This is a genomic window from Methylobacterium trifolii (genome assembly GCF_022179685.1).
GTDB classification, from domain to species: domain Bacteria; phylum Pseudomonadota; class Alphaproteobacteria; order Rhizobiales; family Beijerinckiaceae; genus Methylobacterium; species Methylobacterium trifolii.
The window spans coordinates 1-44,872 of record NZ_BPRB01000120.1 but is presented as its reverse complement, the minus strand read 5'-3'; the positions used below and the strand labels follow the sequence as shown (position 1 = coordinate 44,872).

45 protein-coding genes and 1 tRNA gene are annotated in these 44,872 nt (G+C 69.9%); 29 read left to right on the top strand and 17 right to left on the bottom strand.

All coding sequences use genetic code 11. From position 1 onward, the window contains the following. Positions 1-165: 165 nt before the first annotated feature. A complete protein-coding gene (locus tag COGEMETH_RS11785; RefSeq protein WP_373875350.1) occupies positions 166-1,638 on the bottom strand; it encodes a DUF2252 domain-containing protein in 1,473 nt (490 codons plus the stop codon). A 417-nt stretch (positions 1,639-2,055) separates the two neighbouring features. Here COGEMETH_RS11785 and COGEMETH_RS11780 point away from each other — a divergent pair, with 417 nt between their 5' ends. The 4 genes from COGEMETH_RS11780 (at position 2,056) to truA (ending at position 7,634) form a co-directional block, all read left to right on the top strand. Continuing rightward, a complete protein-coding gene (locus COGEMETH_RS11780) occupies positions 2,056-3,567 on the top strand; it encodes an ATPase domain-containing protein (protein WP_238182753.1) in 1,512 nt (503 codons plus the stop codon). Continuing rightward, complete coding sequence (locus COGEMETH_RS11775) at positions 3,564-5,618, top strand: PAS domain-containing hybrid sensor histidine kinase/response regulator family protein (protein ID WP_238182752.1); 2,055 nt, start codon at positions 3,564-3,566, stop codon at positions 5,616-5,618. Before COGEMETH_RS11780 ends, COGEMETH_RS11775 begins: the two co-directional genes overlap by 4 nt. 299 nt (positions 5,619-5,917) lie before the next feature. Continuing rightward, positions 5,918-6,847 carry a methionyl-tRNA formyltransferase gene (gene fmt / locus COGEMETH_RS11770; RefSeq protein ID WP_238182751.1) on the top strand — a complete coding sequence of 310 codons (930 nt, stop codon included), beginning with the start codon at positions 5,918-5,920 and terminating at the stop codon, positions 6,845-6,847. A gap of 28 nt (positions 6,848-6,875) precedes the next feature. Beyond that, the gene (gene truA / locus COGEMETH_RS11765; RefSeq protein ID WP_238182750.1) at positions 6,876-7,634 is read left to right on the top strand and encodes a tRNA pseudouridine(38-40) synthase TruA; all 759 of its coding nucleotides are present in this window, start codon (positions 6,876-6,878) and stop codon (positions 7,632-7,634) included. Here truA and dapE read toward each other — a convergent pair. The 3 genes from dapE to COGEMETH_RS11750 all read right to left on the bottom strand — a co-directional run bounded on the left by dapE (position 7,619) and on the right by COGEMETH_RS11750 (position 12,437). After that, complete coding sequence (gene dapE, locus COGEMETH_RS11760; RefSeq protein ID WP_238182749.1) at positions 7,619-8,785, bottom strand: succinyl-diaminopimelate desuccinylase; 1,167 nt, start codon at positions 8,783-8,785, stop codon at positions 7,619-7,621. The two genes, truA and dapE, sit on opposite strands and share 16 nt — an antisense overlap. 34 nt (positions 8,786-8,819) lie before the next feature. Further along, entirely contained in the window at positions 8,820-11,150 is a 2,331-nt protein-coding gene (locus tag COGEMETH_RS11755; RefSeq protein ID WP_238182748.1) for an amylo-alpha-1,6-glucosidase, read from the bottom strand. A gap of 153 nt (positions 11,151-11,303) precedes the next feature. Then, positions 11,304-12,437 carry a glycosyltransferase family 4 protein gene (locus COGEMETH_RS11750; RefSeq protein WP_238182747.1) on the bottom strand — a complete coding sequence of 378 codons (1,134 nt, stop codon included), beginning with the start codon at positions 12,435-12,437 and terminating at the stop codon, positions 11,304-11,306. Between the two features lie 376 nt (positions 12,438-12,813). Between COGEMETH_RS11750 and rpmI the strand changes: the two genes are divergently transcribed. The 7 genes from rpmI (at position 12,814) to COGEMETH_RS11715 (ending at position 18,892) form a co-directional block, all read left to right on the top strand. Continuing rightward, positions 12,814-13,017: a 50S ribosomal protein L35 gene (gene rpmI / locus COGEMETH_RS11745; RefSeq protein WP_238182746.1), complete on the top strand. Its 204-nt coding sequence runs from the start codon at positions 12,814-12,816 to the stop codon at positions 13,015-13,017. 49 nt (positions 13,018-13,066) lie between these two features. Beyond that, positions 13,067-13,438: a 50S ribosomal protein L20 gene (rplT, locus tag COGEMETH_RS11740; RefSeq protein ID WP_238182745.1), complete on the top strand. Its 372-nt coding sequence runs from the start codon at positions 13,067-13,069 to the stop codon at positions 13,436-13,438. Positions 13,439-13,590: 152 nt separating this feature from the next. Further along, complete coding sequence (pheS, locus tag COGEMETH_RS11735; protein WP_238182744.1) at positions 13,591-14,673, top strand: phenylalanine--tRNA ligase subunit alpha; 1,083 nt, start codon at positions 13,591-13,593, stop codon at positions 14,671-14,673. An 18-nt stretch (positions 14,674-14,691) separates the two neighbouring features. Further along, positions 14,692-14,994, top strand: a complete 303-nt coding sequence (locus tag COGEMETH_RS11730; protein ID WP_238182743.1) for a hypothetical protein — start codon at positions 14,692-14,694, stop codon at positions 14,992-14,994. Between the two features lie 41 nt (positions 14,995-15,035). Then, entirely contained in the window at positions 15,036-15,500 is a 465-nt protein-coding gene (locus COGEMETH_RS11725) for a hypothetical protein (protein ID WP_238182742.1), read from the top strand. 18 nt (positions 15,501-15,518) lie between these two features. Next, positions 15,519-17,939, top strand: coding sequence for a phenylalanine--tRNA ligase subunit beta (pheT, locus tag COGEMETH_RS11720; protein ID WP_238182741.1), 2,421 nt, complete (start codon positions 15,519-15,521; stop codon positions 17,937-17,939). 53 nt (positions 17,940-17,992) lie between these two features. Then, the gene (locus COGEMETH_RS11715) at positions 17,993-18,892 is read left to right on the top strand and encodes a DUF1186 domain-containing protein (RefSeq protein WP_238182740.1); all 900 of its coding nucleotides are present in this window, start codon (positions 17,993-17,995) and stop codon (positions 18,890-18,892) included. Here the strand turns inward: COGEMETH_RS11715 and COGEMETH_RS11710 are convergent. The 3 genes from COGEMETH_RS11710 to COGEMETH_RS11700 form a co-directional block, all read right to left on the bottom strand. Further along, positions 18,861-19,649 (bottom strand): HesA/MoeB/ThiF family protein, encoded by a 789-nt coding sequence (locus tag COGEMETH_RS11710; RefSeq protein WP_238182739.1) that lies wholly within the window; start codon positions 19,647-19,649, stop codon positions 18,861-18,863. The two genes, COGEMETH_RS11715 and COGEMETH_RS11710, sit on opposite strands and share 32 nt — an antisense overlap. A gap of 110 nt (positions 19,650-19,759) precedes the next feature. Beyond that, complete coding sequence (gene infC, locus COGEMETH_RS11705; RefSeq protein WP_238182738.1) at positions 19,760-20,281, bottom strand: translation initiation factor IF-3; 522 nt, start codon at positions 20,279-20,281, stop codon at positions 19,760-19,762. Positions 20,282-20,535: 254 nt separating this feature from the next. Beyond that, on the bottom strand, positions 20,536-21,762 hold the full coding sequence (locus tag COGEMETH_RS11700; protein WP_238182737.1) for a glycosyltransferase family 4 protein: 1,227 nt from the start codon (positions 21,760-21,762) through the stop codon (positions 20,536-20,538). Between the two features lie 136 nt (positions 21,763-21,898). Here COGEMETH_RS11700 and COGEMETH_RS11695 point away from each other — a divergent pair, with 136 nt between their 5' ends. Then, complete coding sequence (locus COGEMETH_RS11695) at positions 21,899-22,690, top strand: alpha/beta fold hydrolase (protein WP_238182736.1); 792 nt, start codon at positions 21,899-21,901, stop codon at positions 22,688-22,690. A gap of 39 nt (positions 22,691-22,729) precedes the next feature. Here COGEMETH_RS11695 and COGEMETH_RS11690 read toward each other — a convergent pair whose 3' ends face one another. Together COGEMETH_RS11690 and COGEMETH_RS11685 are read right to left on the bottom strand one after the other, a co-directional pair. Further along, positions 22,730-23,014: a BQ00720 family protein gene (locus COGEMETH_RS11690; protein WP_238182735.1), complete on the bottom strand. Its 285-nt coding sequence runs from the start codon at positions 23,012-23,014 to the stop codon at positions 22,730-22,732. Positions 23,015-23,105: 91 nt separating this feature from the next. After that, on the bottom strand, positions 23,106-23,534 hold the full coding sequence (locus COGEMETH_RS11685) for an Hsp20 family protein (protein ID WP_238182734.1): 429 nt from the start codon (positions 23,532-23,534) through the stop codon (positions 23,106-23,108). 429 nt (positions 23,535-23,963) lie between these two features. Between COGEMETH_RS11685 and COGEMETH_RS11680 the strand changes: the two genes are divergently transcribed. From COGEMETH_RS11680 to COGEMETH_RS11650, 7 genes are all read left to right on the top strand, one after another. Beyond that, positions 23,964-24,461 (top strand): hypothetical protein, encoded by a 498-nt coding sequence (locus COGEMETH_RS11680; RefSeq protein ID WP_238182733.1) that lies wholly within the window; start codon positions 23,964-23,966, stop codon positions 24,459-24,461. A gap of 64 nt (positions 24,462-24,525) precedes the next feature. Continuing rightward, positions 24,526-25,032, top strand: a complete 507-nt coding sequence (locus COGEMETH_RS11675) for a Tat pathway signal protein (RefSeq protein WP_238182732.1) — start codon at positions 24,526-24,528, stop codon at positions 25,030-25,032. A gap of 153 nt (positions 25,033-25,185) precedes the next feature. Then, the gene (locus tag COGEMETH_RS11670) at positions 25,186-25,875 is read left to right on the top strand and encodes a MotA/TolQ/ExbB proton channel family protein (protein WP_238182731.1); all 690 of its coding nucleotides are present in this window, start codon (positions 25,186-25,188) and stop codon (positions 25,873-25,875) included. Positions 25,876-26,025: 150 nt separating this feature from the next. Next, a complete protein-coding gene (tolR, locus tag COGEMETH_RS11665; RefSeq protein ID WP_238182730.1) occupies positions 26,026-26,520 on the top strand; it encodes a protein TolR in 495 nt (164 codons plus the stop codon). Positions 26,521-26,524: 4 nt separating this feature from the next. Beyond that, a complete protein-coding gene (locus COGEMETH_RS11660; RefSeq protein WP_238182729.1) occupies positions 26,525-27,565 on the top strand; it encodes an energy transducer TonB in 1,041 nt (346 codons plus the stop codon). Between the two features lie 289 nt (positions 27,566-27,854). Continuing rightward, the gene (locus tag COGEMETH_RS11655) at positions 27,855-28,271 is read left to right on the top strand and encodes a hypothetical protein (protein ID WP_238182728.1); all 417 of its coding nucleotides are present in this window, start codon (positions 27,855-27,857) and stop codon (positions 28,269-28,271) included. Positions 28,272-28,273: 2 nt separating this feature from the next. Next, a complete protein-coding gene (locus COGEMETH_RS11650) occupies positions 28,274-28,513 on the top strand; it encodes a BrnA antitoxin family protein (protein ID WP_238182727.1) in 240 nt (79 codons plus the stop codon). On the opposite strand, the gene COGEMETH_RS11645 is transcribed toward COGEMETH_RS11650, so the two are convergent. The 3 genes from COGEMETH_RS11645 to COGEMETH_RS11635 are packed head-to-tail and all read right to left on the bottom strand — an operon-like array spanning position 28,514 to position 30,272. Further along, a complete protein-coding gene (locus COGEMETH_RS11645) occupies positions 28,514-28,978 on the bottom strand; it encodes a YaiI/YqxD family protein (RefSeq protein WP_238182726.1) in 465 nt (154 codons plus the stop codon). It lies immediately after the preceding gene. A 12-nt stretch (positions 28,979-28,990) separates the two neighbouring features. Further along, complete coding sequence (locus COGEMETH_RS11640) at positions 28,991-29,146, bottom strand: hypothetical protein (RefSeq protein WP_238182725.1); 156 nt, start codon at positions 29,144-29,146, stop codon at positions 28,991-28,993. A gap of 43 nt (positions 29,147-29,189) precedes the next feature. Further along, positions 29,190-30,272: an adenylate/guanylate cyclase domain-containing protein gene (locus tag COGEMETH_RS11635; protein ID WP_238182724.1), complete on the bottom strand. Its 1,083-nt coding sequence runs from the start codon at positions 30,270-30,272 to the stop codon at positions 29,190-29,192. 360 nt (positions 30,273-30,632) lie between these two features. Between COGEMETH_RS11635 and COGEMETH_RS11630 the strand changes: the two genes are divergently transcribed. Both COGEMETH_RS11630 and COGEMETH_RS11625 read left to right on the top strand, forming a co-directional pair. After that, entirely contained in the window at positions 30,633-31,472 is an 840-nt protein-coding gene (locus COGEMETH_RS11630) for an aldo/keto reductase (protein ID WP_238182723.1), read from the top strand. A gap of 88 nt (positions 31,473-31,560) precedes the next feature. Beyond that, the gene (locus COGEMETH_RS11625; RefSeq protein ID WP_238182722.1) at positions 31,561-32,826 is read left to right on the top strand and encodes an OprO/OprP family phosphate-selective porin; all 1,266 of its coding nucleotides are present in this window, start codon (positions 31,561-31,563) and stop codon (positions 32,824-32,826) included. A gap of 15 nt (positions 32,827-32,841) precedes the next feature. Here the strand turns inward: COGEMETH_RS11625 and COGEMETH_RS11620 are convergent, their stop codons facing one another. Both COGEMETH_RS11620 and COGEMETH_RS11615 read right to left on the bottom strand, forming a co-directional pair. Then, entirely contained in the window at positions 32,842-34,425 is a 1,584-nt protein-coding gene (locus COGEMETH_RS11620; RefSeq protein ID WP_238182721.1) for a GGDEF domain-containing protein, read from the bottom strand. A gap of 248 nt (positions 34,426-34,673) precedes the next feature. Next, positions 34,674-36,872 (bottom strand): transglycosylase domain-containing protein, encoded by a 2,199-nt coding sequence (locus COGEMETH_RS11615; RefSeq protein WP_238182720.1) that lies wholly within the window; start codon positions 36,870-36,872, stop codon positions 34,674-34,676. Positions 36,873-37,127: 255 nt separating this feature from the next. Here COGEMETH_RS11615 and COGEMETH_RS11610 point away from each other — a divergent pair, with 255 nt between their 5' ends. The 5 genes from COGEMETH_RS11610 (at position 37,128) to COGEMETH_RS11590 (ending at position 40,135) form a co-directional block, all read left to right on the top strand. Further along, the gene (locus COGEMETH_RS11610; protein WP_238182719.1) at positions 37,128-37,376 is read left to right on the top strand and encodes a hypothetical protein; all 249 of its coding nucleotides are present in this window, start codon (positions 37,128-37,130) and stop codon (positions 37,374-37,376) included. Between the two features lie 6 nt (positions 37,377-37,382). Then, positions 37,383-37,637, top strand: coding sequence for a PilZ domain-containing protein (locus tag COGEMETH_RS11605; protein ID WP_238182718.1), 255 nt, complete (start codon positions 37,383-37,385; stop codon positions 37,635-37,637). 126 nt (positions 37,638-37,763) lie between these two features. After that, entirely contained in the window at positions 37,764-38,015 is a 252-nt protein-coding gene (locus tag COGEMETH_RS11600; protein ID WP_238182717.1) for a pilus assembly protein PilZ, read from the top strand. Between the two features lie 207 nt (positions 38,016-38,222). Then, a tRNA-Phe gene (locus COGEMETH_RS11595) sits at positions 38,223-38,298 on the top strand. Positions 38,299-38,821: 523 nt separating this feature from the next. After that, entirely contained in the window at positions 38,822-40,135 is a 1,314-nt protein-coding gene (locus COGEMETH_RS11590) for a class I SAM-dependent methyltransferase (protein WP_238182716.1), read from the top strand. A gap of 65 nt (positions 40,136-40,200) precedes the next feature. On the opposite strand, the gene COGEMETH_RS11585 is transcribed toward COGEMETH_RS11590, so the two are convergent. Further along, the gene (locus COGEMETH_RS11585; protein WP_238182715.1) at positions 40,201-40,398 is read right to left on the bottom strand and encodes a DNA gyrase inhibitor YacG; all 198 of its coding nucleotides are present in this window, start codon (positions 40,396-40,398) and stop codon (positions 40,201-40,203) included. Continuing rightward, positions 40,395-41,000, bottom strand: coding sequence for a Maf-like protein (locus COGEMETH_RS11580; protein ID WP_238182756.1), 606 nt, complete (start codon positions 40,998-41,000; stop codon positions 40,395-40,397). The genes COGEMETH_RS11585 and COGEMETH_RS11580 overlap by 4 nt, the downstream gene beginning before the upstream one ends. 270 nt (positions 41,001-41,270) lie before the next feature. Between COGEMETH_RS11580 and COGEMETH_RS11575 the strand changes: the two genes are divergently transcribed. Beyond that, positions 41,271-42,773, top strand: coding sequence for a phosphomannomutase/phosphoglucomutase (locus COGEMETH_RS11575; protein WP_238182755.1), 1,503 nt, complete (start codon positions 41,271-41,273; stop codon positions 42,771-42,773). Between the two features lie 33 nt (positions 42,774-42,806). Here COGEMETH_RS11575 and COGEMETH_RS11570 read toward each other — a convergent pair whose 3' ends face one another. After that, the gene (locus COGEMETH_RS11570; protein ID WP_238182714.1) at positions 42,807-43,313 is read right to left on the bottom strand and encodes a pilus assembly protein N-terminal domain-containing protein; all 507 of its coding nucleotides are present in this window, start codon (positions 43,311-43,313) and stop codon (positions 42,807-42,809) included. A 568-nt stretch (positions 43,314-43,881) separates the two neighbouring features. Here COGEMETH_RS11570 and COGEMETH_RS11565 point away from each other — a divergent pair. Beyond that, a complete protein-coding gene (locus tag COGEMETH_RS11565) occupies positions 43,882-44,046 on the top strand; it encodes a Flp family type IVb pilin (protein ID WP_238182713.1) in 165 nt (54 codons plus the stop codon). Positions 44,047-44,356: 310 nt separating this feature from the next. Further along, positions 44,357-44,872: an A24 family peptidase gene (locus COGEMETH_RS11560; protein ID WP_238182712.1), complete on the top strand. Its 516-nt coding sequence runs from the start codon at positions 44,357-44,359 to the stop codon at positions 44,870-44,872.

The window sequence follows — 44,872 nt, the reverse complement described above, 5'->3', positions numbered from 1 at the left end:
TAAACCCAAACGCAAAACCCACCCTAGAAGTTCATAACACGCTCTAGAGCGCCCGTTCAAAAGTGGGACCGCGCCGGGATCGTCGCCACGATCTCGCGCGCGGCCGTGCCCTTCGTATCGACCGATGAATGGTTCGGGTCGCGCCTCTTCCACGGGACCGGCCCCTCATAGACAGGGATCGTCCGCCGCCGTAAGGCGACCGCTCTCGATCGCGGCGAGGAAGGCCCGATAATCGTCCGCGTTCCGCTCACCGTAGGCCTGCGCCCAGTCCGCGAGCGCCTCGCGCAGGTCGAGGTGACGGTCCTTGCCGCAATAGCCGGCGATCGCGGCCGCATCGCCGGTGCGGGCATGCGCGCGGGCGAGCAGCGCCCCGTAGGCCCAGGCGAAGTAGAGCAGCGGCTGCCCGACCATGCAGGAGACCGGAATCTCGCCCTTCATGTTCTTCATCTGGCGCACGTAGAACGGACGGTCGGCGATCGTGGTCCAGCCCAGAAGCGGGTCGCCGACCCCCTGGAGCAGGCGCTGGCCATAGATCACCCGTTCGCCCTCGTGGCTGGCGTAGGGCTCGGGCATCCCGGGCAGGTAGGGCGCGTGCGCCGGGCGCACGGCCTCCTTCACCTGCAGGAAGAGAACGTCCTGGTCCGAGTTGCCGCAGAGCAGCGCGACGTAGGCGCGTGTTCCGACGCTGCCGACGCCGACGACGCGGTGGGCCACGTCGACGACATGGTAGCGGCTCAGCATGAACCGGCGTTCCGGCGGCAACGTTTCGGCATAGTGTTCGAGTCCGGTGATCACGCCGTCCCGGGTCTCTTCGTCGACGCGGGTGAGGATCGGCGGCTCTTCGCGGAACCGCCAGCCGCCGTCGACCCGCCGTTCGCCGACGCGGGCCAGCAGGCTCCGATTGTCCTTCTTGCGGGCCTTCTCGACCGCCTTGCGGACGACCGTCTGCGACTGCGCGTCGATCCGGATGCCCGAGAAGTCGAGCTGGTCGGCCCGCGCCGCCTGCTGCCAGACGTCGAGGGAGCCCTGGGGCGCCAGGTCGGTCATGGTGTGCTGGTAGCCGCCGACCGCGGCCATCACCGCCTGACGCCGCTCGCTTGCCGGAACCCCATCGCCGCGGGCCGCGACCTCGATGCTGGCCACGAGCCGCTTCAGGTCCCACTCCCACGGGCCGATCGTGACCTCGTCGAAATCGTTGAGGTCGAGCACGACGTCGCGCTGCGGCGTGCCGAACAGGCCGAAATTCGCGATGTGCGCGTCGCCGTTCATCACCACCATGATGTCGCTGCGGGAACTCTGCGCGAGATCCCAGGCCATGACGTGGGCCGCCCCACGCAGGAACGCGAAGGGCGACGAGGCCATGCGCGCCACCCGCAGAGGGATCAGGTCGGTCTGGCGCCCCACGTGCGCGTTCTCGATCAAGGCGACCGGGTCCGGCCGGTCGTCGGGCCGGTCGAGGGCGGCGTGTCCGGCATGGGGCACCGCATCGCGCAGGCGCTTGCCGGCGGCCCGGCGCCTGTCCCAGGGCTCGCCGCCTTCACGAAGGTCGATGTGCGGATAGTCGGCCAGCGGTTCCAGTACGACCGCCTCTGCGGCCTCGATAGACGGCTCCTCGCCCTGCTCGGTTCCCGGAAGCATCTGCCGGTTCGTGTCGCTGAAGTCGTTCACTCGGTCCATGGAAGCACGCGGTCCCTGACGGCGTAGGGACAATCTTGGCCGCCCGATATTGTTGCGGGCATCGGGATTAAGCCGCAGCGAAAAGCGTGGGTAACCGGTTCCAAGGCCGCGCGTTCGTAGCCGTTCTCACGATACGGACGGATACGCTCTGGTGCGTGCAACCTCGCCTCCCTTGTCCGAATGCCTGGAGGTCGCCTTGCAGCCGGCGCACCAGCCGCCGGCACCTGGCAACCGTGTGGCGCTTGGCCGTTTATCCTCCGGGTCCGCGGAGACTTATCGGATCGTGCGGCGTTGAAGGCTGACGAACTTTTCCCGAGGAGCCCTTGGCCGTCTTCCAGCTTGGACGGTTGCCGGATGCCCTTTCGTACCGTGGTAGCCATGTCCCCCAAGACCCAGTCGCGTGTCGTCCCCGTTGCCGGAACCACCGTATCGACCGGCATCGCCGGCCTGGACGACGTGCTGGCCGGCGGTCTCATGGCGAAACGCCTGTTCCTGCTGGAAGGCACGCCCGGGACCGGCAAGACCACGCTGTCGCTCCAGTTCCTGCTCGAAGGCGCCGGCCGGGGTGAGAAGGGCCTCTACGTCACGCTGTCGGAGAGCGCCGTCGAGCTCAAGGCGTCGGCGGCCTCTCACGGCTGGTCCCTCGACGGGATCGAGGTCTACGAACTCGTCAGCGAACTCGGCCTCGACCCCGAGAGCGAGCAGTCGATCCTGCACCCGTCGGAGGTCGAACTCGGCGAGACGGTGCGGGAGGTCATGGAGCGCGTCGACGCCCTGAAGCCAACCCGCGTCGTGTTCGACAGCCTCTCCGAACTCCGGCTCCTGGCGCAGAACCCGTTGCGGTACCGCCGCCAGATCCTGGCCCTCAAGCAGTTCTTCACCGCCCGCAAGTGCACAGTCCTGATGCTCGACGACGGCACGGCCGACGTCCAGCTCCACAGCATCGCGCACGGCGTGATCGTATTGGAGCAGAACACGCGCGCGTTCGGGGCCGAGCGGCGGCGGTTGCGCGTCCTCAAGATGCGCGGCGTCAAGGTCCGGGGCGGTTTCCACGATTTCAACCTCGATACCGGCGGCATCAGGCTCTTCCCGAGCCTGATCGCGGGCGAGCATCATGCCGCGTTCGATCCCACCACCGGGTCCACGGGCTCGACCGAACTCGACCTCCTGCTCGGCGGCGGCCTGGTCTCGGGCACCAACACGCTGCTCCTCGGTCCCTCCGGCGTGGGCAAGACCACGACCGCGGTCCGCTGCATGCTCGCGGCGTTGGATCGGGGCGAGAAGGCGACGTACTTCCTCTTCGACGAGGGGCTCGCGACCTTGCTGGCGCGGTCGGCCATGCTCGGCATGGACCTGCGGCCGCACATCGAGAGCGGCGCGCTGACCATCCTGCCGGTGAACCCGGCCGAACTCGCTCCCGGCGAGTTCGCCTGCCGGGTCCGCGAGGCCGTCGAGGACCACGGTTCGACCTTCGTCGTCCTGGACAGCCTGAACGCGTACATCCATGCAATGCCCGGAGAGCAGTATCTCATCCTGCAGATGCACGAACTGCTGACCTATCTGAACCAGAAGGGCGTCACGACCCTCCTCGTCCTCGGCCAGCACGGGGTGATCGGCGACGTGCGGACCGACATCGACCTGAGCTACCTCAGCGACTGCATCCTGCTGTTCCGGTACTTCGAGGCGAAGGGCGAGGTCCGCTCGGCAATCTCGGTGGTCAAAAGTCGCGTCAACGCGCACGAGCGCACCATTCGCGAGATGAAGCTGTCGTCGACCGGCCTCCAGGTCGGGCCGGCACTCGCCGACTTCCAGGGCGTGCTCAGCGGGCTTCCCTCGTATGCTGGCGAGATGGCGATGCTCGAAGGGGCCGCCCCGGAATCCGCGACGTGAGCGTGACGACGGAGGACGAGAACCGCGTCCTGATCCTGGCGCCGCGCGGACGCGACGCCATCGTGATCGAGCAGTTGCTCGCCAAATCCGGCACTGCGGTCACCCGATGCGCCGACGGCCGGGCCTGGGTCGACGGCCTCCGGGGACCGGCCGGCGCCTCGATCGTCACCGAGGAGGCCCTGGCCGACATCGACCCGGCTGACCTGGACGACCTATTGGCCGGACAGCCGCCGTGGTCGGACTTCCCCTTCGTGCTGCTGGCCACACGCCAGGCCGGGCCGCGCACCCCGCGCGCGGCCGCAACCATCGAGCGGCTCGGGAACGTCGTGCTGCTGGAGCGACCGATCAATGCCGAGACACTGACCAGCGCAGTCGCCTCGGCCCTGCGGGTGCGCCGCCGCCAATACCAGGCACGCGGGCACATCGTCGAACGCGAGCAGGCCCAGGAGCGTCTCAGGGTCGTCAACGAGACCCTGGAGCGCCGCGTCGAGGAGCGCACCCGCGAGGTCGAGGCCGCCCGCGAGACCCTCGCGTTCGCCCTCGATTCGGCTGGCATGGGGTCTTGGGACCTCGACCTCGTGCACGACACGGTACGTCGCTCGGGCCAGCACGATGCGATCTTCGGCTACGACGAGCCGGTCGCGGTCTGGGGGATGTCGTTGTTCCTCTCTCACGTGATCCCGGAGGATCGCCCGCAGGTCGAGGAGGCGTTCGCGGCGGCGGTGGGCACCGGCGTGCTCGACGTCGAATGCCGCATCCGGCGCCGGGACGGTGCGATCCGGTGGGTCGCCGCCAAGGGCCGGGCCGAATATTGCGGCGACGGCAGACCGGTGCGCATGGCTGGCGTCCTTCTCGACAGGACCGACCAGCGCATTACCGAAGACGCGTTGCGCCAGGCCCAGAAGATGGAGGCCATCGGGCAGTTGACCGGGGGCGTGGCGCACGACTTCAACAACCTGCTCACGGTCATCGTCGGCGGCCTCGACATGATGATCCGCAAGCCGGACAACGTCGATCGGGTCAAGCGACTGGCCGAGGCAGCGATGAATGCCGCCCGCCGCGGCGAGCAGCTGACCCAACAACTGCTCGCCTTCTCGCGGCGGCAGATGCTGCGGCCGCAGACCCTGAACCCGAACCGGCTGCTCCTCGACTTCAAGCCGCTGGGCGAGCGGGCGGCCGGTGGCGCCATCGACCTGGCCTTCGACCTCGACCCGGCCCTCGACCCGATCCGGATCGACCCCGCCCAATTCGAGGCGGCCGTGCTCAACCTCATCGTCAACGCACGCGATGCGATGGAAGGCGGCGACCGAGAGGAGCGCATCTCCGTGCGCAGCCGAAACGTCCGCCTCGATACCGCGGCGGTCGCCGACAAGGGCGTCCCGCCGGGCGACTACGTCGTGATCTCGGTCGCCGACACCGGTTCCGGCATCGCCCCGGAGGTGCTGGCGCGGGTGTTCGAGCCGTTCTTCACCACCAAGGAGGTCGGCAAGGGGACCGGCCTCGGTCTCAGCCAGGTCTACGGCTTCACCCGGAGCGCCAAGGGCTTCGTCGGCATCGAATCGGACGTCGGGACCGGAACCGCGTTCCGGTTGTACTTCCCGCGTTCCTCCGATCCCGCCGGCCAGGAATCGGGGACGGGCACGGGCGGCCCCTTGCCCCTGCGTCGCGCGGTCGACGGAGACACCGTGCTGCTGGTCGAGGACGACGAGCAGGTGTTGGCCATGGCCGTCGAGAGCCTGGAAGAGCTGCGCTACAAGGTCGTCGTGGCGCGCAACGCGTCCGACGCCCTCGAACACCTCAGGGGCGTCGAACGCATCGACATCCTGTTTTCCGACGTGGTGATGCCGGGCGGGATGAACGGGTCCCAACTTGCGACGGAGGCGCAGCGCCTGCGGCCGGGCCTCAAGGTCCTGCTCACCTCCGGCTACGTGGCCAACCTCGACGAGGGGCAGGTCATCGGCCGCGGCGAACTTCCGGTCCTGAACAAGCCCTACCGCCGTGACGAACTCGCCCGCTCCCTTCGCCTCGTCCTCACCGGTGGAGGTGATTGAGGACTGCGCGTGATCTCCCCCGGACGGAGGCGACCTGCTCCTGTGGTCCGGCGGCATCCGGACCGCGCCCTCACGGGGATACGGTGCGATCTGCGTCGCCTTGGCCTACCGTCTCAAGCGTGGACGCCTCCATGAGAACGGGCGCGGTCCACGACCGCGCGGGTCGAAAGCGCCACACGTTGCCACGAGTCGTGGACCGTGCACGTCGCCATCGGGCATAGCTCCAAGTCGTCGGTTATACGCGCTGCCTGACGCCGAACCGGCATCCGCTTCGGCCGGGAGCGCTTCGAGGGAATGCCATGCGCGTCGTCTTCATGGGCACGCCCGATTTCGCGGTGCCGACGCTCGCGCGCGTCGCGCGGGACGGGCACGCGATCGCGGCCGTCTACACCCGTGCCCCGGCCCGCGCCGGTCGCGGCATGGGGCTGCGCCCCTCCCCCGTGCACGCCCTGGCCGACAGCCTCGGGCTGCCGGTGCTGACGCCGGCCACGCTCCGCACGCCCGAGGCCGCCGAGACCTTCGCCAGCCACGGGGCGGACGTGGCGGTGGTCGTCGCCTACGGGATGCTGCTCCCGCAGGCGATCCTCGACCTGCCGCGGCACGGCTGTCTCAATCTGCACGGCTCCCTGCTGCCGCGCTGGCGTGGGGCCGCGCCGATCCAGCGGGCGGTGATGGCGGGCGACACGGCGAGCGGTGTCGGCGTGATGCGCATGGAGGCCGGGCTCGACACCGGGCCGGTGGCGCTGGAGGCGCGCGTGCCGATCTCCTCCGGAATGACGGCGGGTGAACTCCACGACGCGCTGATGCCGGCCGGCGCCGAGCTGATGGGCCGAGCCCTGGCAGAGCTGGAGCGCGGCACCCTCGCCTTCACGCCGCAGGCCGAGGCCGGCGTGGTCTATGCTCACAAGATCGGCAACGCGGAGGCGCGCATCGACTGGTCGCGCTCCGGGCCGGAGGTCGCCCGCCATGTCAACGGCCTCTCCCCCTTTCCCGGCGCCTTCTTCGAGGTCGACCTCGGCAAGGGCACGGAGCGGGTGAAGCTGCTGCGGGCCGAGGCCGCGGAAGGCTCGGGCGTGCCGGGCACGCTTCTGGATGCCGACGGCACGGTCGCCTGCGGAACGGGTGCAGTGCGCCTGCTGGACCTGCGCCGGGCGGGCAAGGGCGGCAGCCTCGGTGGCCCTGAATTCTTGCGCGGGGCGCGGCTCGTGCCCGGCGCGCGCCTGTCGTGAGCGCCGCCCGCGCGGCCGGCTCCCGCTGATGCCCCGCTACAAGCTCGTCATCGAGTACGACGGTTCTCCCTACCGCGGGTGGCAGCGCCAGCCGGACGCGCCGACCGTGCAAGGGGCGATCGAGGCGGCGGTGACACGCTTCTCCGGCGAGGCCGCCCGTCTCACCTGCGCCGGGCGCACCGATGCCGGGGTGCACGCCACCCATCAGGTCGCCCATCTCGACCTCGCGCGGGATTGGCGCACGGACACGGTGCGCGACGCCCTCAACGCCCACCTGCATCCGCAGCCCGTCTCGGTGCTGGCTGCCGAGATCGTCGCCGAGGACTTCGACGCGCGCCATTCTGCGCTCCGGCGGCACTACCGCTACCGCATCCTCGACCGGCGCAGCCCCACGGCGCTCACCCGCGGCCGGGTCTGGCAGGTGCCCTGGGCGCTCGATCCGGTCCTGATGCACGCCGCCGCCCGACGCCTGCTCGGCCACCATGACTTCACGGCCTTTCGCGCCGCCGAGTGCCAAGCCAAGAGCCCGATGCGCACCCTCGACCGACTCGACGTGGCGCGCGAGCGGTTCGGCTTCTTCGACGAGATCGTGGTGGCGGCCAGCGCCCGCTCGTTCCTGCACCATCAGGTCCGGGCGATGGTGGGCACGCTGATGCTGGCCGGTTCGGGTCGCCTCAGCGCCGACGACGTGGCCGACATCCTGGCCTCAAAGGTGAAGACCCGCTGCGGCCCTCTGGCGCCGGCCTGCGGGCTGACCTTCGTCGGGGTGGACTACCCGAAAAAATAGCGCTCCAGCACCAGCCCGTAGATCGCGGTGAGCCGCTCCAGGTCGGCCACCGCCACGCATTCGTCGGTCTGGTGCATCGTCTCCCCGACCAGCCCGAACTCGATGACCGGGCAGGCATCCTTGATGAAGCGTGCGTCCGAGGTGCCCCCCGTTGTCGAGAGCGCCGGGCGCAGGCCCGTCTCGGCCTCGACGGCCTGGGCCACCAGGTCGACGAAGGCGTCGGGCCGGGTCAGGAAGGCGGGGGAATTGGAGGGCTGGAGGTCGAGGGTGAAGCGGATGGCGTTGCCGGCCGCGACGTCCAGGCGACGGCGGATCTCATCGCCCAGCGTCTGCGCCGTCCAGCCCTCGTTGAAGCGGACGTTGAACACGGCGCGCGCATCGGCCGGGATCACGTTGGTGGCGGCGTTGCCGACGTCGAGCGTGGTGAATTCGAGGTTCGAGGCATCGAAGTGCCGGGTGCCCCCGTCGATCGGGTCGGCGATCAGGCTCGATGCGAGGCGCAGCATCCCCGGGATCGGGTTCTCGGCCCGGTGCGGGTAGGCGACGTGGCCCTGGCGTCCGTGCACGGTCAGCCGACCGGTCAGCGACCCGCGCCGGCCGATCTTGATCATCTCCCCGAGGCGGCTCGGGTTGGTGGGCTCGCCCAGCAGGCAATGGTCGAAGCGCTCGCCCCGCGCCCGCGCCCAGTCGAGGAGCTTGACCGTGCCGTTGACGGCCGGGCCCTCCTCGTCGCCGGTGATGAGGAAGGCGATCGAGCCGGGAAAGTCCGGTCCGCGCGCCTTGAGGAAGGCCAGGGCGGCGGCGAGCATGCAGGCGATGCCGCCCTTCATGTCGGCCGCCCCGCGCCCGTAGAGCATTCCGTCCGCGACCTCCCCCGCGAAGGGGCCGTGCGTCCAGGCGGCCGCGTCGCCGGGCGGCACCACGTCGGTATGGCCGGCAAACAGCAGGCAGGGCGCTCCCGACCCGATGCGGGCGTAGAGGTTCTCGATGTCGGGCTCGCCGGGCTCCGAGAAGACCGGGCGCTCCACCCAGAAACCCGCCGCCGAGAGGATGGCGTCGAGCAGCGCGAGGGCGCCGCCCTCCTCGGGTGTCACCGAAGGGCAGCGGATCAGGGCCTGCGCGAGGCTCAAGGGAGAGGTTTCCGGATGCACGCGTCGTCCCGATCGAGCGATCTGTGGGTCGGGGTTATCGCACCGTCGCCACCTGCGCGTCGCCCCTGCGCCGCAGCACGCTGACGGTGACGTCGTCGTCGTGGCGCTGGAAGCGCAGGTCGAGGTGCGAGCCGCCGAGCTTCACGTTGAAGATCGTGACCCCGTCGAGGAACGCCGGCAGAACCGGATTGCGGAACCGGACCCGGTTGCGGCCGTGGTCGAGTTCGAGGCCGAGGCAGGCGGCCAGGAAGGCGAAGGGCGCGGCCGCCGCCCAGGCCTGCGGGCTGCACGCCACCGGGTAGGAGACCGGCCCGCGCTGGCGCCGCCGCATGAAGCCGCAGAACAGCTCCGGCAGCCGCTTCTGGTCCTGGTAGAGGGCGGTCTCGAACATGCCCTGGAAGATGCGGGCGGCCTCGGCCTTGAGGTCGTAGCGGGCGAGCCCCATGGCGATCAGCGCGTTGTCGTGCGGCCAGATCGAGCCGTTGTGGTAGGACATCGGGTTGTAGCGGGCCTCGCCGCGGGCGATCGTGCGCACGCCCCAGCCGTTGAACCCGTCCTTCGACAGCAGGGTCTCGGCGACGCGGGCCGCCCGCTCCGGCAAGGCGATGCCGGTGAACAGGGCATGTCCTGCGTTGGACGAGCGCACGGCGCACTGCTTCTTCGCGCCGTCCAGCGCCAGGGCGTAGGTGCCGATCTCCTCGTTCCAGAACGCCGCGTCGAATTGTTCGCGCAAGGACCGAGCCTGGTTGGTCAGGGTCTCCGCCAGGGCGTCGTGGCCGAGCATGGCGGCGAGCTTGGCCATGCCGTTCTTGGCCGCATACACGTAGCCCTGAACCTCGCAGAGAGCGATCGGGCCCTTGGCCAGTTGCCCGTCCGCGTGGAAGATCGAATCGTGGCTGTCCTTCCAGCCCTGGTTCTCCAGGCCCTTGTCGGTGTCGCGGGCGTACTCGACGAAGCCGTCCCCGTCCCGGTCGCCGTAATCGTTCATCCAGGCGAGGGCGAGTTCGAGTGCCGGCCAGATGCGGGCGATGGTCTCCCGGTCGCCGGTGACGGAATAGTATTCCCAGGCCAGCATCACGAAGAGCGGCGTGCCGTCGATGGTGCCGTAATAGTGCCGGAACGGCACCTCGCCGAGCATCGCCATCTCGCCGCGCCGTGTCTCGTGCAGCACCTTGCCGGGCTGGGCGTCGGCGGCGGGGTCGACGGCCTTGGCCTGGGTCGAGGCGAGGTAGCGCAGGACGCCCTTGGCGAAGTTCGGGTCGATCCACAGGGCCATCATCGCGGTGATGATGCCGTCGCGCCCGAACACCGTGGAGTACCAGGGGATGCCGGCGAAGGGGTAGATGCCCTCCGGCGTGCGGGTGGCCAGCATGTAGAGGTCGGCGGTGGAGCGGCACAGGGCCTCGTTGAACTGGTCGTTCGACGAGATGATCGTGGTGATGCCGGCGGTGAGCTGGCGCAGGTCGCGCCGGGCGTCGCGGTAGGCGCGGGCGAAGACGTTGCCCTCGGGCAGATCCTTGGGCGGGCGCACGGGCGTGCTGCCGGAGGCGTGCGACAGGCCGGCCGCGGCATGCTCGCCGATGCGCTCGGCGGAGGGCGCGCTGGTGAACGCCTTGTGCGATTCGCAGACCACGCGGATGAAGAGCGAGGCCCGGCCCTCCGGCGCGAGCGACACCGAGAACTCGACCCGGCCCGGCTCGATCAGGCTCGGCTTCGGTCCGAAATGCAGGGCGGTGGTGCGCACCACCTCGTCGAGGCCGACGTAGCGGAACTGGACCTCGCGGTCGCTCGCGACCTGGACCGAGCGCTTGCCACGGTTCGTACGGTCGGTGCCGCGCACCTCGAACAGGTCGCGGTAATCGGCATCGAAGCTGACGACGATGCGCAGGTTGCGGTGGCGCGAATCGTAGGAGCGCAGGCCGATCCGGTCGTAGCAGGCGCCGCGGAACAGGAATTTGGTGCGCTCGATGGCGATGACCTCGCGGGGGATCGAGGTTTCGTCGTGGGCGTCGATGCGGATGTCGGGCGTCGTCATGTCGACGCTGAGCGCGCCGTTGTCGTCCTGCATCACGGAGGAGAGCATCAACGGGCGCTGGCCCTCCACGGTGAACTCCAGCCGCGAGAGGTACCGCGTGTCCTGGAAGTAGAGCCCCTCGGGCCCCGGCAGCACGCCGATGTCGCCGAAGGAATCCAGCACGGCGAAGGCCTCGCCGAACTTCAGGGATCGCAAAGGGCGGTCCACCAGGGAGGTCTGCGCCTCGATGTGGTAGGGCGGCAGCACCTCGTCGGCGTCCTGGAATCCGTGGGCCAGCGCCGCTCGCTCGATCTTGGCCTGCACCGTCGCCGTCGTGTCGTCAGCCGCCATGCCTGGGCATCTCCGGGTTCGAGGGGTGCGAATCGAAAGGGCCGCCGAATCGCTGTCGCGCGATGCGGCGGCCCTTGAGACCGTGTCAGTTAGGCGCTTGTGCGACGCCTGCCAGGGCAGGCACCGCCGTGCAAGGGCGGTGCCGGAAGGCCGTCAGGCCGGCATCGCCGCGACGGCGATGGAAGGACGGGCCGAGCCGTTCATCTCGCCGTAATGGGGCGTGAAGGACGCGGCCTTCGGCAGCTTTATGACCTCGGCCTGGCGGCCGATCAACTCCTCGTAGGCAGCCACGTATTTCTTGACCATGCACTCGGCGGTGAAGGCCGTCTCGAAGTGGCGGCGCACGCCGGCCCGGCTCATGGTCTTGACCTTGTGGACGGCCGCGACCGCGTCGTCCATGCTGTCGCACAGCACGCCGCCCACGCCGTCGGCGATGACCTCCGGCACGGAGCCGTTGCGGAAGGCGATCACCGGGGTGCCAGCCGACATCGCCTCGATCATCACGAGACCGAAGGGCTCCGGCCAGTCGATCGGGAAGGCGAGCGCCAGGGCGTTGCCGAGGAAGTGCTTCTTCTGCTCCTCGTTGATCTCGCCGATATATTCGATCAGCGGGTGATGGATCATCGGCTCGATGACCTCGTCCCAGTATTCCTGGTCCGCCTTGTCCACCTTGGCCGCGATCTTCAAGGGCACGCCGGAACGGATCGCCATCTCGATGGCACGGTCGGGACGCTTCTCCGGCGAGATGCGGCCGAGGAAGGCTAGGTAACCGCCCTTGGCCTCCGGGTAGAACGGGCAGTTCTGCGACGGCAGGCCGTGGTGGATCGTCGAGAGCCAGTTGACGTTCGGCGGCATCGGCTCGCGCTGGTTGTCGGAGATCGAGACCAGGGGCATGCCGGTGAAGGTCTTGTAGACGGGCATGAAGTCCGGCACGTCGAGGCGGCCGTGCATCGTGGTGATGCACTTGTGGTTCAGGTCCTCGAACATCGGATACTGTAGGAGATCGATGTGGAAGTGCAGCACGTCGAACTCGTGCGCCCGGCGGTGTACCTGGTGCAGCATCGCGAGGTGGCTCGCGGTGTGGTCGCGGTAGCCGAGCAGGCGCAGGCCCTCCGGCGTGCAGGCCGCGAGCTTGGCCGACGTTTCCGAATCACCGCTCGCGAAAAGGGTCACGTCGTGTCCCTGGCGGACCAATTCTTCCGTGATCCAACTGACGACGCGCTCTGTGCCACCGTAGAACTTCGGAGGAACGGCCTCCGACAGCGGGGCGATCTGGGCAATGCGCACGAAAGTGTCTCCTGTGAAGGCCGATTTCCCGGGGATTTAACCCGACCCGGTCTGAGTGGGACATGAACGAAACCCACAGCCAAGGTTATGGTTCCTGGCTGGGCGCCCGTCCCGGATCTTTTGGTCCTCCCGCGCGCTGTCCCCGGTTTCCTCGGTCGGATCGCATCGCAGGGTTCGCACCACACCCGGCGGCGGGCGCCGGCTGCGCACGCGGCATTGAAGCGGCGTCTCGTTTCTGTCATAAGCCGGCCCGCGTCGAACCGCCCGGCCGATAGGGCTGCCGTGGCGGTTCGTGCTGCTCCATCAGAAGCATCATCGCGCGTCCCTACCGATCCTCGCGGGTCGGCACCGGGGCCTTTGCGCAACGGAGAGCCAAATGCCCAAGCTGAAGACGAAGTCGGGCGCCAAGAAGCGCTTCAAGATCACCGGGACCGGCAAGGTCATGTACGCCCAGGCCGGCAAGCGCCACGGGATGATCAAGCGGACGACGAAGCAGATCCGCAACCTGCGCGGCACCACCGCCATGTTCGAAGGCGATGCCGCCAACGTGAAGAAGTACTTTTTGCCCAACCAGCGGTAAATCGCTTCACGACGCCGAACTGCTTTAAGTCGAATCCAGGAGAATCCCCATGGCCCGCGTCAAGCGCGGCGTGACCAGTCACGCGAAGCACAAGAAAGTCCTCAAGGCCGCCAAGGGCTATTATGGCCGGCGCAAGAATACGATCCGCATCGCCAAGCAGGCGGTCGAGAAAGGCATGCAGTATGCCTACCGCGACCGCAAGAACAAGAAGCGCACCTTCCGCGCGCTGTGGATTCAGCGTCTCAACGCGGCGGTCCGCGAGCACGGCCTGACCTATTCGCGCTTCATCGACGGCCTGGCGAAGTCCGGCATCGAGGTGGACCGCAAGGCGCTCTCCGAACTCGCCATCCACGAGCCCGCGAGCTTCGCGGTGGTGGTCGAGAAGGCGAAGTCCGCCCTGCCCGCCGCCAAGGCCGCCTGAGCCTCAGCGAACGACCGATCCGACGGGAAAGGCGCGGCGCTCGGGGAGCGCCGCGCCTTCGTCGTTTCGGAAGGCCCGTCCGGCGGCTCCCCTTGCGCGCCGGCCCGCGACAGGCAAAACCACGCCGCGCCTGCCCAGCATCAGTGAACGCGATGACCGATCTCGACACCCTCGAACGCGACCTCCTGGCCCAGGTCGCCGGCGCCTCCGACGAGGCCGCCCTCGACGCCGTGCGCGTCTCCGCGCTCGGCAAGAAGGGCAGCGTCTCCGACCTGCTCAAGACCCTCGGATCGATGACGCCGGAGGAGCGCAAGGCGCGTGGCCCCCTGATCAACGGCCTGCGCGACCGGGTTCAGGGCGCCCTCGGCGAGCGCCGCGAGGCGCTGGCCGAGGCGGCCCTGGAGGCGCGGCTCTCGGCCGAGCGGGTGGACGTGACGCTCCCGGTGCGCGAGGCGCCCGAGACGCGCGGGCGCATCCACCCGATCAGCCAGGTGATCGACGAGGTCACGGCCATCTTCGCCGACATGGGCTTCTCGGTCGCCGAGGGGCCGGACATCGAGACGGACGAGCTGAACTTCACGGCCCTGAACTTCCCGCCCGGCCACCCGGCCCGCGAGATGCACGACACCTTCTTCCTGGCCCCCGACCACCTGGGCCGTCGCAAGGTGCTGCGCACCCACACCTCGCCGGTCCAGATCCGCACGATGCGCAGCCAGGAGCCGCCGATCCGGGTGATCATTCCCGGGCGCACCTACCGCCACGATTCCGACCAGACCCACACGCCGATGTTCCATCAGGTGGAAGGACTGGTGATCGACAAGGCCGCCAACATCGCCAGCCTGAAATGGGTGCTGGAGGAGTTCTGCAAGGCGTTCTTCGAGGTGGACGCGGTCAAGATGCGCTTCCGTCCCTCGTTCTTCCCCTTCACCGAGCCCTCGGCGGAAGTCGACATCCAGTGCTCGCGCAAGGGCGGCGAGATCCGTTTCGGCGAGGGCGAGGACTGGCTGGAGATCCTCGGCTGCGGCATGGTCCATCCGAACGTGCTGCGCAATTGCGGCCTCGATCCGGATTCGGTCCAGGGCTTCGCCTTCGGCGTCGGACTCGACCGCATCGCCATGCTGAAATACGGCATGCCGGACCTGCGCCCGTTCTTCGAGGCGGACGTACGTTGGCTCGACCATTACGGCTTCCGGCCGCTCGACGTGCCGAGCCTGGTCGGAGGGCTGACGGGGTGAGTGTCAGGAGACGATGAGATGTTGACCCTCACCGAGATCACTGAGACGGCTGACGAGGTCCTGCGGGCGGCTCTTGGTCCTTACGGATTCGTCCAGTCCGAAGTCGTCGATGACAGGGATGTCGACGGTGAGGACGCGGTGCGTGTGACGGCCCGCTTCAAACCGGGCTCGGGGCCAGCCAACGGCAAGGCAGCCCTCGAAGCGCTCACCACGTTACACGACGCGCTTCGTGGCAAGGGCGAAGAGCGTTTCCCGTTTCTACGCTACGACTATGCCGACGACGAACCTCTCGACCAGCAGTCCGACGACATCGGCCCATGAGTGCGAGATGCCGCAATCCCCTAAGCGGCGGGTTGCTCGATGTGGCGCTTCATCTCGTGGCAATCCGTGACCGCCGGAAGATTGTCGAGCAAGCTGCCTTCCGACGTGCACTCAGCAGTTCGTACTACGCGGTATTCCACACCCTCTGCGCCGTCGGCGCCGAGGGCCTCGGCTTCCGGTCCGCCCCGTCCGAGGACATTGAGCCGATCTATCGCAGCCTGGAGCATCGGAAGGCCCAGGATGTTCTGGCATCGCCGAAGACACGCCAGCTCCACGAGGACTTGGCGCGGATCGGCAGCGCCTTTATCGAGTTGCGCCAACTGCGCGAGGATGCCGATTATAGCCAGCCTGGCCGCTTCGGCAGCCAGCAGCGGCTCCTGACACGAAATGAGACGAAGACGCTCATCGACCTCGCCGACGAGACGATTCGTATTCTGGACGCACTGCCCATCGATATCCGTCGCAAGCTCGCGGTCGCGCTGCTTGTACGGCCGAGCCGCCGCTAGCACCTGCAAGTTTCCCAAATGAAATTCACCCTCTCCTGGCTCAAGGACCACCTTGACACCGAGGCCGCCCTCGACGTGATCGCCGAGACGCTGACGCGGATCGGGCTCGAGGTCGAAGGCATCGAGGACAAGGCCGCCGCGCTGCGGCCCTACGTCATCGCGCGCGTGCTCACCGCCGAGCAGCACCCCAATGCCGACCGCCTGCGCGTCTGCTCGGTGGACGCCGGAGACGGGCAGCCTGTCCAAGTCGTCTGCGGCGCGCCGAACGCGCGAGCGGGGATGCTCTCCGTTTTCGCCCCCCCCGGCACCTACGTGCCGGGCAAGGCCATCACCCTGTCGGTGGGCACCATCCGCGGCGTCGAGAGCCGCGGCATGCTCTGCTCGGGCGCCGAACTCGGGATCGGCGAGGACCACGACGGCATCCTGGACCTGCCCGAGGGCTCGCCGGTCGGCACGCCCTACGCGGTGCATGCCGGCCTCGACGACCCGGTCATCGAGATCAACCTGACCCCGAACCGGCCCGACTGCACTTCGGTCCACGGCATCGCCCGCGACCTCGCCGCCACCGGGATCGGCACCCTGAAGCACGCGCCCCTGCTACCGGTGCACGGAGAAGGCCTCTGCCCCGTCACCGTCGACCTCGCCTTGGAGCCGGCGGACCGGGTCTTGTGCCCGCTCTTTGCGCTCCGCCTCGTGCGCGGCGTGACGAACGGGCCGTCGCCCGCCTGGATGCAGGCGCGGCTGCGGGCCATCGGCCTGCGTCCGATCAACGCGCTCGTCGACATCACGAACTACGTCACCTTCGACCGCGGCCGGCCGCTCCACGTCTTCGACGCGGCCAAGGTCGGCGGCGGCCTCAGCGTGCGCCGCGCTCAGGAGGGCGAGACCCTGAAGGCGTTGGACGGGCGGACCCATACGCTGAACGCCGACATCGTCGTGATCGCCGACGCGAACGGCGTCGAATCCATCGCCGGCATCATCGGCGGCGAGGCCTCGGGGTGCGATGCCGGCACCACCGACGTCCTGATCGAATCGGCCTTGTGGGACCCGGCCAACATCGCCCAGAGCGGGCGCCGCCTCGGGGTCGTCACCGATGCGCGCTACCGCTTCGAGCGCGGCGTCGACCCGGCCTTCGCTCTCTCCGGCCTCGACCTCGCCACCTGCCTCGTCCTCGACCTCTGCGGCGGCAGCCCGACCCAGGCGGTCGTCGCCGGCGCGGTGCCCGAGACCGAGCGGACCATCGACTTCCCCTGGACCGAGGTGCGGCGGCTCGCCGGCATCGAACTGTCCCGCGCCGAGATGACGGTGACCCTGGAGTCGCTGGGTTTCCACGTGGCCGGCTCCGGCGACCGGGTGCAGGTGCGGACGCCGTCCTGGCGCCCGGACGTGGAGGGCAAGGCCGACCTCGTGGAGGAGATCGTGCGCATCGCCGGCCTCGATCGGATCGAGGCCAAGCCCCTGCCGCGGGCCGGCGGCGTCGGCAAGCCGCTGCTCACCGTGATCCAGAAGCGCACGCGGGCGGCCAAGCGCGCGCTGGCGAGCCGCGGCCTGATGGAGGCCGTGACCTGGTCGTTCATCCCGCACGACGACGCGGTGCTGTTCGGCGGCGGCGGGGCCGACCTCGTCCTCGCCAACCCGATCGCCTCCGAACTCTCGGACATGCGCCCGAGCCTGGTGCCGGGCCTGTTGCGGGCCGCCCAACGCAACGCAGACCGCGGCTTCCCGGATGCCGCCCTGTTCGAGGTGGGCCAGTGCTTCGCCACCGACGCGCCGGAGGGCCAGACCATCCGCGCCACGGCCGTGCGCCGCGGCGGGGGGACCCATCTCGGCGGCGGCCGGCACTGGGACGGCGGCCCGCAGGTCGTGGACGCCTTCGCGGCCAAGGCCGACGCGCTGGCGCTGCTGACGGCCCTCGGCATCCCGACCGGGGGGCTTCAGGTCGCGGCCGGCGGCCCGGCCTGGCTGCATCCCGGCCGCTCGGGCACCCTGCGCTTCGGGCCCAGGACCGAGATCGGCTGGTTCGGCGAGGTCCACCCGCGGGTGATGAAGGCGCTGGACCTCAAGGGCACCCTGGTCGCCTTCGAGATCGTCCTCGATGCCCTGCCGCTGCCGAAGCACAAGCCGACCAAGGCCAAGCCCGCCCTCGCTCTCTCCGACTTCCAGCCCCTCTCGCGCGACTTCGCCTTCGTGGTCGAACGCGCCGTACCGGCCGGCGACTTGGTCAAGGCCGCCCTCAACGCCGAGCGCAAGCTGATCGCGGGGATCGACGTGTTCGACCTCTACGAGGGCGCGGGCATCCCGGAGGGCTCGAAGTCGGTGGCCATCGCCGTGCGGCTGCAGCCTGTCGAGCGCACCCTGACCGACGCGGAGATCGAGGCGGTGAGTGCCCGGATCGTCGCGGAGGTCGGCCGCAAGACTGGCGCCACCCTGCGCGCCTGAGCATTTTCAAGCACAAGCTCCGGCGGTGATCCGCCGGAGAGCGAGGTTTCGCCATGACCGACGATGCGACCCTGATCGCGGACCTGTCGCGGGCCGACCACCTGCCTGAGAAGGCCCTGCGCGCGGCGCTTGCCCGGCCCGAGGCTTTGGCCGGGGAGACGTTGCGTCTTCTCGAGGCCGCCGCCGAGGGGACGGAGTTGAGTCCGGAGGAGCAGAACCTGATGTTCTGGGGCCTGCACGTCCTGGCCCATGCCCGCGACGCCCGCGCCCTGCCCCCGCTGCTCCGCCTGCTCCGGCAGGACAACGACACCCTCGACCTGCTTCTGGGGGATGCCGTCACCAGTACCCTGCCCCGCGTCGTGGCAAGCCTGTTCGACGGGCAGACCGAGGCGCTGTTCGCTCTGGTCCTCGACAGCACCGCCGACGACTACGTCCGCCATTCCCTGCTGGGCGCCTGCGTGTTCCTGACCCTCGACCGGCGGATCGGGCGCGAGGCGATGCAGGCCCTGCTGATTCGATTCGACGACGCCCACGCGGCGGTCGAGGGCGACATGGCCTGGATCGGCTGGGAGGAGGCGATCGCCTACCTCGGCTTCCGCGATCTCGTGCCGCGCGCGGAAGCGGCCCGCCGCGACAAGCGCATCACCGACGAATTCTCCGACGCGGCCTGGTTCAAGGACACCCTGCGCGCGGCGGAGGCCAAGCCCGAAGACCGCAAGCGCCTCGACCACTGGCACCACGGATACCTCGACGACCCGCTGGAGCAGCTCGCCTGGACCAAGGAAGGCGCCGGGCAGCCCCAGCGCAACCCGTTCAAGGACGTCGGCCGCAACGATCGCTGCCCCTGCGGCAGCGGCCGGAAGTTCAAGAAGTGCTGCCTCGGCAAGGAGCAGACGGAGACGGTCGGCATAGCCGACGTCCTCAGCGTGCTGGAAGCGATCCCGCGCCGTTGAGCGGGTTCGCCTCGTCCCAGCCGTAGGACAGGGTCTCGAAGCGCATCGCGCGGGCATCCACCATGAGCAGGCGCCCGACCAGGGGCTCGCCGAAGCCGGCAACCGCGCGGATCACCTCCATCGCCATGAGCGAGCCCATCACGCCGGCGAGCGCGCCCAGCACCCCGGCCTCGGCGCAGGGCGGGACGCTGCCCGGCGGCGGCGGGCTCGGGAACAGGCAGCGATAGGTCGGGTTCGGATGCCCGTCCGGTCCGGTCTCGTGGGCGCGGATGGTGGTGAGCGAGCCGTCGAACTGCCCGAGCGCCGCCGTCACCAGGGGGCGCCGCGCGTGGAAGCAGGCGTCGGAGACGGCGTAGCGTGTGGAAAAATTGTCCGAGCCGTCGGCGACGAGGTCGTAGCGGCCGATCAGGTCGATCGCATTCTCCGCCGTGATCCGCAACGGGTGGGCGTCCACGCGCACATGCGGGTTGAGGCGGACCACGGCGTCGGCCGCACTCTCCACCTTCGCCCGGCCGATGTCGGGCGTGCCGTGGATCACCTGCCGCTGGAGGTTCGAGAGGGAGACGGCGTCGTCGTCCGCGATGCCGATCGTGCCGATGCCGGCGGCGGCGAGATACTGGATCAGGGGTGCGCCGAGCCCACCCGCCCCGACGACGAGGATGCGGGCCGCCTTCAGCCGGGCCTGGCCGGGGCCGCCCACCTCGCGCAGGACGAGGTGGCGGGCGTAGCGTTCGATTTCTTCGGGTTCGAGGGCCATCAGCGGCAGTTAGGGCGCCTTCGCACCGTGCGAAAGCCCGCAAAAAAGCGCCGCCCCCGACGGAGGCGGCGCTTGTAACGCGGAAATGACGACACGCGAACGCGAGAGACTCAGCGCGGCGCGAGGATCATGATCATCTGGCGGCCTTCCAACATCGGCTCGCTCTCGACCTTGGCGATCTCGGCCGTCTCCATCTTCACCCGCTCCAGCAGGCGCAGGCCGATGTCCTGGTGCGCCATCTCACGGCCGCGAAAGCGCAGGGTCACCTTGACCTTGTCGCCCTCCTCGAAGAAGCGCTGCACCGACTTCATCTTCACGTCGTAGTCGTGCTTGTCGATGCCGGGGCGGAGCTTGATCTCCTTGACCTCGACCGTCTTCTGGCGCTTGCGGGCCTCGTTCTGCTTCTTCTGCTCGTTGAAGCGGAAGCGGCCGTAATCGAGCAGCTTGCAGACGGGAGGGACGGAGTTCGGCGCGATCTCGACGAGGTCGAGGCCGGCCTCCTCGGCCAGCGTCAGAGCGTCGAAGAAGGCCACGACGCCGCGATTCTGTCCGGTATCGTCGATGAGCTGCACTTCGCGGACACCACGGATGTCCCGGTTGGCGCGCGGCCCGTCCTTCTGCGGGGCCGGCATGGCTCTCATGGGTCTACGAATGGCTGTGTTCTCCTGATGCAACGACGAAACGGCGACCCGGACCATCCTGCCCGAGGATGCCCTGACCGCCGAACGCTCCGGCCTTTCCCGGATGACTTAGACTTCGCGCAACCGTGCGGCAAGTCAACACATACGGACATCAGGGGATCGCCGATGGCGGCAATTGGTTCCCCGACGATCGAAACTGATGTGAGACTGCGTCCCGCCGAACACAAGGCCCGGTGGCCCTGCGGTCATTCCACCGGGCGGCCCAACAGCCGGGCGTAGATCGACAGAGTGTCGCCGACCATCCGCTCCAGGGAGAAGTTGGCCTCGACATGGGCCCGCTCGCGCCGGGCGAGGGCATCGCGGGCGCTGGCACCGAGCGACAGGGCCTCTTCCAGGGCGAGCGCCAGGGCCTCCGAATCGCCCGGCGGCACCCGCCAGCCCGTGCGCTGGGCTGGCGCCACGTCGGGGGGGGCGAGCACGGTCTCGGGCACGGCGCCGAGATCGGAGACCACCACCGGCGTGCCCAGCGCCTGCGCCTCCACGGCCGAGCGTCCGAACGCCTCCGGCTCGACGGAGGGCACTGCGACCACGGAGGCCGCGCGGAAGGCCGCCGGCATGTCGGTACAATGGCCGACCCGGCGCACGATGTCCGCCAGGCCGCGGGCGGCGATGAGGGCGTCGAGTTCCCGCTCGTAGGCCGCCCGCCCCTGCGGGTCCCCGGCCAGGATCACGGCGAGGTCGCGCACGCCCCGGTCGCGCATCCGGGCCGCCGCCTCGATCAGGACGCGGTGGCCTTTCCAGGCCGTGAGCCGCGCGGCCAGCAGCACCACCCGCTCGTGCGGCGCCACGCCCCAGGCCCGGCGCAGGGCCTCGACCCGCGCCGGCCCGACCGCCATCGGGCTGAAGCCGGCCAGATCCGTACCTCGGTGGATCACCTGGATTCGCGCTCCCGCCTGCTCGGCATGCAGGGAGCGGATCAGGTCGGCGGTGTATCGGGAGTTGGCGATGACCACGTCGCCCCGCGCCATCACCGAATTGTAGAGCACCTTCACCCCGGTCCGGCCGGAATAGCTGCCGTGATAGGTGGTGACGAAGGGCAGTCCGAGCCGGCGCGCGGCACCCAGGGCCACCCAGGCCGGGGCACGGGAGCGGGCATGCACGATCTGTACGCCCTCACGCCGGCACAGGCGCATCAGGCGGCCGACGTTGAGGACCATCGCGGCCGGGTTCTTGCTGGCGGCCGGGAACGGCAGCCAGACGCCGCCCTTGGCCTGCAGCTCGCCGACCAGCCGTCCACCCTCGGTCGCCACCAGGGCGCGGGCGCCTGCGGCGGCCAAGCCCGCGGCCACGTCGACGGTGGTGCGCTCGGCCCCCCCGGCATCGAGTTCGGGGATGATCTGGAGCACGCAGGCGCCGGCGAGCGGCGCGGCATCGGCCGGAAAGCCGATCGCGGGACGCAGGTCTTCGCTCATCGCCGCCCGATCCGCGCCGGATTCTGCGGACCGGACTCCGCCCTCGTGCGTACGCTCATTGCCACAGGATCGCGCCCGCGCTTTACGGTCCGGTAAACGGAGCCTGAAGCCGCAGCGTTCAGGGCGGGAAACGTCGATGGCGGAGAGTGGGATGGCCGGGGAATGCGAGGGGCTCCAGTTCGTCGAGGTAGGCGAAGGCCCGGACCGTCGGCGGATCGCGGTACGGATTCGCGAGGGCACGGGACCCACGGTCGTGTGGCTCGGCGGCTTCCGCTCGGACATGGGCGCGACCAAGGCGATGGCCGTGGATGCCTGGGCGGCCGGGACCGGTCGCCGCTTCGTGCGCTTCGACTATTCCGGGCATGGCGCTTCGGGCGGAGATTTTGCCGCCTGCACGATCTCGACCTGGCTCGCGGATGCCGAGGCGGTGCTCGCGGCCTTCGCGCCGGAACCCCCGGTGCTGATCGGCTCCTCGATGGGGGGCTGGATCGCGTGCCTGGCCGCCCGCGCCCGCCTGTGGCGCGGGCAAGGGCCCGCCGCCGGGCTGGTGCTGATCGCGCCCGCCCTCGACTTCACCAAGGACCTGATGTGGGACCTGTTCCCGAAGGACGTGCGGGACACCCTGGAACAGGACGGGGTCTGGATGCGCGCGAGCGCCTACGCCCCCGAGCCAGACCCGATCACCATGGCGCTGATCGAGGACGGACGCCGCAACCGGCTGCTCAACGGGCCCCTCGATCTCGGCTGCCCGGTCCACATCCTCCAGGGGATGCAGGACCCGGACGTGCCCCACCCCCATGCCTTCAAGATTCTCGACCGGCTACCGAACGCAGGCGCGGTGCTGACCCTGATCGCGGACGGCGACCACCGCCTGTCGCGGCCCCAGGACATCACCCGGCTGATCGCGGCGGTGGCGGAAATCGCATGAGGGCGGCGCCCATCGGGGACGGGCGCCGCCCGTCCGCGTTCAGTGCAGGCTGACGGGATAGAGGTCGTGCGCGGCGGCGTTCGCCAGGATCACGTCGCGGGAATCGGCGAGCAGGATCGGCGCGCCACTGGCCGAGAGCAGGGCGAACAGGTCTAGGCCAGGGGTCAGCTCCGGCGCCTGCGGAAACAGCCGGTGGACTTCGTCCGAGCGTATCGGCCGCACGTAGGCGATGTGGCCTTCGCCGAGCGCGGCGAGGTCGGCAGGCGCGAACTCAGCGGGATCGAGGTCTGCGGCGGTGAGCGGAGAGGGATTCAGATCGGTCATGGGGTGCCCTCCTTACGAGGCAGAGCGGACGGCCCCCGTCCCGTAGCGACGGAAAGGCTCCTGACCCGATGTGGGGATTGTCGACGCCCGATCAATCACGGGCGACGATGTCGATCCGCCGCACGATCCGGTCCGGCTCCGGGCGGACGAGGTCGATCGAGAGCAGCCCGTTCGAGAGGTCGGCCCCCATCACCTCCATGCCGTCGGCCAGCAGGAAGGCGCGCTGGAACTGGCGCGCGGCGATGCCGCGATGGAGGAAGTGCCGCTCGCGCTCGTCCACCTGGCGGCCCCGCACCACGAGCTGGTTCTCCTCCAGCATCACGTCGAGCTGGTCGCGGGTGAAGCCCGCCACCGCCAGGGTGATGCGCAGCCGCTCCGGCTCCCGCTCGGTGCGGGCCAGACGCTCGATGTTGTAGGGGGGATAGCCGTCGTTGGCGGCCTTCGAGACGCGGTCGAGGGCCTGCTCGATCTCGTCGAAGCCGAGCAGGAAGGGGTGTCCGAACGGAGAGACACGGGTCATCGTCGGCGAGCCGATCCTCGTAGGCGAAGCCCCGCGCCCGGGGGCGACCCACGGGCGATCGGGCGCTTCGGTTGCCGCGGAGCCCGCATGCGCGGCACTCCGTCCGGCGGCAGCCCGCCGACGATCGAGATATGGCCGAGGCCCCGGCGGCCATCAAGGAGCCCGGCCGTATCCCTTGTGGGCCGGTCCCCGGGCGGATGGCTCCGACCGAGATAGGCAATAAAGGAATCCTCGTTCGGGATGATTAGGCAACGGTGCGGTGCCCGTAGAAGCAGTCACGGTGAAGCCTCCGGGTAACAGTTTGGAACTGCTCTGATTTTCAGGGCAGCCCTTGATCCTTGGGGCGCACCTCGGATACTGCCGGCCGACAGTCACCGACCGGATTTCGCCCATCGAGCCCGGCTTGCGGTCCGTCCCACCGGAGGCCGAATGAGCGTTTCGTCGATTCCGCCGAACCACGACCGGATGCCGAAGGTGACGGAGGTGTGCGGCGACGACGCGGACGTGCTGGCGCTTTCCGTGGTGCGGTTCGTGGCGGCCGGCTACATGACGTGGGACGTGGCTTGCTGGGACGCCGCCTTCGAAGGGGCCGAGAAACTCCTCGGTTCGGACGAAGGCTGCCGCTTCGTCTCCTGCGTGGTCGGCATCGTCCGGGCGCTGCGGGCGGAGCGGGAGGACGAATGGTCCTTCATGCCTGCGACCTGCTGCCGCGTGACCGGGCACGAATGCGCCCTGGTCGCCCTGCTGGGACGCGGCCGCCGCCGCCTCTGGGACGAGGTCGGACGCGGCGCCGCCGAGATCACGGGCCGTGCCGAGGCGCCACGCCTCGTCGCCGCGGTCCGGGCGGCCGTGGAGGCGATGGACGCGGCGGCCGGCCGGCTCAAGCCCGGATCGCAGGGCCGGCCCGAGGGGGCCGTGCTGCATTGAGCGCCATCGGCGTGACGATTGGACGAGATCAGGCCCCGCCGGGGTCCGGAGGAGCGGGGACGTGATGCAGAGCGGACAGGTGATCGGGCAGGGCATACCCCTTTATCGCCTCAGGATCGGACGGCTCGCCCTCGACACGGCGGCCTGCCTCGTCCTGTCGCTGGTGCTGCTCGTCTCCGCCTTCGCCCAGGATTCCGCCGGCCCGTTGGCGACGGAGCCGAAGGCGTCGCTGAAGCTCCAGCTCAACCGGCTCGAGCCCGCCCCCGACGCCTGCCGGATCACCATGCTCGTCGACAACAGCCGTGGCGGCGCCCTGAAATCCTACCGGGTCGACCTCTTCGCCTTCGATACCGAGGGGGTCGCCCAGAAGCGCGTGGCCGTCGAACTCGGACCCCTGTCGCCGAAGAAGACCACCGTGAAGATCTTCGATTTTCCCGGAATCACCTGCCCGAAGATCGGCCGCGTGCTCCTGAACGACGTACTGGCCTGCGAGGGCGGCGAGGCCGGGCGCGAAGCCTGCCTCGAACGTACCGAGACCGAGAGCAAGGCGGGCATCGCCTTCGACCGTTGAGGCCGGCTCCGAACCGGACCCGCATCGGACGGCCCGTCGCGGGAGCGACGCCAACGGGTCGGCCGGAGATGAGAATCAACCGACCGACGGCCCCACGCCGCCGGCCGGCCCGCGGCCGTTGCCGCACCCGTTCGAGAGATTGAGGAGCCCGAAATGGAGCCGACCCCACCCCCGATCGAAGTCGCCCACGACTTCTCCTTCGTCGGCCTGTTCCTGCAGGCCGACCCGATCGTGAAGGGCGTGATGATCCTCCTGATCGTCGCCTCGATCGCGTGTTGGACCATCGTCTTCGAGAAGATCGTGCGGCTGGCCGCCGCCAAGCGGCAGGCCAAGGCCTTCGCGGCCCTGGTGCGCTCGGGCGGCAGCCTCGACACCGGCCTCAAGGGCATCTCGGGCCACGTGGTCAATGCCGGGCTGGAAGCCTGGCGCGACCAGGACCAGACCGAGACCCGCGCCGAACGGCGCGAGCGCATCGAGCGCGCCATGCGCGGGGCGCTGGGCACCGAGGTCAAGCGCCTGCGCGCCGGCCTGTCTCTGCTGGCGACCTCCGGCTCCACGGCGCCCTTCGTCGGCCTGTTCGGCACGGTCTGGGGCATCATGAACTCGTTCTCCTCGATCGCCCGCAGCCAGGACACGTCGCTGGCCGTCGTGGCGCCGGGCATCGCGGAGGCGCTGTTCGCCACCGCCATCGGCCTCGTCGTCGCGATCCCCGCGGTGATGGCCTACAACAAGCTGACGAGCGACGTCGGACGGGTCCAGAGCACCTTCGCCTCCGGCATCGGCCTGCTCGGCAACCGGCTGGCCCGCGACCGCACCGCCCAGCACCGCGCCGCCGCCGAGTAGCGCCCCCCTCTCCCCGAGCGTCGACACGACGGGGAGCTTCGCGATTCGACGGCGTCCGGGCCACCCGAGCCGGACGCTGCGTGTCAGACGTCATGTACACCTTGTGGCGGCGCGCGCGAGCGGCGCGGCCGCCTGTCCGGAGGACGCCGAATGGCGATGGGTTCGATCCGCGCGAGCGACGACGACGAGGACGGCCTCGACACCGCGCCGATGTCGGAGATCAACGTCACCCCGATGGTCGACGTGATGCTGGTGCTGCTGATCATCTTCATGGTCGCGGCGCCCCTGATGACCACGGGCGTGCCGGTGCAACTGCCGAAGACCGCGGCCGCCAAGGTCGCCCAGGCCAAGAAGCCCCTGGAGGTCACCGTCGACAAGGAGGGCAAGCCCTCCATCGCCAAGGAGATCTTCACGGTCGAGAGCATCATGCCGCGCCTGCGCGCCATGGCCACCGAGGACAAGGAGCAGGTCATCCTCGTTCGGGGCGACAAGGACGTGCCTTACGGCAAGATCATGGAGGTGATGGGCCTCGTCGGGCAGGCCGGCTTCACCAAGGTCTCGCTGATCGCCCAGTCTCCCGGCGCCGCGCCGGGGGCGCCGGCAGCGGCTGCACCCGCCGCCTCGGGCAGCGGGGCGGCGCGGTAGTCCCATGAGCGCCATCGCTTCCGCCGGCGGCCCCGATCAGAGGCCCTCCGGGCTCGTCCCGGCATTCCTGGTCGCCCTTGCCCTGCACATAGCCGCGCTGATCGGCATCGCCTTCCTGCGCCTGACGCCGCCGGCCCCGCCCGGCGAGCAGCAGATCTCGATCGACCTCGCGCCGCTGATGACCGACGCCGAGACCCAGGCACCGAGCGAGCAGCAGCAGAGCGAGGCCGCGCCGCCCGAGACCAAGCCGGTCGAGGAGCCGGAGGTGCCGGTGGCGACGCAAGCCCCGCCGCCCGAGGCCGCCGAGGTCAAGCCGGACGAGGCCAAGACCGAGCCGCCTCCGCAGACGCAGGCGATCACCGAGCCGCCGCCGGATGCCGTCGCGGTCGAGCCGGAGAGCCAGGTCATCACCTCGACGGCCCAGCAGGCCGAGCCCCTGGTCCCACCGCCCCCCGTGCTCGCCCAGACCCCGGAGCCGCCCAAGCCCGTCGAGCCCGAGAAGCCGAAGCCGGACCTCGTCAAGCTGAAGGCCGAGCGCGAGGCCAAGCTGAAGGCGATCCGCGAGGCCAAGCGCCGCGAGGAGCAGGAGGAGGCCCGCCGCGAGGCGGCCGAGGAGCGGCGCGAGGCGGTCCGCGAAGCCAAGGCGAAGGCCGCCCGCGAGGCGCGGGCCCGGCAGGCCGCAGCGAACGCCGGTTCGGACAGCCGCAGCTCGGCATCGTCCTCGCGCCAGAACGCGGCGGGCCGGGCGTCGGCCGGCAACGACCCGAACGCCCTGCGGCAATGGACCGGGGCCATCAGCTCGGCCATCCACGGCCGGATGAACTCCGGCGCTGCCGCGGGCACGGCTGGTGGCACGGCGATGGTGCGCTTCACGGTGCTGCGCTCCGGCCAGGTGACGAGCGCGGGCCTCGCCCGCAGCAGCGGCGTCGGCCAGATCGACAGCGCGGCCCTCGCGGCCGTGCGTGGCAGCCTGCCCGCCGCGCCCCAGGGCGTCTCCCAGTCCAGCCTCTCGGTGACGATCCCGCTCAACTATCGGGTGCGCTGACGACGAGACGAAACTGCAGCGCGTGCCCGGGGATGTCCTGCCCCGGATGTGCGAGTGCATGGGGATGACGCGGCGGCACTATTCGCCTTCGACGGTGCCGCCGTGCTATACTGGCGTCAGGTTCGCACGCCGCGACATCGTCGCGGCCGTCTCGCGGACCCGATCGACCCGGCCTCTCCCGACCCTCCGACGCGCAAGGCCGGATCTGCCGCGATCCGGAAACGGTGGCGCGCTGCAAGCGGCAGCGTGCTTCGGCATGACGGAATCGGGAGGCGACGAAAGGATTGCGATGAGCGACGAGACCGACCTGGAAGACGAGAACGAGGTGGCCCTCAGCCCCGAGGCCGAAGCCAAGGCGAAGGCCGAAGGCCGCGCCGAGCGTGCCGAACGCGCCGAGCGCATGGCTCGCGAAGGCGCCCAGGCGATGGCCGAGCATCTGGCATCGATCAAGGCGGTCGACGAGCGGACGGTGCGCCTGCGCGAGCTGCGCCTCGCCAAGGAAGCTTCCGAGGCTGAGTCGAAGGCCGCCGAGGTGAAGCCCCGCGCCACGAAGGTCAAGACGGGTGTCGTCAAGGCGGGCGCGACCAAGGTCGGCGTGATCCAGGCCAACACCAAGACCGCACCTGTCAAGGCCGTGCCCGCCAAAGCCGCGCCGAAGGCCGCCCGCGCAAAGAAGGCTGCCGCGCAGCCCGGCAAGTCGTCCTGACGATGGCACGCGACCGGCGCTTCACCGACCCGCGGCAAGCGGCCGAGGCGGCCTTCAAGGCTGCGACCTCGACCAAGCCCCCGGCGGAACCGCCCGAGCCGCGGCGGCCGGCCGCGGTGCCGGGCGCCCGCGAAATGGTGACCCTGCGTCTCGACCGTGCCGTGCTGGAACATTTCCAGAAGGATGGTCCGGGCTGGCAGGACCGCATCAACGATGCCCTCAAGGATCTGGTCGCGACCTGATCAATCCTGCCGGCGTCGCATACGGTTCACGGCCCCGTCGAGGGCGCCGAGGAATGCCGAGCGATCCCGTGCGGAGAACGGCTTCGGGCCGCCGGTGATGGTTCCCGCCTCACGCAGGGACTGCATCAGGTCGCGCGTTGCCAGGGCCATGCCGATCGAGCTGTCGGTGAAGGGCTTGCCGGCCGGCGTGATCACCGTGGCGCCGGCCCGGACGCAGCGGCTGGCCAGGGGCACGTCGGCGGTGACTACGATCGCATCCGGCCCGGCCCGCTCGGCGATCCAGTCGTCGGCCGCGTCGAGGCCGTCGCCGACCAGCACGCGCTCGATCCAGGGTTCGCGCGGGACCTGCAGCATGCTGTTGGCGACCACGTAGACGTGGAGCCCGTAGCGGGCGGCAACGCGATAGGACTCGTCCTTGACCGGGCAGGCGTCGGCATCGAGGTAGATCGCGATCGGGCCTTGCATGGTCGGGACGCCTCAACGCTTCGGAACGAGGCAGGCCGAGAAGCCCGCCGGGATCAGGATCACACCCAGGGCGAAGCGGCCCTTGTCGATGTCCCCGCCGATCGAGGCGATTGTCGCCCGACCGACCACGACAACACCCAGCGGTGGCAGCCCGAGGCGCGGGGCCATCCGCAGCGCCTCGCAGGCGCCGGGCCGGAACGGGTCGGCGTGCTCATCGGATTGCGGCCGCCGCCACTGGGACCGCGCCCGCGACGGCCGTCGGACGCGCTCCGCCGACGCCCGCACGCTCCAGGGTGGCCACGGACAGGGGCTGCCCCCGCCCGCGCAGGGCGTGTGCGCCCAGCGACCGCGCATGGATGCCGGGCGGCAGGTCCCCGAGCCGGTCGAGCAGGTCCTGGGAGATCAGCACGTCGACCCCGAGCGGCCGGCACAGGGCCTCGATGCGAGAGGTGACGTTCACCGCATCCCCGAAATAGGCGATCTTGTGCCGGTCGATCCCGACTTCGGCCGTGACCACGGAGCCGCCATGCAGGGCCGCGCGCAGGCGGGGGACGGTGCCGAAGCGCGCCGTCCAGGTCTCGGCCTCCGCCTCGATCCGGTCGAGAACGTCGAAGACGCAGGCCACGCAGCGGGCGTCCTTCAGCCCGCGCTGCATCGGCCACGTGATCATCGCCAGGTCGCCGATGTAGTCGTCGGTGGAGCCGGCGTTGCGGCGCACGGGCTCGGCCAGCGTCGCGAAGACGGCGCTGAGGTATTCCTGCGCGCGCAGGTCCCCATGGGTCTCGGCGAAGGCGGTGGAGCCCACTACGTCGAGGAACAGGAAGATCCGCTCCTCGCGCACCGGCTTGTGGTAGCGGCCGATCAGCAGGTTCACGAAGACCTCGCCGCCGATCAGGTCGCGCATGCGGATGACGAAGACGAGGACCGCCGAGACGGCGAGGGCGTAGGTCAGCACCCGCGGCGTGATCCGCACGGCCTCGGAGAGCGGGTCCCCGGTCAGGCTGAGGCCCCAGACCACGAGGCCGCCCAGCGCGTTGCCGGCCACGATCATCAGCACGTAGACGAACTCGGCAGCCGGCACGTAGAGGCTGGCCGGCAGGCGCCGGATCTTGGCCTGGAGGCCGCCGAGGATCAGGCCGCGGTCGAAGGCCAGGGCCGCCGAGCCCATGCAGAGGCCGTAGACGAAGCCGGCGGCCGGCGAGGCCCCCTGCGCGAAGATGAAGTTGTAGAGCAGGCCCGCGCTCGCGGCGGCGAGCAGGATCGCGCCCCAGAACCAGCGATGGTGCGGCAGCATCAGCCCGGCCCTGTCAGGGCGGTCACGCGGAGCCGTCTCGACGGCTTCAGGACGCGAAGATCGTCCCGCGGACCGGATCTTTCAGGAGGACACGCGCGCGCGAACGGTTTTCCCGCGCGGATGCTCCGGTGATCCGCGTTTGCCTTCGAAGCGACGGTGCACACGGAGGGGACCCTGGCCAAAACTCTGGCACCGGCGGCGCCGCCACCCCATTGCTCATCCCCCCATGATGGCGCGAATAAGGCGTCGGCGACGCGTCCGGACCGTTCCAAGAGGCCCACGAGAGGTCTACGGGTCCGGATCGAGAGATGCCGCCATGACGGCAGCGAAGTCCGGAATGCCCGGACAGGGAGCCTTGCCATGCTCGCGAGACGCTTCGGCCCGACCGGGATTCGCGTCCCCGTCATCGGCCAGGGAACCTGGCGCATCGACTCCGCCGAACGGGACGGGGCGGTCGCCGCGCTGCGGGCCGGCATCGATGCGGGGATGACCCATATCGACACCGCCGAGATGTACGGCGAGGCGGAAGCCATCGTGGGCGAGGCGATCGCCGGCCTTCGCGAGGAGCTGGTCCTGGTCTCGAAGGTCGTGCCCGGCAACGCCACCCGCCGCGGGGTGGTGCGGGCCTGCGAGCAGTCCCTCCGTCGCCTGCGCACGGACCGTCTCGACTGCTACCTCCTGCACTGGCCCGGCAACCATGCCCTCGAGGAGACGGTCGCGGGCTTCGAGGACCTGCGAAAGGCCGGCAAGATCCTGTCCTGGGGCCTCAGCAACTTCGACGTGGAGGACCTGGACCGGGCACTGGCCATCGCCGGCCCCTACCGGATCGCCTGCAACCAGGTGCTCTACCATCTCGGCGAGCGGGCGATCGAGCACGCGGTCCTGCCCTGGTGCACCCGCAACGGCGTCGCCCTGGTCGGCTATTCGCCCTTCGGCAGCGGAGACTTTCCCGATCCCGCGAGCCCTGGCGGCCGGGCCCTGGCCGGGATCGCCGTCGCGCACGGCACCACGCCCTATGCCGTGGCCCTCGCCTTCCTGACGCGGCTGGACAACACCTTCACCATCCCCAAGACGGGCCGGCCCACGCGCGCGGTCGAGAACGCTGGAGCGGCCGCCCTCCGCCTGACCGCCGCCGAACTGACGCTGATCGAGGCACAGTTCCCCCGCGGGCCCCGGCCGCGGACCCTGCCGATGCTGTGAGCGCGATTGCTACAGGGTGTGGCCGAATAGCCCGAGCCCGGCCGCGCGGGCTCGGCTATGGGCCGGTGGGGCGATCCGAGGGTCCGACATGCCGAGCCGATCGACCGCGTGGGCGCCGGCCGTACTCCTTGTGCTCGGCAACCTCCTCGCGCAGCCTGCGTCCGCAGCCGATCAGGGCCCGCTCCCCGGCCCCTACGGCGAGACGCTCACCGTCGACGACAAGGGCATCACCCTCAGCTTCCGCGACGAGGCCGCTAGGCTCAGGATCGGCGGCAAGCTCCAGCTCGACTTCGGCGCCGCCGCGATCCGGCAGCCGGGCTTTCCGGAGCCGTTCCCGGACACCGTCGCCGTGCGGCGCTCGTGGATCGAGAGCTATCTCAGCCTCGGGAAGTCCCTGGAGATCGCCTTCCAGTACGATTTCGCCGACCCCATGCGCCCGATCAACGACGCGGTCGTCGCATGGCGGGCGCTTCCGGACACGATGCTGAGCGTGGGCAACATGAAGGAGCCCTTCAGCCTCGACCAGCTGAGCGGCGACAACACCACCGTCTTCACGGAGCGCTCCCTCGCCGACGCCTTCGCGCCCGCGCGCAACTTCGGCTTCGCCGCCGGGCGGAACGGCGAGCGCTGGACGCTGGTGGCGAGCGTCTTCGGCGGCAACGCCAACACCGGCATCCGCAGCGAGGGGGTCGCCGCGACCACCCGCGCCACATGGGCGCCGATCCGCACCGGCGACGCCGTGCTGCATCTCGGGCTGGCGGGCAGCTACCGCAGCCTGCCGCGCGACGCGGAGCCCCTGCAACTGTCCTCGCGTTCGGAGGCGTTCCTGTTCGCACGGCAGTTCGTGGACACCGGCGACATCCGTGACGCCACCGGCGTCGGCCGGATCGGCCTGGAGGCGGCCTACGGCAGCGGGCCGTTCCTGGTCCAGGCCGAGTACGTCCGCACGCAGGTGGAGCGTTTCGGCGGCGCCCGGCCGCTCAGCTTCCAGGGCGGCTACGTGCAGGCGAGCTACGTCCTCAACGGCCGCGGCCGCGCCTACGCCCTCGTGCCGAAATACGGCACGACCTACGCGATCTTCGAAGGGGTCAAGGTCGGCGACGCCCAGCGCCTCGTCAACGGCGGCTTCGGCGTGTTCGAGGTCGGTGCCCGCATCAGCGCGATCGATCTCGACGACGGCTCCGTCCGCGGCGGCATCGAGCGCGACCTGACGCTCGGCGTGAACTGGTATCCGGACAGGAACCTGCGCCTGACGGCCGACTACGTCCGCTCCCGCACCGCCCCGTCCGCCCTCCAAGGCGGCCGGGCGATCGATGCCGACGCCTTCATAGGCCGCTTCCAGGTCTACTGGTAACGGTCGTCCGGCCGTTCAGGCGCGGCGGTATTCGCGTCGGGCCTTCATGGACCGGCCCACTTCGGCGCCGGGGCTTCCGGCCTGGGCATTCTGCAAAGCCTCGCCGGCGATGCGCACGCGGTTGCGCCCGCTCCGCTTCGCCTCGTAGAGGGCGGCGTCGGCCGCCGCGAACAGGGGCTCGAAGCAGTCGTCGCCCGAGGGGTGCGCATGCCCGACGCCGATGCTGACGGTCGCGACCCCGCCCATCTCGGGCGCGTGCGGGATCTGCAGCAGCACGACCGCCCTGCGGACCTGCTCGGCCACCACCCGCGCCTCCATCGCCTGGAGGCCGGGCAGGATCACGGCGAACTCCTCGCCGCCGATGCGACAGGCGATGGCGCCGGGCCGGTCGAGGTGAAGACATCCGGCGATGGCCTTGAGAACGCCATCGCCGCGATGGTGGCCGAAGTGATCGTTGAACTGCTTGAAGTGGTCGGCGTCGATCAGGAGCAGCGCGAGCGGCACCCCGGTCTTCGCGGCCTCGCGCCAGGTTCCGGCGATCACTTCGTCGTAGCGGCGCCGGTTCGGCAGCCCCGTGAGGCTGTCGGTCGAGGCCAGCAGCGACAATTCGGCGTTGGCCGCCCGCGACGAGGACTCGGCGGCCGCCCGGAGGGCGATCTCCCGCTGGAGCAGCAGGGTCAGCCAGAAGGTGATCCCGCTGAGCCCGAGGATCAGGCACGCGATGAGGGCGGCCTTGGACATCCATGCGGCATCGATGCTCTCGACGCTCACGGCCACGTCCACGATCAGCGGCAGGCCCTCGATGTTGGCGAAGGCGTAGAGCCGCCGCTGTCCGTCGAGGTGCGAGGTGCCGACGAGGAGGCCGCGCTCGCTGGCGCGGAACCGTCTGTAGGTCTCTCCGGCGGCGATGCTGCGGCCCATGTCTCCGGGGGCCGCCGGCTGCTTCGCGAGCAGCGTGCCGTCCGCATGGAACAGGTTGACCGAAATGCCGTCGGAGATGCGCAGACGCGAGAACAGCCTCTGGAAATAGTCGAGGCGGATGGCCCCGCTGACGATGCCGCCGAAGGAGCCGTCCGGATTGGTGATGCGGCGGGCCATGGGCATGACCGGCCAGCCGGTCAGACGGGACAGGCGCGCATCGGAGACGACGAGGCCCGCCCCGGGGTCGCCTTCCAGCGTTCGAAACTCCGGGTGGTCGGCCAGCGAGCTGCCGACCGGGAAGACCGGATCGGAGGCCAACCGGACGCGGCCCGCGGCATCGGTCACGGCGATCATCCCGAGCCCCGACGCGGTCGCCGCCCGATCGAACAGGACGAGATGCTGCAGCTCGGGATCGAGTGCCGCGATGTCGGCGCGCGAGGCTCCCTCGGCCGCCGCCCTCAGGGAGAGGTCGTACATCCGGACGTTCCGGCCGACGCCCTCTTCGATCAGGGCCAGCAGGTTCTCCGCGTTCCGTTCCGCCTGCCGCCAGGCTCCGTCGCGCAGGTCGCGGATCAGGTAGATCCCCAGCAGGATCAGGCAGACCGTCACGCTCAGGCCGATGGAGGCGATCAGGCGCGAGGCGCGATCACGCCGCAGGTGCCCCGTCGCGACTCGCATCCATCCTGGGAACATCGGTGCCTGGCCCGAGAGTCGTACCGGTCCGCAACCGTACCGTGCAATCCTTACCGCACGGATAAGGCGATCGCCCCGGCCGGAACATCCGACCATGTCTGTTTCGAGAGTTCAAACTAAGAGGCAAGACTGCATTCGATGATCCTTCGGCCAGCTTCGACGGATCAAAACGCATCGGGACAGTCTACGGCGCCTTCGAGACCGGACGCGGGATTCGATAGGGATCATCCCTATCACTCGCCGAGCCCGAACAGCTTCTCGATGAAGTTCCGGTCGTCGCGGCTCGGACCGCTCGGCCGCCGTTCCGGCTGGGGCCGGGGCGCGGGCGCGGCAGGCTCGCCGAGCAACTGGCCGAGCAGGCCGCCGGGGCTGGCGCTGGCGACGGAGGCCGTCGTCTCGGGGGCCTTGCGCCAGCGGTTGAGGCCAGGCAGCGGCACCGGCGTCTGGCCCTTGAGCGCGACGCCCATGTAGGTCTTCCAGATCTCCAGCGGCAGGTTGCCGCCGGACGCCTTCTTGGTCGGCTCGCCGTCGTCGTTGCCGAGCCAGATGCCGGTGACGAGGCTGCCCGAGTAGCCGATGAACCAAGCGTCGCGGAAATCCTGGCTGGTGCCGGTCTTGCCGGCGAGGTCCCAACCCGGGATGTCGCCCTTCTTGGCGGTGCCGATCACGAAGGTCTCGTGCATCATCGCGTTCATCATGCCGACGGCGTTGGCATCGATGACGCGTCCGAGGCCGCCCTCCCCGCGCTTGTAGAGCAGCTTGCCGCCCCCCGTCTTCACGGTGGTGACGACATAGGGAATCACGCCGGTGCCGCCGTTGGCGAAGGCACCGTAGGCGCCCACCATCTCCAGCGGCGTCACCTCGGAGGTGCCGAGCGCGATCGAACCGTTGGCCTGGAGCGCCGAAGTGATGCCGAGGCGCTGGGCCGTCTGCACAACGGCCTTGGGGCCGACCTCCTGGCCGAGGCGCACCGCCACGGTGTTCAGCGAGAGCGCCAACGCGGTGCGCAGCGTGACCGCACCCTCGTACTGGTGGGAGTAGTTCTCCGGCTGCCAGTTGCCGATGCGGACTGGCGCGTCCTCCCGCACGGTATCGGGCGTGGCTCCGCGCTCGACGGCCGCGAGGTAGACGAAGGGCTTGAACGACGAGCCGGGCTGGCGCTTGGCCGTGGTCGCCCGGTTGAACTGGCTCTGGGCGTAGTCGCGGCCGCCGATCAGCGCCCGGATCGCCCCGTCCGGCCGCATCGAGACCAGGGCGCCCTGGCCGACGTTGTAGCGTCCACCCTTGGCGTTCAGCTCGTCCACCAGCGCCTTCTCGGCCGCGGCCTGGAGGCCGGTGTCGACGGTGGTCTGCACCGTGATGTCGGCCTCGAACTTGCCGACGAAGTCGTCGAGCACGTCCATCACCAGGTCGGCGACGTAGTTGGCCGAGCCGCCGCCGCGGCTGCTCGCGGGGCGCGCCGGCTGGGCCAGGGCCACCTTGGCGTCCTGGGCCTGGATGAAGCCCACGTCCTGCATCGCGGCCAGCACCTGCGCCGCCCGCGCCTGGGCGGCCGGCAGGTTGCGGTTGGGCGCGAGCCGCGAGGGGGCCTGGACGAGGCCGCCGAGCATCGCGGCCTCGGCGAGGCTGACGTTCTTGGCAGGCTTGCCGAAATAGCGCTGCGCCGCCGCCTCGACGCCGTAGGCGCCGGCGCCGAAATAGACCCGGTTGAGGTAGAGTTCGAGGATCTCGTCCTTGGTGTACTTGTGCTCCAGCCACAGCGCCAGGATCGCCTCCTGGATCTTTCGCGAGGCCGAGCGCTCGGGCGTGAGGAACAGGTTCTTGGCGAGCTGCTGTGTCAGGGTCGAGCCGCCCTGGGCCACGCCGCGCCGGGTCAGGTTCTGGCCGATCGCGCGGGCGATGCCGACCGGGTCGACGCCGAAATGGCCGTAGAAGCGCCGGTCCTCGATCGCCACGAAGGCGCGCGGCAGGTAGGGCGGCAGTTCCTTGATGCCGACGACGCGCCCGCCCGTCTCGCCGCGGTTGGCCAGCAGCGAACCGTCGCTGGCCAGGATCGCGATGTTGGGGGGCCGCTTCGGCACGGCGAGCTGATCGATCGGCGGCAGTTGCGAGGCGTGGTAGGCGATCAGGCCGGCGAGCCCGATGATTGCCCACAGGCCCAGCACGATGCCCGCATAGACGAGTCGGCCGAGGAACGAGCCGCGCCGCCGGCCCGGCTTCTTCTTCGCGACGCTGCGGCGGCTGCCCTTGGCCGGCCCGGCGTTCCCCCGCTTGGCGCCCTCGTCCGTTCCGCGTCTACCGCCCGCCACGCCGCCTCCCGCGCGATCGTCTCGCGACAGGCGCAGGTCGAGGCTGCCCCGATCCGCGGCGCGCCCTTCCGGCACGTCGAAGTTCGGTTCGCCCCGGTCGGCCCGTCCGCGTCCGTTCGCCATGCGTCCCGTCTGTGATGAGGCCGTGTCGAGGAGGCACGGCGCCCGATGCCGCGGTCCTCGAGAGCCACGGTTCCGCACGGTAAATGCGGCGGGTTTAAGGGATGTTAAGCAGGATCGTTCAGGCATTATTCCCTATAGCGAGGCGGGAGAGGCCGTCCTGCCGCACCGTTCGCGCGATCGATCAAATGCCGCGCATCGGCTGAACCGGGCGTTGGGAGGCCCCATGGTTCGATCGGGCGTGGTCGGGAGGCAACCGTGATCGACGCAGTGCAGACGGGCTCGAAGGGGCTGGCCGCCGCCGCCGCGCGCTTCGGCGCAGCGGCGGAGCAGGTGGCCCGCCTCGGGTCTGAGGCCACCGAAACGACCCTTCCGGACGCCGCCCGGTTCGACGTCTCGCAAACCGCCCGCGACCTGATCGAGGCGAAGGCGGGCTTCGGTGCGAACCTCGCCGTCGTGCGGGCCGCGGATGCGATGACCAGGCGATTGCTGGATGTGGAGGTCTGAGTGGCCATGCAGGACCGGAGAGCCGATGCCCGTCACCGGGTCGATGAGAACGGCCTCATCACGATCGACGAGCACACCTCGATCCCGTGCCTGATCTACGACCTGTCGAGCATCGGCGCGCGCCTCGTCTCCCTCGACACCCAGGCCGTGCCGCAGACCTTCCTGCTCTCCGCCGGACGCTTCGGCGCCGCCCTGGTCTGTTCGGTGATGTGGCGGACCGCGGAGGAGATCGGCGCCCGGTTCGACAGGGCGGCCGCCTGAGTCGAAGAGGACGATTCTTCCGCGAAGGCCGTCCGGCGCGACGAGACCGGAATCGGAGCATCGGGCGCCCTGATTCTTAACGCGTTCCCGCCACACTCCCATCGACGCGACGTATGGAGTGGCGCCATGACCGACAATCGCCGGACCGCGCACCGCAAGAACGCCTTCACCTTCGGCGCCCTGCGCGTGGGCGGGCGTGCGGAGGCGATCGAGTGCCTGATCTGGGACGTCTCCGACAGGGGCGCGAAGATCGAGGTCGAGGCGCCGGACGGCGTGCCGGACCGGTTCACCCTCACCACGAACGCCGAAGCCCCACCGCGCGAGGCGACCGTGACATGGCGCGAGGGCCGCCGCTTCGGCGTCACCTTCGCAGCATAGCACCGCTCCGGACGAACAGGTGCCGGACCACGCCGCCTCTCCGGGATCACCCGGCGCGGCGACGCGTCCACGGGGCCGACCCATCGCAATCCGCAATCCGCAAGCGACCCGATTTCCGGGGCCGGGCTCCGGCGATATGAGGCTGGACAGGGTGCCGGGCACTCACTATACCCCCGCTCCACCGAAGCCGCGAAGCGGTGCGGTGACGCCCAGGTAGCTCAGTTGGTAGAGCATGCGACTGAAAATCGCAGTGTCGGCGGTTCGACTCCGTCCCTGGGCACCATTCGACATCCGTGCCGGATCATCGCCGCGAGCGAAGGCGTCGCCGGGCGCATCGGTGACGTAGCGGCCCCTGTGCGGTGTCTCGATCGGCGGCCCTAGTCAGGCTTGTCGGGCACATGCTAAGCGGGTTCCCCACGAGCGGTCATCGGACTTGCGGCGAAAACCTGCTTCATTTCAATCATCTAAGCAGATCGACGCAGGCTCGGCGACGAAGACTCGCCAGAACCTGCTCCGTTCGTGAAGGGGCAAGGTCGGAACGAGGCCCCTTCAGTTCGATATCGTGCCGGACCCGATGATGGTGGAGCGTCTGCGGCGGGACCTCCTCATCATGGCAGGCATGGGCCCGTGCGAGGACGATTCTTCGTAGGCCCGCCGAAATCCGGACCCTGCGGCTTCACTGCCGAACGCCGGGATCGTACCGACCGCTTCGGCGATGTCCGGCAGGAAGACGACCCCGGCGCTTCACCGACGCCAGAGAGAACAGACGGAGACGCGGCGTGGGGGCTTACAGGATTCCGGATTGGTTGACCGACCTTCTGGAGTGCCCGGAATGCCGGCGCTCCAGGCTGGTCCGGGAAGACGACCGATACACCTGCCGTCATTGCGGCAGCACGCATCCGGTGGTGAACGAGGTGCCGCTGCTGATGCCGGCCAGCGCCGTCGAGGACGGCGCGCGACTGATCTCGGCCCATCTCGGCGACCTCGACCTCGCATCCGTGGAACGCGCCCTCGGCTCCGCGCTCCGCTTTCGGCTGGCCGATCCCTGGCTGCGCAGCGAATTCACCAACATCCTCGACCGCTACGAAAGCGTCTTCGCCGGTCATTCGGCAAGCCCTGGGGAGGCCGAGCGCCGCCGCCCCTTCGAGCCGGTCGCGGAATACTTCAACCCGCGGTTCGAGCCGGGCCGCGAGACGTTCCGCTCGTTCCGGATCCGCAACAACACGCCGCACGTCCTGGCATCCGAGGGCGAGAAGCCGTTCAACGTCTCCTACAAGATCACGGGTCCGAACGGATTCGAGACGGAGGGCGTTCGCTCCCGGTTTCCGATCCCGCTCAAACCCGGTGGCGAACTGACCGTCCCGGTGCGGATCAAGGCTCCGGATCGGGAGGGGGATTATCGGATCTCGGTCCTGATCGTGCAGGAATTCGTCGGATGGTACGAGGAGTCACCGATCTTCGTCGGTGAGTTGCGCGTGGAATCCGGTGTCGAGGCTACGCCGCACCTCATCAGGCCGCCGCACAAGGGCTATTTCGACTTCGAAGAGGATCTCAGGCAATGCGGGCTCGTGATCGAGCGCGCGGTCGACATGGTGCGGGAGCGGCGGCCGGACGCGGGCGTGATCCGCGTGGCCGAACTCGCCTGCGGACACGATCCGCAGATCATGCGGCACTACCAGCCGGGCACGCAGGTCGTCGGCTTCGATCTCTGCTGGGCGCAGGTCCAGTTCGCGTCGCTGATCTTCCAGAAGAAATGGCCGGCGCACGACGATCGCTACGCGTTCGTCTCCGGAGACGTCTTCAACGCGCCCTTCAAGGCTAAGTCGTTCGACGTCATCGTGATCAGCGCTGCCCTCCACCACTTTTCGAATACGGTCGAAGCCCTGAAGCTCATGAAGGACATGCTCGCCCCCGGGGGGCGCATCGTCCTGCTGCGCGAGCCGGGAGCCGTGGCTCCGGACGACCCGACCTACATCCGGGAACTGACCAACGGCTTCAACGAGCAGCAGTTCGTCCTCCCCGAATACGAGACGATGTTCCAGCGCACCGGACTTCGGCCGATCTACGAGCAACTCGACTTCGAGTGCTCCTACAAGACCATCCTGGTCACGACCGACTGACGGGCTGCCGTCGTTCGGAGGGGGGCGACCGTCCGGCCCGGCCTCGCTCCGGCCAACCGGTCCCGTCAGGAGCGCGGCGGCGGGTCCGTCTCGTCGTCCGGGTCCTCGGCCGCCGGGATCGCGTAGCGGTCGCTCAGCCAGCGCCCCAGGTCGATGTCGGCGCAGCGCTCCGAGCAGAACGGGGCCAGGGCTGGCTCGGCCGGGCGGCGGCAGATCGGGCACGGCGGCGGTTTACGCGTCCCTTCGGGTGTCCGGCCCGTCACGCCATCGCTCCCCAGCCTGCCCGGACCGGGAAACCCTCGCCGTCCAGCAGGCTCATGGTCTCGTAGAGCGGCAGGCCGACCACGGCGCTGTGCGAGCCGACGAGCTTGACCACGAAGGCGCCGGCCAGCCCCTGGATGGCGTAGCCGCCCGCCTTGCCGCGCCATTCGCCGGAGGCGAGGTAGCCCTGCATCTCCCGTCCCGAGAGCCGCTTGAACCGCACCCGGCTCTCGACCAGCCGTTCGCGGCGCTGGCCCTTCGGCGTGAGCAGGCCCACCGCGGTGTAGACCCGGTGCTGGCGCCCCGAGAGCAGCCGCAGGCAGTCGGCCGCCTCGTCGGGCGTCTCCGCCTTCGGCAGGATGCGCCGCCCGACCGCGACCACCGTATCGGCCGCCAGCAGCCAGTGGTTCTCGCCGCCCTCCTCCACCCGCATCGCGCCCTGTGCGGCACCGAGCTTGTCGCGGGCGAGGCGGCGGGCGAGGTCGCGGGGGGATTCTGACTTCCGGGGCGTTTCGTCGATGTCGGCGGGCAGGAGGGCGTCGGGCTCGATGCCGATTTGCTGGAGCAGGGCGAGGCGGCGGGGCGAGGCCGAGGCGAGGATCATCCGGGCCGCCGGCGCCTGCGCGGTGCCGGCCGGCGGCGGATGGTCGGCCGCAGGGGTTGAAGCGTCCATGATGCCCCGATGCTCGTCCGCCCGCGCCCGATGGTCCGGGCGGATCGTGGGCGAGGGCGGGTGATAGTCGAAGGCCGGCCGCTTGTGAACATCGCCGCCGTGCCGCGGCGTCGACTCCGCCCTGCGGCAAGCTTTTCCTTTCGGGGCCGTTCCGCTAAGCCCGGACACGTCATGTCCCAGACACGATCCGAAGGGCCCGCGATGTTTCCCAAGCCGCTTGCCGCGCTGACGCCCAACACCTTCGAGTTCGAGCAATTCCCCCTGGTGAAGGCGACGGGCTTCCGCGAGTACGATGCGCGCTGGCTCTTCCCCAAGGAAATCAACCTCATGGGGGTGCAGGCGCTGGGGCTGGGCATCGGCACCCTCGTGCACGAGATGGGCGTGCGGCCCGACATCGTCACCGGCCACGATTTCCGCAGCTACTCGCAGTCGATCAAGCTGGCGCTCATCGCCGGCATGCAGGCCGCCGGAATGCGGGTGAAGGATGTGGGCCTCGCCCTCTCGCCGATGGCCTATTTCGGCCAGTTCGCCCTCGACTGCCCCTGCGTGGCGATGGTCACGGCCTCCCACAACGACAACGGCTGGACCGGGGTGAAGATGGGCGCCAACCGCCCGATGACCTTCGGGCCCGACGAGATGGGCCGGCTCAAGGAGATCGTGCTGGGCGGTACCTTCCAGTACCGGGACGGGGGCGCCTACGAGTTCGTCGAGGGCTTCGCCCAGACCTATCTCAACGACCTGAAGTCGCGGGCCAAACCGATATCGCGAAAACTCAAGGTGGTGGCGGCCTGCGGCAACGGCACGGCCGGAGCCTTCGCGCCCAAGCTGCTGGAGGCGCTGGGCGTCGAGGTGGTGCCGCTCGACGTCTCCCCCGACTATACCTTCCCCCGCTACAACCCGAACCCAGAGGACATGGAGATGCTCCATGCCATCGCCGCCGCGGTGAAGGAGCACGGCGCCGACGTGGGCCTCGGCTTCGACGGCGACGGCGACCGCTGCGGCGTGGTGGACGACGAGGGCGAGGAGATCTTCGCCGACAAGATCGGCGTCATGCTGGCCCGCGACCTGTCCAAGCTCCATCCCGGCGCGACCTTCGTCGTCGACGTGAAGTCGACCGGGCTCTACAACACCGACCCGGAGCTGAAGGCCCTGGCCGTCAAGGCCGATTACTGGAAGACCGGTCACTCCTACATCAAGCGCCGCGTCAACGAGCTCGGCGCGCTGGCGGGCTTCGAGAAGTCCGGCCACTTCTTCTTCAACGAGCCGATCGGCCGCGGCTACGACGATGGCCTGCTCACCGCCATCGCCGTGATCGAGATGCTCGACCGCAACCCCGGCCAATCGATGGCCGACCTCTACCGGGCGCTGCCCAAGACCTGGGGCTCGCCCACCATGTCGCCCCATTGCGACGACGAGGTGAAGTACGGCATCGTCGAGAAGGTGACCGAGCGCTTCAAGGCCATGCATGCGGCCGGCGAGACGATCGCGGATTCGAAGATCGTCGACCTCGTCACCGTCAACGGCGTGCGCGTGACCACGGAGGACGGCACCTGGGGCCTTGTGCGCGCCTCCTCCAACAAGCCGGAACTGGTGGTGGTGATCGAAAGCCCGGCCTCCGAGGCGCGGCTGCACGCCATGTTCAAGGCGGTGGACGCGGTGCTGCGCGAGAGCCCCGAGGTCGGGGCCTACAACCAGACGATCTGATTTCTTTTCCGGGGGCGCCGCGTTCGGCGGCGCCTAATGCCCCATCCCCGCGGCGCCCTCGGCGCCGCCACCGGTGGCGAGCTTGCGCCGCGCGTCGGCCTGGCCGCTGACCTCGCCGAAGTACTTCGACGAATCGCCGAGCTGGACCGCGGGCTGGCAGTTCGGCGTGCAGGAATAGGAGTTCCGCTCGTCGGGCCCGCGCTGCACGGTGACGACGGAGGCCTGCGAGGCCTCCACCCGGATCGTGGTCTCGGCGATCAGCGCGCCGCCGGCGTCCAGCGCGATCAGGTTGGTCGAGCCGAAGCTCTTTCCGGTGAGCACGACGACCCCGTTCTTCTGGGGCGTCACATCGGCGATGATCGGGTTGCCGACGATGACGGTCTGCGTCTTCTCCGGCAGGCGCATCACCTTGGCGTTGTCCACCATCACCGTGATCACCGGCAGCGCCGGGGCCGGCGCCGCACCGGCCGGCAGCGCTGCGAGGGCCAGCGCCAGGGCGAGGCCGGCATGCTGGACGAGGCGGGACGGGAGGCGGCGCATCGGACGGGCACTCGAGGGAGGCTTCGGTAAGGGACCGCCCACTTTGGCCACCGCGAGCCCGGTCGGGCTCGGCGCGGCGGCGCCACCGGGCGCACCGGTCCTGGCTAGAAGACACCGGATTGGTGAACGAAGCGCTAAGTGCCCTGCCGAAGGCGTCGTTGGCCGCAGCCCGGAACGGATCCGAGCCTCGTCGTCTCCCTCCCCATTTGCGGGATAGGGGAGCGACGCATCTGGATACGGCGCTCCCCTATCCCGACCCGCCAAAGGGCCCACCTTCTTCCGCAGAGGGGAGAAGGACGCGCGCCGTGGCGGGCTTCCAAGACCGACGTCTCAAACCCGTGTCCACCGTGGCCCAAAGGGGAGGCGCTCGCGTCATCGAGCGACCCGGCTCCACCACGCCCCTTACCCTTCCTTCACCACGCCGCCGATGTTCCTCCGGGACGGCCGTTTCGGCGGTCGATTTAACCGATTTGCAATCCGGGACGGGCAATCTCCGTCTGCCGCCGATCGAGACCGACAAGATCTTCGACGGTTCCCTCGCAAGTCGCTCCACAAAGGACCCGATCCCATGAAGACCATGTTCAAGCGCTTCGCCTCCGACGAGTCCGGCGCGACCGCCATCGAGTACGGCATGATCGCCGCCCTGATCGCCGTCGTCATCATCGGCACGCTGAAGATCATCGGCACCCAGCTCAACGCCAAGTTCTCGGCGATCTCCTCGCAGCTCAACTGATCGCGGCCGTCCCACGGGACGAGACGATCGGCGGCATCTCCCCAGACCTCGGCCCGCCTCCACCGGGAGGCGGATCGGGGTCCGGGACGGCACCGGCCCCGCCGGCGCGATGCGCGCTCCACCACTGGGGGAACGGCCCGGCCCTTCAAGGCCGGGCACCCCGCCCCGGTCCGCGAGGGCCGCCCGCCAGACCACATCACCGCCGTCCGGCCTGCGATCCGCGAGCTGCGCCCCTGTCCGGGACCGGCTCCGAACCCGTTTCCCGCGGGAGCCCGCCGGATCGCGCCGCAGACACGGATCACGGGGCGTCATGGCAACCTTGGCAACCTTCGGCCTCCTGGTCCTCTTCCCGTTCCTGATGGCGTACGCCGCCGCCAGCGACCTCCTGACCATGCTGATCCCGAACCGGATCTCCCTGGCGCTGGGCCTCGGCTTCTGCGTGCTGGCGGCCACCGGCCTCCTCAGCTGGGCCGAACTCGGCCAGCATGTCGGCGCCGGCGCCCTGGTGCTGGCCGTCACCTTCACCCTCTTCGCCTTCGGGGTCATCGGCGGGGGCGATGCCAAGCTCGCGTCCGTCACCGCCCTGTGGCTCGGCTTCGACGGGCTGCTCGACTACCTGCTGATCGCTTCGATCCTCGGCGGCGGCCTGACCCTGGCCATCCTGGCCGCGCGGTCCCACCCCCTGCCCTACACCATCGCCCGCCTGCCATTCGCCCTGCACCTGCACGACCGCCAGACCGGCATCCCCTACGGCATCGCGCTCGCCGCCGCCGCGCTCCTCGTCCTGCCCGAGACGATGGTCTGGACGCGGGCCGTCACCGGCTGA

Bases quoted from the DNA above. Each gene is read 5' to 3' on its own strand.
- COGEMETH_RS11785 (WP_373875350.1), bottom strand. From the start codon at position 1,638: ATGCTTCCGGGAACCGAGCAGGGCGAGGAGCCGTCTATCGAGGCCGCA.
- COGEMETH_RS11780 (WP_238182753.1), top strand. From the start codon at position 2,056: ATGTCCCCCAAGACCCAGTCGCGTGTCGTCCCCGTTGCCGGAACCACC.
- fmt (WP_238182751.1), top strand. From the start codon at position 5,918: ATGCGCGTCGTCTTCATGGGCACGCCCGATTTCGCGGTGCCGACGCTC.
- truA (WP_238182750.1), top strand. From the start codon at position 6,876: ATGCCCCGCTACAAGCTCGTCATCGAGTACGACGGTTCTCCCTACCGC.
- COGEMETH_RS11755 (WP_238182748.1), bottom strand. From the start codon at position 11,150: ATGGCGGCTGACGACACGACGGCGACGGTGCAGGCCAAGATCGAGCGA.
- rpmI (WP_238182746.1), top strand. From the start codon at position 12,814: ATGCCCAAGCTGAAGACGAAGTCGGGCGCCAAGAAGCGCTTCAAGATC.
- rplT (WP_238182745.1), top strand. From the start codon at position 13,067: ATGGCCCGCGTCAAGCGCGGCGTGACCAGTCACGCGAAGCACAAGAAA.
- pheS (WP_238182744.1), top strand. From the start codon at position 13,591: ATGACCGATCTCGACACCCTCGAACGCGACCTCCTGGCCCAGGTCGCC.
- COGEMETH_RS11730 (WP_238182743.1), top strand. From the start codon at position 14,692: ATGTTGACCCTCACCGAGATCACTGAGACGGCTGACGAGGTCCTGCGG.
- pheT (WP_238182741.1), top strand. From the start codon at position 15,519: ATGAAATTCACCCTCTCCTGGCTCAAGGACCACCTTGACACCGAGGCC.
- COGEMETH_RS11715 (WP_238182740.1), top strand. From the start codon at position 17,993: ATGACCGACGATGCGACCCTGATCGCGGACCTGTCGCGGGCCGACCAC.
- COGEMETH_RS11710 (WP_238182739.1), bottom strand. From the start codon at position 19,649: ATGGCCCTCGAACCCGAAGAAATCGAACGCTACGCCCGCCACCTCGTC.
- infC (WP_238182738.1), bottom strand. From the start codon at position 20,281: ATGCCGGCCCCGCAGAAGGACGGGCCGCGCGCCAACCGGGACATCCGT.
- COGEMETH_RS11700 (WP_238182737.1), bottom strand. From the start codon at position 21,762: ATGAGCGAAGACCTGCGTCCCGCGATCGGCTTTCCGGCCGATGCCGCG.
- COGEMETH_RS11695 (WP_238182736.1), top strand. From the start codon at position 21,899: ATGGCGGAGAGTGGGATGGCCGGGGAATGCGAGGGGCTCCAGTTCGTC.
- COGEMETH_RS11690 (WP_238182735.1), bottom strand. From the start codon at position 23,014: ATGACCGATCTGAATCCCTCTCCGCTCACCGCCGCAGACCTCGATCCC.
- COGEMETH_RS11685 (WP_238182734.1), bottom strand. From the start codon at position 23,534: ATGACCCGTGTCTCTCCGTTCGGACACCCCTTCCTGCTCGGCTTCGAC.
- COGEMETH_RS11680 (WP_238182733.1), top strand. From the start codon at position 23,964: ATGAGCGTTTCGTCGATTCCGCCGAACCACGACCGGATGCCGAAGGTG.
- COGEMETH_RS11675 (WP_238182732.1), top strand. From the start codon at position 24,526: ATGCAGAGCGGACAGGTGATCGGGCAGGGCATACCCCTTTATCGCCTC.
- COGEMETH_RS11670 (WP_238182731.1), top strand. From the start codon at position 25,186: ATGGAGCCGACCCCACCCCCGATCGAAGTCGCCCACGACTTCTCCTTC.
- tolR (WP_238182730.1), top strand. From the start codon at position 26,026: ATGGCGATGGGTTCGATCCGCGCGAGCGACGACGACGAGGACGGCCTC.
- COGEMETH_RS11660 (WP_238182729.1), top strand. From the start codon at position 26,525: ATGAGCGCCATCGCTTCCGCCGGCGGCCCCGATCAGAGGCCCTCCGGG.
- COGEMETH_RS11655 (WP_238182728.1), top strand. From the start codon at position 27,855: ATGAGCGACGAGACCGACCTGGAAGACGAGAACGAGGTGGCCCTCAGC.
- COGEMETH_RS11650 (WP_238182727.1), top strand. From the start codon at position 28,274: ATGGCACGCGACCGGCGCTTCACCGACCCGCGGCAAGCGGCCGAGGCG.
- COGEMETH_RS11645 (WP_238182726.1), bottom strand. From the start codon at position 28,978: ATGCAAGGCCCGATCGCGATCTACCTCGATGCCGACGCCTGCCCGGTC.
- COGEMETH_RS11640 (WP_238182725.1), bottom strand. From the start codon at position 29,146: ATGGCCCCGCGCCTCGGGCTGCCACCGCTGGGTGTTGTCGTGGTCGGT.
- COGEMETH_RS11635 (WP_238182724.1), bottom strand. From the start codon at position 30,272: ATGCTGCCGCACCATCGCTGGTTCTGGGGCGCGATCCTGCTCGCCGCC.
- COGEMETH_RS11630 (WP_238182723.1), top strand. From the start codon at position 30,633: ATGCTCGCGAGACGCTTCGGCCCGACCGGGATTCGCGTCCCCGTCATC.
- COGEMETH_RS11625 (WP_238182722.1), top strand. From the start codon at position 31,561: ATGCCGAGCCGATCGACCGCGTGGGCGCCGGCCGTACTCCTTGTGCTC.
- COGEMETH_RS11620 (WP_238182721.1), bottom strand. From the start codon at position 34,425: ATGCGAGTCGCGACGGGGCACCTGCGGCGTGATCGCGCCTCGCGCCTG.
- COGEMETH_RS11615 (WP_238182720.1), bottom strand. From the start codon at position 36,872: ATGGCGAACGGACGCGGACGGGCCGACCGGGGCGAACCGAACTTCGAC.
- COGEMETH_RS11605 (WP_238182718.1), top strand. From the start codon at position 37,383: ATGCAGGACCGGAGAGCCGATGCCCGTCACCGGGTCGATGAGAACGGC.
- COGEMETH_RS11600 (WP_238182717.1), top strand. From the start codon at position 37,764: ATGACCGACAATCGCCGGACCGCGCACCGCAAGAACGCCTTCACCTTC.
- COGEMETH_RS11580 (WP_238182756.1), bottom strand. From the start codon at position 41,000: ATGATCCTCGCCTCGGCCTCGCCCCGCCGCCTCGCCCTGCTCCAGCAA.
- COGEMETH_RS11575 (WP_238182755.1), top strand. From the start codon at position 41,271: ATGTTTCCCAAGCCGCTTGCCGCGCTGACGCCCAACACCTTCGAGTTC.
- COGEMETH_RS11570 (WP_238182714.1), bottom strand. From the start codon at position 43,313: ATGCGCCGCCTCCCGTCCCGCCTCGTCCAGCATGCCGGCCTCGCCCTG.
- COGEMETH_RS11565 (WP_238182713.1), top strand. From the start codon at position 43,882: ATGAAGACCATGTTCAAGCGCTTCGCCTCCGACGAGTCCGGCGCGACC.
- COGEMETH_RS11560 (WP_238182712.1), top strand. From the start codon at position 44,357: ATGGCAACCTTGGCAACCTTCGGCCTCCTGGTCCTCTTCCCGTTCCTG.